Here is a 56816-nt window from a genome sequence, read left to right as displayed (position 1 = left end):
TCGAGACCCTGCGCGACGACGGCCTCGTCGGGCTTGGTGGCGCCGCCCTGGATGAGGTCCCAGGCGTGCTCGGTCGCCTCAGCCTCGACCATCATGATCGCGACGTCCTCGTTGCCCGCCTCGTCGGTGACGACACGGCCGGCGACCGTGAGGTCGAAGACGGCGTCGGCGAGCTGCGATGCCTTCGGGAACGCGACCCACTGTTCGCCGATCAGCGCGAGGCGCACACCGGCGATCGGGCCGGAGAACGGCAGACCGGAGATCTGCGTCGACGCGGACGCGGCGTTGATGGCCAGCGCGTCGTAGAACTCGTCCGGAGCGATGCTCAGGACGGTGATGACGATCTGGACCTCGTTGCGCAGGCCGTCGACGAACGACGGGCGCAGCGGCCGGTCGATGAGTCGGCAGACCAGGATGGCCTCGGTCGACGGGCGGCCTTCGCGGCGGAAGAACGAACCGGGGATCTTGCCGGCGGCGTAGGAGCGCTCCTCGACGTCGACGGTCAGCGGGAAGAAGTCGAATCCTTCACGCGGGTGCTTGCCGGCGCTGGTGGCCGAGAGGAGCATCGTTTCCTCGTCGAGGTACGCGGCGACCGCGCCCTGCGCCTGCTGTGCGAGCCGACCGGTCTCGAACCGGACGGTGCGCTTGCCGTACTTGCCGTTGTCGATGACGGCTTCGGCGAACTTGATCTCGGGACCCTCCAAAAGGGTGCCTCCTTGATGTGTGTTCGGCAGGCCGTGGCGACGGCACTCGATGGTGCGTGCGCGCCGATCGTTCCGGACGCATGTCTGGCCAGCAGTAGAAGCACTCGGGAAACCGTTCCGGCCCGCGAGCCACCACCGATGACCAGCTCCGTGCCCGGCCTGCGCAGTGTTGTGTCGAACATCCGGGGAAACGGTCCTCGGACACGATGGACTTTACCAGTCCACAGGGAATCGGCGGCGCGGCTCGCTGACGGCCGGGCGACCCTCGGTAACCTGCTGCCATGCGTCTCACCCCCTCGCGGGGCGTGCTCGTCGCGGCCGCCGTGGTCGTCGGCGCGCTCGTCGCCCCGGTCCTCACCGCTGTCCCGGCGTCCGCGACGGAGTACCCGACCTGGCAGGACGTGCAGCAGGCCAAGGGGAACGAGACCGCCAAGCGCGCCGAGGTGACCAAGGTGCAGGCTGCGCTGCAGTCGGCGCAGGACGAAGCAGCGGCGAAGTCGCAGGCCGCGCTGACGGCCTCGTCGAAGGCGGACGCGGCCGAGGCGGAGCTGGCGGAGGCCACCCAGGCCGCCACGAGCCTCCAGGCCCAGGCGCACCGCGCGTCCGAGACGGCCGAGCGTGCGCAGACACGCGCCGGGCAGCTGGCGGCGAACCTGTACCGCGACGGCAGCACGAACCAGATGACCACCCGGATCGCGACCGCGGGGAACCCCGACCAGCTGCTCTACCAGCTGGGCGCCCTCGACCAGCTGTCGTCCACGTGGTCCGGCGTGATGGACGAGGCGTCCGTCGCGGCCGGCACGGCATCGTCACTGCACGAACAGGCCGAACGCGCCGAGACCGAACGCGCGACGCGTGCGCAGGCGGCCGAGGAACGGTCCGCGGCGGCGAAGTCCGCCGAGGCCGTGGCGAACGCCGCGGTCGAGTCGACCGAGCAGCACAGCGACGAGCTGTACGCGCAGCTCGCGTCGCTCCGGGACACCACCGCGAAGCAGGCCGCCGGGTACGAGCTCGGGCAGAAGGTCGCGGCGCAGAAGGCCGAACAGCAGCGCAAGCGTGCGGCGGCCGCCGCGGCACAGGCGGCGGCAGCAGCCTCGGCGAGCGCCGACACCGGTAGCGGCGGGAGCACCAGCGCCGGTGGCGGCGGGGGCACGAGCTACCCGAGCACCGGCGGTGTCGTGGTGGACCCCGCGGCCGCGCAGGCCTACGCGCGGAGCGCCCTGGGCTCGTACGGATGGGGCGACGACCAGTTCTCCTGCCTGGTGTCGCTGTGGACGCAGGAGTCCGGCTGGCGGGCGAACGCGCTGAACGCCTCGAGCGGCGCCTACGGCATCCCGCAGTCCCTGCCCGCTGACAAGATGTCGGCGGCCGGGGCGGACTGGCGGACGAACGCGAACACGCAGATCAACTGGGGACTCGCCTACATCAAGAGCGCGTACGGGTCGCCGTGCGGTGCGTGGGGCCACGAGATGAGTGTCAACCCGCACTGGTACTGAGCACGACCGCTCACTGCTCCACCATTCGCAGTGCCTGCAGCGGGCACATCGCCACCGCGTCCGCAGCGGCGGCGCGTTCGTCCGGCCGCACCGGCACGTCGCGGGTGCCGCCGCCGTCCCGCGCGATCGGGTAGCCCCACTCGTCGCGCGCCAGCCGCTCGGCGAAGAGTTCGGTGCACAGGCCGCGTCCCCGGCAGCGGGTCCAGTCGACGTGCAGCACGACGGGACCGGCGGCGGTTGCACCGCCCGGTGCGCCGCTCACCGTCGTCCCCCGACCAGGCACGCGCCCCGCAGGTGCGCCTGCACGTCGTCGTGGAACACGTCGAGGGCGCTCCGCACCATCCGCGCGACGCCGTCCGGGTGGTGGCAGGCCCCGCGTCCGTCGACCAGGGCAGCGATCCGCCGGACCTCGCCGGCCAGGTCGCCCGCCCGACGCCCGGAGGCCAGGTCGGCGACCACGTCGGCGATCCGCGGCAACCCGTTCACGCACGGCCCGCAGCGGCCGGCGGACGCCCCGGCGAGTGCCGCGGCGAGGCCTGCGGTGACCCCGACCGGACAGGTGCGGTCGTCGAGCACGGCCAGCACGCCCGCCCCGAGCGCCGCACCCCACGGTGCGAGCCCGTCGACGTCGAGGGGCGCGTCGAGCGCTGCGGCCGGCACCCAGGTGCCGCCCCACCCGCCGAGCAGGACGGCTCGCGTCCGTCGAGGGTCGGCCGCCGGTAGCCGGGAGGCCCCCAGCAGCTGCCCGAGCGGCGCACCCCCGGCGGTCTCCAGCACCACGGCACCGCCCGGGTCGGTCACGTCGCTGACCGTCACGAGACGGGTGCCGGGAGCACTCGCGCTGCCGACGCTCCGCGCCCACGCCGCCCCGTACCGTGCGACGAGTGCTGCCTGGGCGAGGGTCTCGACGTTCGACACGAGGGTCGGCCGACCGCTCGGGCCACGGTCGGCGAGCCGCACGACGCGGTCCTCCGGAAGGCCGCGTCCTCCGGCGACGGCCGAGGCGAGCGCCGTGGCCTGCCCGGCGACGAAGGTGGTGTGGGGCAGAGCACGGACCTCGATGGCGACCGGGTCGGTGCCGGTGCCGCGCCGGCCGTCGGTGCGTTCAGCGAGTGCCTGCCGGACCCGGTCGGCGAGCCGCGCGCTCGTGGCGACCACGGCCTCGGTCGCACCGATCGCGAGCGCCGCGACGACGATGCCGTCGAGCACCAGGTGCGGTGCGCGTTCGAGCAGGACGGCGTCCTTGCGACTGGCGGGTTCCCCCTCGGCACCGTTGGCGATGACGATGGGGGCACCGCGGCCTCCGCGCCGGGTCCGGCCCGCCACGGCGTCGAGCTTGCGGGCGAGCGGGAACCCGGCTCCGCCGCGGCCGTCGACCCCGGCGAGACCGATCTCGTCGATGATCCCGGGCCCCACGTGCGGCAGCGGCCCGTGCGTGCGGTGATGGGCGTCGAGCCCTGGGCCGGGGGCGGCGAGGAGTCGCTGCGTGCCGGTCGGTGGTGGCACGGTGAGCGGGTGGGCCAGGGTCATCGGAGGGCCTCCTTCGGGGTCGGACGGAACGCGGTGACGCCGGCCGTGCAGCGCCAGGCCACGGCGCCGAGGACCGCGGCGGCGCAGACCCCGGCGACCACCAGGAACCAGGCGGAGGTGCCGTCGGTCCCGGTGCCGATCGCGTGCGCCATCGCGATCGGCCACATGGCGTAGGCGGCCCAGTGCACGGCGCGGAACACCCGCGGACCGATCACCCGGCGGAGCATCCCCGTGACGACGAGCACCACGAGCAGGTCGACCGCCAGGGTGCCGAGCCCGAGCCAGAACCAGCGGTACGCGCCGACGAACGGCACGACGGCGTCCAACAGGCGCAGTTCGGCCTCGGTGTCGAGCAGCAGCGTCACCACGTGCACGGCCACGAACACGGTGGACGCGAGGGCGACGTCCCGGTGCACGAGCTGCACGCCGAACCGCGGCAGGCCGGGGAGCGGTCGGCCGCCGCGGGTCACGATGCCGAGCAGGACCGTCAGGGTCAGGAGCACGACGGCGGCGACGCCCGTGCCGCGGCCGACCACCCAGAGCGCGGTGTCCATCAGGCGGCGTCCGCCCCGTCCAAGGTGTCAGTGACGGCACCGTCGGCAGCCTGGTCCTCCGGCCAGCCGCCGAGCCGCAGCACCGAGCCGTCGGCCGCGACGAGCCGGGCCGCACGACCGCTCTGCCGGAGCCACTCCACGGCGCCGCGCCCCCGGACGACCGCGGCGGTGGTCATCGTGTTGGCGGTGGTGCACGAGGGGGCGACGACCGTCACCGACCGCCACACCGGGTCGGCGGGCAGGCCCCACCGCGGATCGAGGATGTGGTGCCGCGCGGTCCCGTCCTGCTCCCAGCGGCGCTTCTGCGTGCTCGAGGTCGCGACGGACCATCCGGAGGCGATGCGGACGTGGTCGACGGGGTCGTCCGCCAGGTCCTGCACACGCACCTGCCAGCCGCCGGAGGGGTCCGGGCCGGCCGTGGCGACGTCCCCGCCGAGCGAGACGAGGGCACCGACGCCGAGCCGCGCGGTGATGCTCGCGGCCGCCATGTCCGCGGCGGCGGCCTTCGCCGTGGCACCGAGGTCGAGCGTGACGCCCTCGGGGACCCGCAGGAACGTGCCGGACAGCAGGATCCGCTGCCACGCCGGGCGGTCGTCGAGCGATCGGGCCACGGCGTCGGGTGACGGGACCGGTGGCGCGTCGGCGAACGCGGCGTCGTACCCGAGGGACACCATCCGTCGGCCGAGCGTCGGGTCGACGTCCCCGTCGGACAGCCGTGCGGCGTCGACGGCCTGGTGCACGAGCGTCGCCAGCAACGGCGAGACCTCGGTGCCGCGCACCAGGTCGTCGGCGCGGGACAGGAGCTCGGAATCGTCGCGGAACCGGCTGCACGCGGCGTCGACGGCGGCCGTGACCTCGCGGACGCAGGACTCGGCGGCGGCGAGGTGGCGGCGGTCGCGGTGGGCGAGGACGACCCGGGCGGTGGTGGTCCAGAGGTCCCACTCGGCGGCGGCGCGCACGGTCACGATCCCGTCGTCGTCGTGTCCGACGACCCACCGGTGGTGCCCTGCGAGACGCCGGTGTCGCTGCTGCTCGTGCCGCTGTCGGTCGACGAGTCGGTCGACGAGTCGTTCGACGACGAGGAGGACGAGGACCCGGAGTCGGTGGTGGCGTCGCTCGACGTCCCGGTACCCGAACCGGAGTCCGTCGTGGTGCTCGTGCTCGTGGACGTGTCGGTCGTCGTCGTGCTGGCCTGCTCGTGCCCGAACCACAGCCCCGCACCCGTGACCGTCGCGACCGCGAGTCCGCCCAGGCTCACGAGCGCACTCGTGACCCGTGCGGATCGCTTGCCGTTGCCTCTGGTGTCCATCGGTCCTCCTCGTCGTCATGACGAGGCTCCCGAGCGCACCGATGAGCGAGCCGCCAGCCGGCCGCACTCCGACCCCACGAACCCTGTGGTCCGCCTAAGAGCGGGCCGCGGGGTCAGTGGTCCGGGTCAGTGACCGAGGCCGCCGAGCAGGCTCGCGAAGTCCACGGTCGCGGGGAGCGCGTCGGCTTCCTGCGGGGCCCGCCGGGAGGCCCGGATCGCCCAGGCCAGGTCCGCTCCGGCCCGGCGGATGCGTCCGTCCAGGGCCGCGGCGTCGCCGTCGCTCCCCCAGTCGTCGGTCGCGGCGAACACGCCGGTCGGCACCACCGCTGCACGGAGGTACGCGAAGACCGGACGCAGGGCGTGGTCGATGGCGAGCGAGTGCCGCGAGGTCCCGCCCGTGGCGCCGAGCAGGACGGGCAGGTCGGCGAGCGCGTCCTTGTCGAGGACGTCGAGGAACGACTTCGCGAGACCGCTGACGCCGGCCGTGAAGATCGGCGTGACGAAGACGACGGCGTCGGCCTCGACCACTGCAGCCATGGCGGCGGACAGTGCGGGCGCCGCGAAGCCGGTGAGCATCGCGTCGGTGATCTCGTGCGCGAGCGGCCGGAGCTCGACGTGCAGGACGTGCGCGGGCGTGCCCTCGGCGACGAGTGCGGCGACGGCGGCCTCGCCCAGGCGGTCGGCGAGCAGGCGGGTGGAGCTGGGCTCGGAGAGTCCGGCGGAGACGACGGCGATGGTGGTCATGGTGGTTCCCGACTTTCGATGCGTTTGCATGAACATCGTACCGAACCGCACGCAGCGCGCAACCATTCCCGGAAACGGAGAACGCCCCGGTCCTCGCGAGGAGGACCGGGGCGTTCAGTCAAGCCGTGAGGCGTCGACTAGCGTCGCAGGCCGAGGCGCTCGATGAGCGCACGGTAGCGGGCGATGTCGACGTCGGAGAGGTAACCGAGGAGACGGCGACGCTGACCGACCATGAGCAGCAGACCACGACGCGAGTGGTGGTCGTGCTTGTGCTCCTTGAGGTGCTCGTTCAGGTCGTTGATACGACGCGTCAGAACGGCGACCTGGACCTCGGGGGAACCGGTGTCGCCCGGGTGGGTCGCGTACTCTTCGATGATCTCCTGCTTGACCTTCGCGTCAAGTGCCATGCGTAGATCCCCTTTCAGTCCGTTGCGCGGTGCCCGTGCCTGATGCACGAGCGCTCTTTGTCCGCGGCCGTTCGACGGCAACCGCGCAAGACTACCAGAGTCCTAGGCGGTCCTGGCGCGCAGGCGACGACGACGGGGCGCCGGCAGCAGACTGCGGACGAGTCCGACGAGCGTCGCGCCGAGCAGTCCACCGAGGCCGTTCGACAGCACGTCGCGGGGGTCGGCGACGCGGTAGGGCAGGTAGGTGGCCTGCGCGAACTCGATGCCGGTCGACAGGGCGACCGCGACCAGGGCCCCGAGGATCCACCAGCGCCGCGGCAGCCAGAGTGCGGCGAGCATGCCGACCGGCACGAACATCGCGATGTTGGCCAGGAACTCGGTGCGCTCGTACGTGAACCAGGTGCCGTGCGGCAGCTGCTGCACCCAGGCGATCGCGTGCAGCACGAACGAGTTCTGCGCCGAGGTGAAGACCTGCGGGGTCAGCGTCATCCGCCAGATCACCCAGGCGTACGCCGCGGTCACGGCGAGGAGGAGGAGTCGACGGAACATCCCGGTATTCTGCAACACCGTCCTGCGGGGTCGCTGGAGCGCTCCTGGCAGAAGCCGTCGGCCGACCTGAACGAACACCCCGGTGTCCTGGTCAGGACTCCCCCGCACCTGTCAGCATGGGTGCGAACAGGGAGGACCGCCGGATGCCGGAGCACCAGGGGAAGCGTGCGTCCGCGCGACGTCAGTGGCTGTGGATCGCGGCCGCGGTCGTCGGTGTCGCGGCGGTCGTGACGACGCTCGTGGTCGTCGTGCCGCACGGCGGCGGCCCGGATGCCGACCCGCCGAAGAGCGGACGGGACGTCGTGACGCGGAAGACCGCGGAGCAGGCGTTCCCCGGCGGCCTCGCGCACCAGCCGTCGGACGTGAACCAGCCGGGCATCCGCGAGCGCCAGGCCCGCGCCGCCGGGCACGACGACACCGCGGCGCAGATCGCCCGCATCGCCGACCAGCCGATCGCGACCTGGCTCACGAACACCTCGCGGTCCGAGACGCGCACGACGATCCGCACCGTCGTCCGGAACGCCGAGCAGCAGCGGGCCACCCCGGTGTTCGTGCTGTACACCGTGCCGGACCGCGACTGCGGCAGCTACTCGAAGGGCGGCACCACCGACGACGCGTACCTGCCGTGGGTCCGGTCCGCCGTCCGCGCGATGGCCGGTTCGAAGGCCGTCGTGCTCGTCGAACCGGACGCGATCGCACAGATCCAGAACTGCGAGCGCCTCCGCGACTCCCGACTCCCCCTGCTCCGCAAGGCCGTGGACGCGCTGACCGGGCACGGACTGACGGTGTACCTCGACGGCGGCAACGAGAACCGTGTCCCGACCGCGACGATGGCCGACTGGCTGCGGCAGGCGGGTGTCGACGAGGTGCAGGGCTTCTTCACGAACGTGTCGAACTTCTACCGGGTCGACCAGGAACGCGCCTACGCCGACGAACTCGCCGACGCGATCGGTGGTGATCCGCACTTCGTCATCGACGTCTCCCGGAACGGTCAGGGCTGGCGCGGGACGTGGTGCAACCCCGAGGGTGCGGGTCTCGGCCAGGCCCCGCACGTCACCGGCGGATCGAGCCGGCTCGACGCCCTGCTCTGGGTCAAGACGCCGGGGCTCAGCGACGGCACGTGCAACGGTGGACCGGCCGCCGGGCAGTGGTGGGAGTCCTACGCGCTCGGCCTGGTCGAGAACCGCAAGCGCGACTGAGCCGGTGCCGGGGTGTCGGTGCCCGGTGGTTGCATGAGCGCATGACCCCGACCGACAGCCGGCGCTCCGTCGTCCCGCCCTACCTGCTCCACGCCGTGGCCCAGGCGGCCGAGTTCCCCCGGGCGGCCTCGGCCGCGCGCACCGCACTGGCGTCGCTCGAGCTCGTGCAGAGCCCGAAGCACCAGCACCTGGTCGCCCCGCGCGGTGTCAGCGGCAGTGGCACCGTCGACCGGTCGCCCCAGCGCACGATCGCCGACGCCCGCGGCACGACGACCCTGCCCGGCGCGGTCGTCCGGCACGAGGGCGACCCCGACACCGGTGACGCGGCCGTCGACGAGGCGTACGCGGGCCTCGGTGCGACCCACGCCTTCTGGCTCGACGTCTTCGGCCGGGTGTCGATCGACGGTGCCGGACTCCCCCTCGACGCCACGGTCCACTTCGGGCAGGACTACGACAACGCCTACTGGGACGGCAGCCGGATGGTGTTCGGCGACGGCGACGACGAGGTCTTCCGGCGCTTCACCATCGCGCTCGACGTCATCGGGCACGAACTGGCGCACGGTGTCACGCAGTACACCGCCGACCTGACCTACCAGGGGCAGGCCGGGGCGCTCAACGAGTCGATCAGCGACGTGTTCGGCTCCCTCGTCGCCCAGTACGCGGCCGGGCAGACCGCCGAGCAGGCGAGCTGGCTCATCGGCGAGGGGCTCTTCACCGATGCCGTGCGCGGCGACGCCCTGCGCTCGATGCGGGCCCCGGGTACCGCCTACGACGACCCGGTGCTCGGCAAGGACCCGCAGCCCGCGACGATGACCGACTTCGTCGTGACGACCGACGACGCCGGTGGGGTGCACACGAACTCCGGCATCCCGAACCACGCGTTCTTCCTGGCGGCGACCGCGATCGGCGGGTACGCATGGCAGGGCGCCGGTGCCGTGTGGTGGGACGCCCTGACCTCGGACGCCGTCACCGCCTCGATCGACTTCGCCGGGTTCGCCGCCGTGACGATCGACGCCGCTGGGTCCCGGTTCGGCGCTGGTTCCGCGGAGCACACCGCGGTGCAGGATGCCTGGCGGACGGTCGGCGTCCTCGACTGAGACGATCGAGCGCCACGCACCGGCGTACGGTCGGGAGCATGCGCATCGAGGTCCGTCGTTCCGGGGGCTTCGCCGGTACCACGCGGCACTGGCGGGTCGACACCGACACGAGCGCCGACCCCGCGGCGTGGTCCGATGTCGTCGACGCGCTCCCCCGGACCCCCGCGACGGCGACGGCCGGGCCGCCGGTCCCCGACGACTTCACGTGGACGATCACCGTCGAGCGCACGACCGTGACGATCCCGGGCCGCCGTCTCGACGGCGCGTGGGCCGACCTCGTCGCGCGCGTCCGCTCTGCAGGCGACCCGTCCTGAGACGGCAGGCCCGTGCCGGAGCCGCCACGGGCCTCCCGTCCGCACCGCGCCGGCCGGACCGCCGCGGATCGTGAGCAGGAATGGTCGCCTCCACGCGGCGAACTCGACCATTTCTGCTCACGAAGTGGCCGCGCGCGATGCGCGGAGCGCCCCCTCAGTCGACGTCGATGACCGTCAGGCGCCGCGTCGGACGGGTCATCGCGACGTAGACCGCGGCCGCCGGGCGCGCGGCGTCGGCGCCGACCCGGTCGGGGTCGACGAGCAGCACGCCGTCGAACTCGAGGCCCTTGGCGTCCGCGCCCGTCAGCACCGTGAGCGACCCGGCGTGCGGCGAGGCGAGCCCGCGCACGTCGGCCTCGGTGCGCGCGAGCCGCTGCCGGACGGCGTCGACCTCGGACTCCGGGACGATCACGCCGATGGTGCCGGCACCGATCCGCGACCGTTCGGCGTCGGCGACCGACACGACCGTGTCGAGCAGGTCGGCGCGGGCGACGCGGACGCTCTCGACGGGGTCGCCGTCGCGCACGGCCTCGTTGCGGGTCACGGTCAGGCCGGCACCGTCGGCGAAGACGCCGGCGGCCTCGACGATCGACCGCGGGGTGCGGTAGTTCACGGTGAGCTGCTCGATGCGGTGGTCGAGCGGCACGAGCGGTGCCCGGCCACGGCGTCGGCGGGCGAGCGCGCCGAGCACGTCGTCCCAGGTGCGCGCGGCCCCGGGCGAGGAACCCTGCGCCATGTCGCCGACGATCGTGAAGGAGCGCAGCGGGTTGCGGCGGGCGAGCACGCGCCACTGCATCGGCGAGAGCTCCTGCGCCTCGTCGACCACGATGTGCCCGTAGGTCCACTCGCGGTCGTCGGCGGCGCGCTCCGCGGTCGAGCGGGGGTCGCCACCCTCGGCGAACGAGCCGGCGACCTGTTCGGCGGTGACGATCCCCTCGACACCCATGTTCTCGATCGCCTGACGGGCGTTCTCGATGTCACGGTTGCGGCTGGCCTTCGCCGCGCGCTTGGCGGCGCCGCCGGTCGGGTCGAACGGGCCGAGCAGTTCGGCTGCCTCGTCGAGCAGGGGGACGTCCTCGACCGTCCAGGCAGCACCGCGTGCGCGCTGCAGCAGGGCACGGCGTTCCGGGGTCCAGTCCGGGGTCAGCGAGGCGAGCCAGTTCGGACGGGCGTACAGGTCCTCGAGGAACTTCTCCGGGGGCAGCGGCAGCCACGCGGTGTTGAGCAGCACCCGGGCGTCGTAGGAGCTCCGGATGTCCTCGCGCAGGACCTTCTCGTCGGCCTCGTCGACCGTCGTCCCACGCTCGCGCAGCTGTTCGGCGAGCAGCCGGGTCATCGCGTCGAGCGCGAGCTTGTTGAACGTCACGCGCGCGGCGTTGTGGGGCTTGCCGCGGTCCTGGGCACGCTTCATCGCGTCGGCCACGAGCTGCGGCGTCACCACGAGCCGCTCGCCCTCGACGTCGAGCGTCACCGACTCGGTCGGCACCACCTGGCGGGACCGCACGGCGCGCCGCAGGAGTGCGGCCGTCTGCGCGGAGCCCTTCACGGCGGCGACGTCGCGGGCGTCGTGCGTCGTCGCGTGCACCCCCGGGTAGAGCGAACCGAGCGAGGCCATGACGACGCCGGTCTCGCCGAGCGACGGCAGGACCTGTTCGATGTACGTCAGGAACGCCGGCGACGGGCCGACCATCAGGACGCCGGAGCCCCGCAGCCGCTCGCGGTACGAGTACAGCAGGTACGCGGCACGGTGCAGCGCCACGGCGGTCTTGCCGGTGCCGGGGCCGCCCTGCACGATCAGCACGCCCTCGAGCGGGGAGCGGATGATGCGGTCCTGCTCGCCCTGGATGGTGGCGACGATGTCGGTCATCCGGCCGGTGCGCTCGGCGGTCACCGCGGCCAGCAGCGCCCCCTCGCCCTGCAGGTGGGTGCGCTCGTCGTCGTAGAGCGAAGCGTCGAACACCTCGTCCTCGACGCCGACGACCCGGCGGCCCTCGAGCGACAGGTGGCGACGCGAGCGCATCCCCATCGGGTGCGCCGCGGTGGCCTGGTAGAACGCGCTGGCACCGGGCACACGCCAGTCGAGCAGCAGCGGGCGGTGGTCGGCGTCACGCAGGCCCACGCGGCCGATGTAGCGGAAGGCGTCCTCGGAGCTGTCGGGCTCGGAAACCTCGAGCCGGCCGAAGACCAGACGGTCCCCCACGCGCTCGAGCGTCGCCACGGTGTCTTCGTAGAGTCGGGCGTACGCGTCGCGCTCGCTGCGGCTCTGGTGGTTCCCGCCGACCGCCTGACGACGGGTCTCGGCGAGACGCTGCTCGGCCTCGGCGGTCAGCTCGTCGAGACGGCGGAAGAGGCCGTCCACGTAGCCGCGCTCGCGGTCGATCTCGGTCGGTTCGGACACACGCAACCCTTCGGGAAGAGGGGAATCCAGTGTACTGCCCGCTGGAGGCCCGCAGTTCCCGAAGGGTCGCCGGTCACATCTCTTCGTGCGTGTCCGGGTCTGCGTCCCAGAGTCGGCCGCGCTCGAGGCCGGAGATGGCCTGCACCTCGGCGTCGGTCAGCTCGAAGCCGAACACGTCGAGGTTCTCGCGCTGCCGGGTGGCGTCGGCCGACTTCGGCACCGGCACGGCACCGAGCTGGACGTGCCACCGCAGCACGACCTGGCCGGGGGTCACGCCGTGGGCCGCTGCGGCGTCGGTGATCGGCTGCTCGGTGAGGAGCTCCGACCGGACGGCGAGCGGGCTCCAGCTCTCGGTCACGATGCCGAGCTCCTGATGCACCTTCCGCAGTTCTGCCTGCGGGAAGTACGGGTGCAGCTCGACCTGGTTCACGGCCGGTGCGACACCGGTCGCGTCGATGATGCGGCGCAGGTGCTCCGGGGTGAAGTTCGAGACGCCGATCGAGCGGACCTTGCCGCTGTCGCGCAGGTCGACGAACGCCTTCCAGGTGTCGACGAACTTGTCCACCGACGGGTTCGGCCAGTGGATCAGGTACAGGTCGACGTGGTCGAGCCCGAGGTTGCCCAGGGTCTCGTCGATCGAGCGGTGCGCCTCGTCGTAGCCGTGGTGGCGGCCGGGGAGCTTCGACGTGACGACGAGGTCCTCGCGTGCCACCTCGGACTCGCGGACGGCACGGCCGACGGCGTCCTCGTTGCCGTAGTTCAGCGCCGTGTCGAGCAGCCGGTAGCCGCTCGCGATCGCGGTGCCGACCGCGGCCGCACCCTCGTCGCCGTTCAGGCCGTAGGTGCCGAGGCCGAGCTCCGGGAACCGGTGGCCGTCGTTCAGCTCGATGGTCGGGGCACCGACCTGCATCAGCGCACCCCGAGCAGGTCGATCACGAAGATCAGGGTCTTGCCGGACAGGAAGTGGCCGCCACCGGCGGGACCGTAGGCGAGCTCCGGCGGGACGACGAGCTTGCGGCGACCGCCGACCTTCATGCCGGGGATGCCCTCCTGCCAGCCGCGCACGAGCGCTGCGAGCGGGAAGTCGATGGGCTCACCGCGGTTCCACGAGCTGTCGAACTCCTCGCCGGTCTCGTACTCGACGCCGGCGTAGTGCACCTTGACGGTCGAGCCGGCGGACGCTTCCTCGCCGGAGCCCTCGACGATGTCGGTGATGACGAGGTCGGTGGGGGCCGGGCCCTCGGGCGCGTCGAACTCGGGCTTGCTGTTGAGGTCAGTCATGCGATCCAGTCAACCAGAGCGCGGCAACGGCAGACGCAACGGCCACCCAGGCCGCAGAATGGTTCCACCGTGACACGACCCACTCCCGCACCGCCGCGCCGCCGCCTGCTCGCCGACCTCACCCCGCTCCGCCGATCCCCCGCCTTCGCCCGGCTCTGGGCGGGCACCGCGATCGCCGGCATCGGCACGCAGATGACCACGGTGGCGGTCGGGCTCGAGGTGTACGAGATCACGCACTCCACCTTCGCCGTGGCGCTCGTGGGGGTCATCGCCCTGCTGCCGATGGTGGTCGCCGGCCTGTACGGCGGCATGCTCGCCGACGCCTTCGACCGGCGCACCGTCGCACTCGTGTCGTCGATCATCGCCTGGGTCGCGGTCGCCCTCATCGCCACCCACTCGTGGCTCGGGCTGCACAGCGTCCCACTGCTCTACGTCCTGGCGACCGTGAACGCCGTCGCCGCGACCGTGAGCAATGCCTCGCGTTCGGCGATCGTCCCGCGACTCGTCGGCACCGACCTGCTGCCCGCGGCGAGCGCCCTGGGCGGGATCGCCTCGGGGTTCCAGGTCACCGTCGGACCGGCCGTCGCCGGCGTCCTGATCGCGAGCGTCGGGTTCGCGCCGACCTACACGATCGACGTCGTCCTGTTCACCTTCGCGTTCCTCGGAGTGTTCACGCTGCCGCGGATGGCGGCCGACCACGGTGCCCTCCGCCCGGGCCTGAGCTCCCTGGTCGAGGGCGCGCGGTTCCTGCGGAGGTCGCGCAACATCACCATGACGTTCGTGCTCGACATCGTCGCGATGACGTTCGGCCAGCCCCGCGTCCTGTTCCCCGCGATCGGGGCGCTCGTGATCGGCGGCGGATCGATCACCGTCGGCACCCTCACGGCCGCCTACGCGATCGGCGCACTGCTGTCGAGCGTCTTCTCCGGGCCGCTCGGGCACGTGCGCCGCCAGGGCGAGGCGGTCGGCTGGGCCATCACCGCGTACGGCGGCGCGATCGCGGCGTTCGGCGTCGTCATCGCGCTCGCGCACGTGCTCGGCGGACGCTCGGGCGAGTCATTCTCGGTCGGGATCCTGCCCGCGCTCGGGTTGGCGGCGCTGTTCCTGGCGGCGGCCGGCGGTGCGGACAACGTCAGCTCGGTGTTCCGGAACACGATCCTGCAGGCGGCGTCGCCGGACGGCATGCGCGGCCGGCTGCAGGGCATCTTCATCGTGGTCGTCACAGGAGGTCCACGGCTCGGTGACCTCTACGCGGGCCTGGTCGTCGCGGCCGGCATCGCGTACCCGCCGATCATCGGCGGCGTGCTCATCGTGGCGCTCGTCGCGCTGCTCCTCCGCCTCGTCCCTTCCTTCCGCCGCTACGACGCCCTGCACCCCCACGCCAACTGACCGGCGAGCGGCCGCAGGCCCTCCCGCGAAAGCGACAGATCTGCGCGAACCTTCCGCGGACGTCTGTCGCTTTCGCGAGACGGACGGCAGACCGTGGCGGGATCGTGTCGCTCTGACGGGGTCGACGCGACCACGGGCGGACGGGAGGCGCGGGGCGGGCCCGCCACGGGCCTCCCGTCCGCACCGCGGCGCGACCACGGCACGGCGTGACGTCACGTGTCGGGTACCGTACAACGCATGCCGGACAGCGCATCGCGCGACCTCCAGCGGACGGGAGTCCGCGCCGTCGTCCGGCGCACCTACCACTCGGTCATCCGGCACCGCGTCGTCGACGCGGCGGCGTCGCTGACGTTCTTCGCGCTGCTGACCGTGTTCCCCACCGCGCTGACCGTGGTCTCCGCACTGTCGATCGTCGACCGCAAGGGCGACAGCCTGGCCGACATCATCGGTGTGCTCGGGTTCATCCTGCGCCCGGAGACGGCGCAGCACCTCGAGACCCCGCTGCGCCAGCTGCTGACCCTCGACAACCCGTGGCTCGGCTTCGCGACCGGCGTCGTGCTGACGCTGTGGTCGCTGTCCGGGTACGCGACGGCGTTCGGGCGGGCGATGAACACCTCGTACGAGGTCGAGGAGGGTCGGCGGATCTGGAAGTTCCGCAGCATGATGCTCCTCGTGACCCTGCTCGTGATGGCGGGCGGGGCGATCGCGATCGTGATCCTGCTCGGCACCCCGACGATCTCGGCGGCGATCGTCGCGTCGTTCGGGTGGGCGCCGTGGATCGACGACGTGTGGAACGTCGTGAAGTGGCCCGTGCTCGCTGCCGACCTCGTCGTGATGGTCGCGGTCCTGTACTACGCGACCCCGAACGTGAAGACGCCGCAGCTGCGGTGGGTGTCCGCCGGTGCCGCGTTCGCCATCGTCACCTGGGCGCTCGCGACCCTCGGCTTCGCCGTCTACGTCGAGACGATCGGCGGCGGGAACCGTGCGTACGGGTGGCTCGGCGGCGGGATCCTGCTGCTCGTCTACCTGTACATCTCGAACTTCGTGCTCGTGGTCGGCGGTGAGCTCGACTCCGAGGTGATCCGGATGCGGCAGCTCCTGGCCGGCATCGAGGCCGACGAGTCGATCCGGTTGCCGCTGCGCGACGTCACGCGCAACTTCACGCTCGCCCGCTGGCGGGACGCCGACATCGCCGCCGCGCGGAACGTCCGGACCACCGCGGCCCAGGTCGCCGCCGACGAGGACGCCGAGCCGACCCCGGAGCAGGAACACCTGCGCGACGTGGCCCAGCAGGTGCGCGTCGGCGAGGCGCCGATGCCCTGAGGTGGTCGCGCGGGTTGCGCTGGTTGCGCGTGGGCGTCAGCGCTCGCGTGCCGCTTGGTCCAGCATCTCCTCGGTGACCACCGGGATCGCACCGGTCGCGAGCTCGATGCCGGACAGCCGCGCCGGGCTCAGCACGCGCTGCACCTGGTCCTCGTCCATCAGGCCGGCGGCCACGACGAGCGTCGAGATCGGCGTCGACGTGGTCAGTGCGGTGTGCGCGATCGACGCCGCAGCCGCGTAGCCGATGTACGGGGTCAGGGCCGTGACCACGCCGACGTTCGTGTCGACCTGCGCAGCGAGCTTCGCCTCGTTCGCCTCGATGCCCGTCACGCAGTGCTCGCGCAACGTCGCACAGCCCCGTGACATCCACTGCAGCGACTGCAGGATCGAGTGCGCGATGATCGGTTCGAACGCGTTGAGCTGGAGCTGACCGCCCTCGGCCGCCATCGTCACGGTGGTGTCGGCGCCGACCACGGCGAACGCGATCTGGTTCACGACCTCGGGGATCACCGGGTTCACCTTGCCCGGCATGATCGACGAGCCTGCCTGGCGCGCCGGCAGGGTGATCTCGCCGAGTCCCGCCTGCGGCCCCGACGCGAGCAGCCGCAGGTCGTTGCAGATCTTCGAGAGCTTCGCGGCACTGCGCTTCACCGTGCCGGACAGCGTCATGAAGGCACCGGCGTCACTCGTCGCCTCGATCAGGTCCGGTGCCGTCACGACGTCGATGCCGCTGGCGTCCTGCAGCTGCCGGCGGACCTCGTCGCGGTAGAGCGGGTCCGCGGTGATCCCGGTGCCGATCGCCGTCGCACCGAGGTTCATCTCGGCCAGCAGCGGCAGGACCTTGCGGAGCAGGTCGGCGTCCTCCTGGATCGTGTGCGAGAAGCCGGTGAACTCCTGCCCGAGGGTCATCGGCACGGCGTCCTGCAGCTGCGTGCGGCCGACCTTGAGCACGTCGGCGAAGGCGTTCCCCCGCTCGGCGAACGCCGCGGAGAGCTGCTCGAGCTGCTCGATGAGCCGCCGGGCGGAGAAGATCATCGCGATCTTGATGCTCGTCGGGTACGTGTCGTTCGTCGACTGGCTGCGGTTCACGTGGTCGATCGGGTGCAGGTACCCGTAGTCGCCCCGCTCGTGGCCGAGGAGCTCGAGGGCCCGGTTCGCCAGGACCTCGTTCGTGTTCATGTTCGTGCTCGTACCGGCACCGCCCTGCACGATGTCGACGACGAACTGCTCACGCAGGGCGCCGTCCCGCACCTCCTGAGCAGCACGGTCGATGGCGTCGGCACGCTCGTCGTCGAGGACACCGATCGCCCGGTTCGCCCGCGCTGCCGCCTGCTTCACGGTGGCGAGCGCCTCGATGAGGTCCGGGTACACCGAGATCGGCACCGACGTGATCGGGAAGTTCTCCAGTGCCCGCAGGGTGTTGATGCCCCAGTACGCGTCGATCGGGACCTCGCGCGACCCCAGCGAGTCGCTCTCGGTACGGGTCTGCGCCCCGGTGGGGGCCTGTGCTGCTTCGTTGCCGGTCACACGTCGAGGCTAGCCCAGTCCGTCCGGCCGGTCCGGGAACCGGGCGGGACCGCGCACATGGTGAGCAGGAATGGTCGGGTCGCTGGAACGCACCCGACCATTCCTGCTCACGAAGCTCGCGTCGCGTCAGCGCCGCCCACACCCAGCCGGACGGGAGGCACGGTGCCAGGCCGCCACGGGCCTCCCGTCCGGTGGACGCGAGCGATCGCGTGCCCGTGGATGGTGAGCAGAAATGGTCGGGTCGCCGGAACGCACTCGACCATTTCTACTCACGAAACGCGCGTCGCGCGCGCCCCGCGTCAGTGGAACTGGGGGACGATGAGGTAGATGCCGTACAGCACGACGGCGCCGCAGACCGCGTAGCAGAGGATCGCGAGCGCACGGAAGGCACGCACCGCGGTCGTCGCTCCGGCGGGGTTCGGGAACCCGGCGGTCGCCGGACCGATCGTGCCGTCGTCCTTCACGGTGAACTTGCCCGCGCGGGTGTCCGCGGCGCTCCAGAACCGGAGACCGACGGAGTACACGGCGACGACGAAGCACGACGAGACCACGGCGACGAGCGCCACGGTGACGAACGCGAACCAGTCGATACCCATCAGCGATCTCCCACCGTGAGGAATGCGAAACGGCGTCCGTCAAGCGCGATACCCATCAGCGACGGCCTCCCTTGCGTGCGGCCATGCGGCGGAGTGTGCGCTCGCGGCTCAGTGCTGCGCGGCGGTCCGCGACGGCGTCGGCGCGCTTCTTGCGCTGCAGATCGCGCAGTTCCTTGCGGGTGTACACGGCGTTCGCGGCGACGTCGACCTCGATGGCCGAGGCGCCTTCGTGCGGCTTCCGGAGCGACCACAGGTACAGGCCGAGGATCACGGCGGCGCCGACGATGGCGTCGATGACGAGCCCCATGACGCCCAGACGTGCGATGCCCGACGCCACCGCGCCCACGGCTGCGGCGGCGGGCAGCGTGATGAACCAGGCGATGACGATCTTGCCGGCGGTGGACCACTGGATCTTCGAGCCGCGGCGGCCGAGCCCGGCGCCGATGATCGAGCCGGAGGACACCTGCGTGGTCGAGAGCGCGAAGCCGAGGTGGCTGGACGCCAGGATCGTCGCGGCGGTCGAGGCCTCGGCGGCGAAGCCCTGGGTGGCCCGGATCTCGGTGATGCCGGACCCGAGCGTGCGGATGATGCGCCACCCGCCCGTGTAGGTGCCGAGCGCGATCGCCAGGGCACAGGCGACGACGACCCAGAACTGCACGCCCTGGTTCGACGACTGCGCCCCGGAGGCGATCAGCGTCAGCGTGATGACACCCATCGTCTTCTGGGCGTCGTTCGTGCCGTGCGCGAGCGACACCATCGACGAGGTGAAGATCTGCCCGACACGGAAGCCACCGCGCTCGTTCGGGAACACCGGGCGCTTCGTGATCCGGTACGCGATGCGTGTCGACAGGAACGACACGAGCGACGCGATCACCGGGGACGCGAAGGCCGGGATGATGACGACCGTCAGCAGCGCGACGTAGTTGACGGACTGGAACCCGGCGCCGACGATCGCAGCTCCGATCAGTCCGCCGAACAGCGCGTGCGACGACGACGACGGCAGCCCGCGGAGCCACGTGATCATGTTCCACACGACCGCTCCGATGAGCCCCGCGAAGATCATCTCCGGTGAGATCGCGACGCCGCCCGGGCCCTCGTTGATGAGGCCGTGCGAGATCGAGGTCGCCACCGCGGTGCTGAGGAACGCACCGACGAGGTTGAGCACCGCGGCGACCGTGACCGCGACCTTGGGCTTCATGGCCCCGGTCGCGATCGGAGTCGCCATCGCGTTGGCGGTGTCGTGAAAACCGTTTGTGAAGTCGAAGAAGAGGGCCAACGCGATGACCAGGACGACTATGAGTGTGATGTCCACCGCGGGCCAGTGTTCCCCATCGACGGCCTCCGGAGCAAACCTGATCGGCAACCTGCTGTTCACCGGAGCTTCAGACTCGTTCAGATTCGGAACCATGCCGATGCGAGAATGAGTCCCATGGACACCGTCGAGCTCCTCATCCTGTTGGTCGGATCGCTCGCGGTGACCGGGTTCGCACGGGCGAAGGGACTCCCCGCTCCCCTGCTCGTGACGGCGGTCGCGCTCGCAGCGTCGTTCCTGCCGGGGCTGCCCGCGATGGAGATCGACTCCGAGGTGATCCTGACGGTGATCCTGCCGCCGCTGCTCTACTCGGCGGCGCTCGACGTGTCGTGGCAGAGCTTCCGGACGTCGATCAAGCAGATCCGGCGTCTCGGCATCTTCCTGGTCATCGTGACGGCACTCGTGGTCGGCGCGGTGGCGTACTTCCTGATCCCGGACATGACCCTGCCCGCGGCGATCCTGCTCGGTGCGATCGTCGCCCCGCCGGACGCCGTGTCCGCCGCCGCGATCGGTCGCAAGCTCGGGCTCCCCCGCCGGGTGATGACGGTGCTGTCCGGCGAGAGCCTGATCAACGACGCCGCGTCCCTGACCCTGGTGCGCGTGTTCACCCTGATCATCGCCGGGACGTCGCTCACCGTCTGGCAGGACCTCGGCATCTTCGGCCTGGCGATCGGCGTCGGCCTGGCCGTCGGCATCGTGCTCGGCGTCGTCGTGCACTGGATCCGGATGCGGCTCAACGACCCCGTGGTCGAGACGATCATGAGCATCCTGCTGCCCTTCGTCGCGTACATCCTGGCCGAGGACCTCTCCGGCTCCGGCGTCATCGCGGTCGTCACGGCCGGCCTGTACATCGGCTACAACTCGCCGAAGGAGGGCTACGCCACCCGCCTGCAGGAGCGCCCGCTGTGGACCAGCATCGACGTCATCCTCGAGGGCTTCGTCTTCGCCCTGATCGGCCTGCAGCTCAACACCGTGGTGCAGGACCTGGTCGAGAGCGAACGGAGTCTCGGCCAGACACTCACCGCCGCCGCCGTGGTGCTCGGCGTCGTGATCCTGGTGCGGCCCCTCTTCATCTTCGAGTCGTACGTGCGCAACCGCTTCAACGGGCGATGGCTCCGTCCGCTGCGCATCAAGCTCTCCCGCGGCCACCCGTCACTGCGGTGGATGCGCGGGACGGCCGAGCCGAAGCTCAACTGGCGCGAGCTCACCGTCATCTCGTGGACCGGCATGCGCGGCGTGGTGACCCTCGCCGCCGCGGTGTCCGTGGTCGCGAGCCCGACGCAGATCCCCGCGCAGGACACGATCTTCATCATCGCGTTCTTCGTCACCGTCGGCACGCTGCTGCTGCAGGGCCTGACCCTGCCCTTCGTCATCCGTGCACTCAAGGTGCAGGACCCGGCCGAGGGCGAAGAGGACGTCCGGAGCGAGATGCGACTGAACCAGCGCACGACCGAGGCCGCCATCGAGCTGCTCGAGAAGCGACGGCCGGACTGGTCGAAGCAGTACGGCGCCGTCGCCGTCGACTCCGTGGTGAACCGGCTGAAGGCACGGCTCGAGCGGCAGGTCGAGACGTTCCGGCAGGACGCCCTGGAAGAAGAGGTCGAGGAGCGCAACGCCCCGATGCGCCTGCGTGGCTCGCAGATCCAGGACATCCGGCGCGAGCTGCTCGACCGCCGACGCGAGATCGTGCTCGAGGAGCGCGAGAAGGGCAACCTCGACGAAGAGGTCATGCGCCGCGTGCTCGTGACCCTCGACGCCGAAGAACTCGCGATGGACTCGGCGCAGGCGTCACGCAGCCGCTCCTGAGGGCCTCGGCGTATCCTGGCGCTCCGTCCGAGAACAGGAGCACAGCGCCGAGTGAGCACGCCGCGGAACGACGTCAACAGGAACGACGACACCCCGGAACGTCCCGGAGGGTCCCGGCCGACGTCGGCGCCGAAGCCACGCAGCACCCGGCCCTCGGCCCGCGGGACCAAGCCCCGTCGCGGCGCGAAGGTCGCCGGTTCCACCCGACCGGCTCCGCGCCGACAGGCACCCGTGCCGGCACCGCAGCAGCACAGTGCGTACCGCCGCTGGTACTCGACGTTGCACCCCTCGCTCCAGCTCATCGGCCTGCAGCTCTGGATGCCGCTGTTCTTCATCGTCGGCTTCTGCCTCTGCTACGTCTTCGCGTTCCACGCACCGCACCCGCACGACGTCCCGATCGCCCTGGTCGGCAGTGACCCGACACTCGTCGCTGCGGTGCAGAAGGCCTTGCCGGGCGAGTTCGTGTTCCACACCTACGACTCCCTGGCCGCAGCGAAGCGTGACGTCATCGCCGGCTCGATGGCGGTCGCCTACGACCCCGCGACGAACGAGTTCTTCAAGGCGAGCGCCCACCAGTTCCAGGTCGCGAGCCTCGTACCGGCGACGCTGAGCGCGGTCCTGACCGGGATCGGGGTCGCGACCCCGAAGATCACCGAGCTCGCTCCCCTGCCCGCGTGGGACGAGTACGGCACCGTCCCGATGTACGTCATGCTCGCCTGGTGCATCGGCGGCTACATGGTCGCGATGTTCATCGGGATCATGGGTGGCCCGCTCCGGCACCGCACCCGCATGACCGTCATCGTCGTCGGCGGCCTCGTCATCTCCCTCATCACGAACACGCTCGCCGGTCCGGTCGTCGGCGCCATCCACGGCCACTGGATCCAGCTCGTGCTCATCGCGTGGGGGTGGATCGTCGCGATCGGTCTCGCCGTCAACGGGCTGAGCTACTTCGTCGGCCGGTTCATCGCGGCCCCCGCCATGATCTGCTTCGTCTTCCTGTCGATGCCGTCGTCCGGTGGGGCGTACCCGAAGTGGTTCATGCCGGAGCCGTTCGCCTGGCTCAACAACGTCGTCGTCGGGTCGAGCATGGTCGACATGATCAAGCACCAGATCTACGGCGTCGGCCCCGGCCCGGCCCGTGGCCTGATCACGATGGGCTGCTACGCCGCGGTCGGCCTCGTGCTCATGTACTTCGGCAAGAAGTGGTGGGAGCGCCGACGCATCCGCGCCATCGTCACGGGGCGGACGACGATGTTCCAGGACGCCAACACCGCGAACCGTGAGTTCCTCGGCAAGGAACGCGACGCCGAGCTCGAGCGCCACGGCCTCGAGTCCACCGAGACGGGCACCCTGAGCGTCCTGAGCGACGACGACTGGGAGGACGCCCGCGTCGGCGGTGACGTCTTCACCGGCGGACGCGACGGCCTCGAGACCGAGACCACCCCCACCGGCCGCATCCCCGTGCAGCGGCCGGGAGGCGCGGGGACCGGACCGCGCACGCGTCCCGTCCCGCGCACCGAGGGCTCCAGGGCGCCGGCTCGGTCCGACACGTCGGCCCGAGTCGACGCCGGGGACGAGCCCCCGCACGGCCGGCACGCGGACCGGTAGCTCATCCTGACGATCGCGCCGCTCGCGCAGACCGACTGCGTGCGCATGTTCCGACGATGCACCAGTCGAACAACGCGTGCTCTGTCGCATGATGCGCATGCATCGACTGCGTGCGCATGTTCCGACGATGCACCAGTCGAACAACGCGTGCTCTGTCGCATGATGCACGTGCATCGTCCGTGCGGGCACGCGGACCGGTGAGGCGTCGGCGGCGCGTATCCTGGGGGCATGAACCCCCGCATCACCTGGCACCGCGTCCTCGTCACCGTCGTCGTCGTGCTCCTCGTGCTGACGGTCGGCTTCTACGTCGCGAGCATCGTGCTCGCACCCGCCGACGGCCGGAACACCGCCGGGCTCTTCGTCGGCTGGGCGATGTTCGCCATGGTCGGCGCGATCGTGTTCGGGATCATCGACTTCTTCGTCCGGCCCCTCGGTGGTCGCAGCGGGGACGCCGAGGTCATCGCCGCCGCCGAGGAAGCGCGCACCGGCAGCACCCGCACCCAGCAGACCCGCTGATCCGCTGATCCGCTCTACGCGGGGGTCTCGACACCCGTCCCGGTGAAGCCCGCGACCGTCGCGTCGTCGTCGGCGAACGTGAAGCGTGCACGCACCGCACCCCCGCGGAGCACCCCCGGCAGCCAGTACTTCGCGTCGTCCCACATCGCCTCGTAGGGGACGTCGGCGACCGGGATCCACCGCGGCTCGAGCTCGTCGGAGCCCGACGGGCTGCCCTGCCAGCGGCGACACACGAAGACGTCCGAGACCTGGGACCAGGACGGCCGGTACGGGAACCGGTAGTCCAACGTGCCACGGGCCTCCAGGTCGACCGTCTCGAGACGCAGGCCGACCTCTTCGCGCACCTCGCGCACGGCGGTCTCGACCGCCGTCTCACCGGGCTCCCGCTTGCCGCCCGGGCCGACCAGCCGGCCGGTGCCGAGGCCGCGGCGCTTCTCCCCGAGCAGGACCTCGGGCCCGCTCGCGCCGTCGCGCAGCAGGTAGACGACGACCACTCGGGGGTGTTGGGACTTGCTCTCGTCGCGCGGGGTCACCCGTCCAGTCTGGCCGAAGATGTGTCGTACGCTCTTCCCATGGCAGGCGTGCTGCGGGGGCACCATGGCTGAGCCCCGCAGGACCGGGCGCAGCCTCGAAGTGCTGCGCGCCGAGGCGGCGGAGGAGATCTCGATGCTCGTCGAGCACCGGAGCCGTCAGGGCGAGGACCCGTGGGAGTTCATGCCGACGCTCCCCACGGTGGACGAGCAGGTCGTGCTCATCCTCCGGGCCGACGCGGTCGACCTCGACGCCGCGATCGGCAAGCGGCACGCCCAGTGGTCGATGCACCCCGCGTCCGGCCAGGGCACCGCGCTCGGCGAGGAGTACCACCGGTTGCGCCGGATCGCGCTGCAGCACCCCGAGCTCACCCAGGCGGTGTGGAAGCTCATGGGAGCCCTGCCCGACGCGAGCTGACGCGCACGTACAAAGCGCGCCCACGCACAACGTGCGCGGACGCGCGTGCGGTTGGATGGGCGCATGACCGAAACCGTGCTCGCGATCCTCAACCAGCCCTCCCGCGACGCCGCGCCGCACGACCCCGCAGCGGACGCCTTCACCTGGGCGAAGCCGCTCGAGGAGCACCTGCAGGTGCAGGACCTCGGCATCACCCGGGGCGACGGCGTGTTCGAGACGATCACGGTGGTCGACGGTCGTCCGCAGGCTCTCGAGGCGCACCTCGACCGGTTCGGCCGCTCCGCCGCGATGCTCGACCTGCCCGCGCCGGACCCCGACGCCTGGCGGCAGGCGATCGAGGCCGTCTGCGCCCGGCTCGACCCGGTCCGCGAGGCCTTCGCGAAGACCGTCCTGACCCGTGGCGTCGAGGGCACCGACCGACCCACCGGCTGGGTGTACGCCGCACCTTCGGTCGACTCGACCGCCGCGCGCACCGAGGGCATCTCCGTCGTCGTGCTGGACCGCGGCTACCGACACGACGTCGAGCGCACCTCGCCGTGGCTGCTGCAGGGCGCGAAGACCCTGTCGTACGCGGTCAACATGGCCGCCCTGCGCGAGGCCGCCCGGCGCGGTGCCGACGACGCCCTGTTCGTGTCGAGCGACGGCTACGTGCTCGAGGGCACGCGCGCGAACCTGATCCTGAAGGTCGGCGACCGGCTCGTCACGCCGCGCACCGACATCGGGATCCTGGCCGGCACCACGCAGGCCGACGTCTTCCGCTTCGCCGAGCAGGAGGGCATCGAGACCGCCTACGAACTCGTCACGCTCGCCGACCTGCAGGCCGCCGACGCACTCTGGCTCGTGTCGAGCGTCCGGCAGGCGGCACCGATCCGCTCCGTGAACGGCGACGCCCGTGCGGTCGACGCGGACCTGACGGACCGCATCAACGAGTTCCTGCTGGCGCGCGAGGTCTGAGCCGGCCGGGTCAGCCGGCCGTCACCACCCAGCGCCCCCGGCGCCACGGACGGGAGGCCCGGATCGCGACGTGCGGGCACGTCGCGATCCGGGCCTCCCGGCTCTCCCCCGCTACCAGCGCGGGGTGGTGACGCCGACGCCGTCCGCCCACTCGAAGACCTGGCGGCCGTCGATCCAGACGCGCGTCGCGCGACTGGTCGCGTCGAGGGGGTCGCCGTCCCAGAGGACGAGGTCGGCGTCGTGGCCCACGGACAGTCGACCGACACGGTCACCGAAGCCCAGGAACTCGGCTGGGTTGACGGTGAGCGCCTCGAGCGCGGTCTGGGCGGGCAGGCCCTCCTTCACCGCGGCGGTGGCCTGGTCGACGAGCATGCCGATCGGCACGACGGGGGCGTCGGTGGTGATCGCGACCCGGACGCCGGCGGCGGCGATGGTGGCGAGGTTCGGGATCCCTCGGTCACGGAGCTCCACCTTCGAGCGGCTCGTGAACAGCGGGCCGTAGATGACCGGGATGTCCTTCTCGGCGAGCAGGCTGGCGATCTTGTGCGCCTCGGTGCCGTGGTTCACGACGAGTCGGTACCCGAACTCCTCGGACAGCCGGATGGCGGTCGCGATGTCGTCGTGGCGGTGGGTGTGCTGGTCCCAGACGAGTTCGCCGTCGAGGACCCGGACGAGCGCCTCCTTCGTCAGGTCACGCGCGAACGGCTCACCCTTCGCGGCGGCGGCGTCACGGGCGGCACGGTAGTTCTGGGCCTCGACGAAGGCGTCACGGATGATCTTCGCGACGCCGAGGCGCGTCGACGGCGTCTGGCCCTTGCCGCCGTACACCCGCTTCGGGTTCTCGCCGAGCGCGCTCTTGATGCTCACCGAGTCCGAGATCAGCTGTTCGTCGACGGTGCGCCCGCCCCAGGTCTTGATGGCGACGGTCTGGCCGCCGATCGGGTTGCCGGACCCCGGCTTCACGACGATGCTCGTGATGCCCCCGGCGAGCGCGTCGCGGAAGCCCTCGTCGTCGATGTCGATCGCGTCGATCGCGCGGACCCCGGCCATGTTCGGGCCGGTCATCTCGTTCGTGTCGTTGCCGGCCTCGCCGTTCGCCTCCTCGTGGATGCCGACGTGGCCGTGCGACTCGACGAACCCGGGGACGAGCCACGCACCGGCTGCGTCCACCACGGTGATCCCCGGGGGCGGTGTGACGTCCGGGCCGATCGCGGTGATGCGGCCGTCCTCGACGACGACCGCGCCGCCGTCGAAGGCTGGGGCGGAGACGGGGACGACGTGGGCACCGGTGATCGCGAAGGAGTTGCTCATGCCACCAACGCTACGCGGCCGGCGAAATACGAATTCCTGGCGTCGGGCGTCCGGGGGTCCCTACGCTCCCGGCATGGTGCATCGGAACGAGACCCCGGACGTCCACGACGGCTCGATCGCGCTCGGGGGCCAGACCGCGCACAGCGGCGTGCTCGTGCACCGCGGATGGCCCGTGCACGGCAGCGCGGAGCGTCCGTGGCGCAGCGCCCGCCGGGGTTCCCGCGCCGATCGGATGACCACGTCCGTCCGGGTGTCGCTGCCGCCGCGGATCGCCCGTGTTCGGTGGGTGCCCGACGCCCGGACCGAGGCGCTGCTCGATCGCGCAGCCGCGGCGCTCCGGTCGCTCGACGTCCACCAAGGTTTACGGCTCGCGCCGCTCGGGTCGGTGATCGGTCGGACCGAGGCCGTCGCCTCGTCGCGGATCGAGGACGAGTCCGCGTCGCTCGACGACTACGCCCGAGCCCTCGTGGGCATCCGCGCGAACCCGAGTGCGACCGTCGTCGTCCGCGCCGCCGGAGCGATCGAGGGGTTGGTCGCGGCAGCGGACACGGGCGTGATCGCCGAGGCCGCGCTGCTCGAGGCGCACCGGCTGCTCATGCGCGACGACCCGGTCGACGGGCGGTACGCCGGGCGCTACCGCAGCGTCCAGAACTGGATCGGTGGCGGTGACACCCCGCGGTTGGCGACGTACGTCCCGCCGCCGCCGGAGCTCGTCGCGCCCCTCATGGCCGACCTGTTCGCCTTCCTGCACCGGACGGACCTGCACCCGATCGCCCAGGCCGCGATCGGGCACGCCCAGTTCGAGTCCATCCACCCGTTCACCGACGGCAACGGCCGGATCGGACGTGCGCTGATCAGCGCCGTGCTGCGACGCCGGGGCGTCACGACGACGGTGACCGCGCCGATCGCCACCGCGCTCGCCGCGGATCGGGGCCGGTACTTCCGGCACCTCGAGCGGTACCGCGACGGGGTCGTGGACGCCCTCGTGGCAGACGTCGCGATCGCCATCGGCACCGTGTGCGACGAGGCGACCGTGACCGCCCTGCTGCTCGACGAGCACGCGGCCGACCGGATGGCGGGTCCGTGTGCCACGAGTGCCCACGCCGTCGTCGGGCGGGCGCTCTCCGACGACCCGGTCCTGACCGAGGCCCGACTGCAGGACCTCCTCGCCGGTGTCGACGGCGGACCGGTCGACGAGGACCTGGCCGGCTCCGTGGCCGCAGACCTCGTCCACGCCGGGGTGCTGCGTCCGGTCACCGAGCGGCGGCGTGACCGCGCCTGGGTCGCACCGGCCGTCGTGGACGAGCTCGAGGCGTTCGAGCAACGGGTCCGCGCGGGGGTGGCGGGGCGGACGCGGTCCGACCGGTTCCGGGCGGGGCGGTCGGGCGGACGCGGTCCGACCGGTTCCGGGCGGCGTGACGCCCGGCTCGCCACGGGGCCGTGCGCATAGGGTGGGACGGTGAGCACCGAGCACTCCCAGGCCACCCCGCCCACCGCCGCCAAGCGGCCCGTGACGCGGACCCACCACGGCATCGACTTCGTCGACGACTACGAGTGGCTGCGTGACAAGGAGTCGCCGGACACCCTGGCGTACCTCGAGGCCGAGAACGCCTACACCGACGCCGCCACCGACCACCTCGCCCCGCTGCGCGACCGCGTCTTCGCCGAGGTCAAGAACCGTGTGCAGGAGACCGACCTCTCAGTGCCGGTGCGCATGGGCGACTGGTGGTACTTCACCCGCACGGCCGAGGGCAGCCAGTACGGCGTGCACTGCCGTGCGCCGATCGCCGGTCCGGACGACTGGACCCCGCCGGCCGTCGTCGAGGGCGAGTCGACCCTCCCGGGCGAGCAGGTCGTCCTCGACGGCAACGCGCTGGCCGACGGCCACGAGTTCTTCTCCCTCGGCACCTACGACATCAGCGACGACGGCACCCGCCTGGTCTACGGCATCGACGTCGAGGGCGACGAGCGGTACACCCTGCACGTGCGCGACCTGGCCTCCGGCACCGACCTGGGCGACGCCATCCCGAACACCGGGGCGGGCGCGACCTTCGACCCGGCCGGCCGGTACGTCTTCTACCCGACCGTCGACGAGTCGTGGCGTCCGGACAAGATCTGGCGGCACGCCGTCGGCACCGCCGCGTCCGACGACGTCGTGGTCTTCGAGGAGCCCGACGACCGCTACTGGGTCGGCGTCGGCGTCACCCGGTCGTCGCAGTACATCGTCATCGAGCTCGGGTCGAAGATCACGTCCGAGGCCCTGGTGCTCGACGCCGCCGACCCGACCGGCGAGTTCCAGGTCGTGTGGCCGCGACGCGACGGCGTCGAGTACGAGATCGAGCACGCCATCGTCGGCGGCAGCGACCGCTTCCTGGTGCTGCACAACGACGGTGCCGAGAACTTCGAGCTCGTCGACGTCCCCGCCGACGACCCCACGTCCGAGCGCGACCGCCGGGTCGTCGTGGCGCACCACACCGAGCGCCGCATCGAGTCCGTCGACGCCTTCGCCGGGCACCTGGCGCTCGAGTACCGCTCCGAGGCGCTCCCCCGCATCGCGATCATCCCCATCGAGGGTGACGGGTACGGCGACGCGCACGAGGTCCCCTTCGACGAAGCACTGTTCTCGGCCGGGCTCGGCGGCAACCCCGAGTGGGACCAGCCGACGCTCCGCATCGGGTTCACCTCGTTCGTCACGCCGTCCGAGGTCAGCGACCTGGACCTGGCGACCGGCGAGGTGACGGTCCTGAAGCGCCAGCCGGTGCTCGGCGGCTACGACCCCGCCGACTACGCGCAGGAGCGCGACTGGGCCACGGCGGCGGACGGCACCCGCGTGCCGATCTCGCTCGTCTGGCGGCGCGACGCCGTCGACGCGGACACCCCCTCGCCGCTCCACCTGTACGGCTACGGCTCGTACGAGCACTCGATCGACCCGGGCTTCAGCGTCATGCGTCTGTCGATGCTCGACCGCGGCGTCGTCTTCGCGGTCGCCCACGTGCGCGGTGGCGGTGAGATGGGTCGCCACTGGTACGAGAACGGCAAGACCCTGACGAAGAAGAACACGTTCACCGACTTCGTCGCGGTCGCCGACCACCTGATCGAGTCCGGCCGCACCACCGCGGACCGGCTCGTGGCCGAGGGCGGCAGCGCCGGTGGGCTCCTGATGGGTGCGGTGGCGAACATCGCACCGGACCGGTTCGCCGGGATCGTCGCCGCGGTGCCGTTCGTCGACGCGCTCACGAGCATCCTCGACCCCGACCTGCCCCTGACCGTCATCGAGTGGGACGAGTGGGGCGACCCGCTGCACGACGCCGAGGTCTACCGCTACATGAGCGAGTACACCCCGTACGAGAACGTCCGCGACGACGTGCAGTACCCACGGATCCTCGCCGTGACGTCGATCAACGACACCCGTGTGCTCTACGTCGAGCCGGCGAAGTGGACCGCGAAGCTGCGCGAGGTCGGGGCGCCGGTGCTGCTGAAGACCGAGATGTCCGCGGGCCACGGTGGCGTGAGTGGTCGGTACGCCTCGTGGAAGGAGCGGGCGTTCGAGCTCGCTTGGTTGCTCGACGTGCTCGGGCTGGCCGACGAGGCGCCCGCCGCCTGATGACTTGGTGAGCAGAAATGGTCGGGTTGCCCGCGGGCACCCGACCATTTCTGCTCACGAAGCGAGCGCCCGCGGCCCGCGCCCGCGACTCACACGCGGTTGAGCGCGTGCACCGCCTCGTCGTAGGACTCCTCGGCCAGGCGCACCCGGTCCCCCGCGAGCACGCCGTACCCGAACGTCCCCTCGCCGCCGCGTTCGGCGATCGCCGCGTTGGTCCGCAGCGCGTCGAGCGCGTGCAGCGATCGGACACGCTCGGTCAGCACGTCGGCTGCGCTGCCGATCCGCTTCCAGAGCGCGTGCGGGAACGCGTCGTCACCGAGGACGTCCATCGCCATCCGCGCCCGCATCGTGCCCTGCCAGGCGGCTTCGGTGGTCGCACGGTCGGCGGCCTCGCGCTCGGCGGCGGTGTCCGAGGTGTCGTCTGCGACCGCGGCCCGGACGAGCTCGCGGATGTGCGGCTTCACGACGGCGCCGACGTCCTGCGCGACCTTCTTCGGGGAACGGAGCGACCACTCGGTCGGGGTCGGTCGTTCGACGGCGTCGTCGAGCGCGTCGAGCAGCTCGAGGAACGGCTCGCCGTGGACGAACGCGACGACGTCCCGCACCGACTGGTCGCGGCGCTCACGGGTCGAGGCCAGGATGCGTTCGCGGGTCATGGAGTCGACCAGGTCGTCCTGCGCCGGGGTCGACGCGCGCGGCAACCGGTCGATCAGGTACTCGTTGAGTGCTGCGCGCGCGGTCACGGCAGCCAGGCCGTCGGCCGCCTCGGCGGCGCGGTCGACGGTGTCGCCGGCGGCGAACGCCGGACGGTAGGCGCCGAGGATCGAGGCGATCTCGAGGGCGGTCTCAGCCGTCTGCCGGAGGTCGGCCGCGTCGCCGGAACGGAGCCGCGATTCCTGGCCGAGCAGCGCAGCGCGCAGCTTCCGCAGCCGCTTCGCGAGGACCCGTGCGGTCGTGCCCTTGTCCGGCTTCTCCTCGGTCTGGAGGCGCGGTGCCGGTGCTCCAGCCAGCCCGCGTGCCAGCTTGGACGCGACGGCGGCGGGGCCGGCACCCACAGCCGCGAAGCGCCCGTCGAGGGCCGCGAAGAGCTCGTGCGCGACCTGCGGGTCGACGCCCGCGACGGCCTCGACCTCGACCTCGACCTCGCGCCAGGTGCGCGGCGTCTCGGGAGCGTCGTCGTCGAGGCGCTGCGCGGTCACCTGGTCGTCGGCGAGCTCGGCGACCTGGTCGCCGTCCTCGTCGAGCAGGCGGGTCACGGTGCGGGTGGTCGTGATGCGGACCACGGGGCGCAGGCCACGGCCGCGTCGCTCGGTGAAGAGCGCCGCGAGGACCTCGGTCGGCACCGTGTCGGCGTCGTCGGTCAGCGGGAAGTGCTGCTCGTGGCGGACCGTGTCCGACTCGGAGCGCTTGATGTGCCACCCGGCGTCGGGGCCGCCGGTCCGCCGGCGGACCGTGACCCGCGCCGCCACCAGGTCGTACCGCTCGGTGTCCCAGTACGTCGCATCGAGCTCGAAGGGCTCCTGGTGCTCGGTGCGGAGGATGCCACCGGCGCCGACGAGGTCGGGCAGGGCACCGCCCTCTGGCAGGTCGTAGGTGCGCTCGATCTCGAGGTGGGTGTCACTCACACGGTCTTGTCTACCAGGGCTTCACCGTGCGCCTCGACCACCGCGGGCGCATCGGTGGAGAACCGTGACGCCACCACGGCTCCGACGACGGCGACCAGGAACGGGACGAGCTGCCCGATCCACGACACCAGCGCCATCGCGGAGTACGGGATCCCCGAGCCGTTCGCTGCTTCTGCGAGCGGGAACACCAGCACGGCAGCGACGACGGGCAGGACGAGGAGCGAGTACGTCCACACCGGTCGGCGGAGCACCACGAGCCAGACCGCGAGCAGCCCAGCCGCGATGACGCCGACCTGGACCGGGGCGTACACGGGGACGTTGAGCGAACCGCTCGTGATCGCCCACCACACTGCGGCGATGGCGAACACGGCAACGGCGCCGAGGACCCGGCGGCGGCGTGCGACGTCCGACACCAGCAGGACGCTCGTCGCGACAGCGGCGCCCGGCACCACCGCGAGCCCGATCCCGACCATGTCGAAGACGAAGCGCGCCTCCGGCAGGCCGTTGTACCGCTGCAGGAGCGCGAGGACGCCCACCGAGACGACGTAGGACAGCACCGCGAGCGCGATGAGGACCGGGATCGTGCGGATGGTGTGCGGTGCAGAACGGACGGGTGTCGGCAGTGCGGTCATGGTGTCCCCCCAGGTGGAACGGTGGCCGGCGCGTCGGTGGAACAGCGCCGTGGTGAACGCGCCGAACGCGAGTGCGGTCGGCGAGAGGTCGAGTTCGTGGGCATCGCGCACGTCGGCGAGCCACTGCTCGCGGCGGGCGGCGCGGTGTGCTGCGGGTGAGACGGCGACGGCGACCCCCACGAGCGCCCGGTCGAGCGCGCTCACGAGGTCACCGGCCGGTGGGCCGAGCGAGCCGGACGAGCGGGCGTCGCGGCGGACGGACGCGCGGCGACGAGGTCGCGTGCGGCGTCGACCCCGTCCGGCGTGAACTCGTAGAGCCGACGACGCGGCCCCGGCCGGCTGGTCTCGTCGTCCCACGACGACGTGATCCACCCCTGCCGCTCGAGTCGCTCGAGGATCGGGTAGACGGTGCCGGCCTGACGCCCGGTGGCCTTGATGACGAGCAACCCCCATGCTGGGCCGTCGACGGTCAGCAGTGCGTCGAGCACGTCGAGCGTCGGGGCGGTGATGCGTTGGATCGGATCCATGCGGCTTAACCTAGCTATATCGGATAAGCGCGTCAAGGCCGTCCAGAAAGCGGGGTTAGCCTGGCGCCATGAGCGACACGATCACCCGCGAGCAGTTCACCCCCGAAGCCGGCGGCGTCACGATGTTCACGACCACGTGGTGCGGCTACTGCGCCCGGTTGAAGAACCAGATGACGAAGGCCGGCGTGCCCTTCACCGAGGTCGACATCGAGCAGACCCCGGGCACGGCGGAACTCGTCGCCGAGGTCAACGGCGGCAACCAGACCGTTCCGACGCTCGTGTTCCCCGACGGCAGCACGGCGACGAACCCGTCGCTGGCCGAGGTGCAGTCCCGCATCTGAGCGGCAACGCAGCAACGCGGCAACGCAGCAAAAACACCGGTGTTCCCGCTCCGAACACGCGCATGACGCGGTTCGCAGTGCGAACACCGGTGTTTTGCGGCCGAAACAGCCCCCGAACTAGCCCCCGAGCGCCTCGGTCAGCAGCGCGGCCATGGCGTCGAGCTGGATGTCGCCGGAGTCGACGAGTTCCTCGTCCGAGCCGTCGAGCGCGCGGGCGGCCAGGGACGCCTTCGAATCGATGAGCTCGGCGATCTTCGTGTCGATCGTCTGCGCGGCGATGATGCGCCACGCGGTGACGGGCTCTTCCTGCCCGATGCGGTGCACGCGGTCGATCGCCTGGGTCTGCTCGGCGCTCGTCCACGACAGCTCGGCGAGCACGACGTTGGACGCCACCTGCAGGTTCAGGCCCACGCCGGCCGCGGTGAGCGAGCAGACGATCACGGCGACGTCGGGGTCGTTCACGAACGAGTCGATCTGCGCCGTGCGCTGCGTGGCCGTCTGGTCGCCGCGGATCGTGGCGGTGCGCAGGCCACGTCGAGCGAAGACCTCTTCGGCCTGGTCCATCACGTCGAGGTGCTTCGCGAAGAACACGACCTTGCCGACGTTCGACGCGAGCTGCGCGGCGTAGTCCGCTGCGAGCTGGGCCTTGGCGCGACCGATGCGTCGGACCATCGAGAACACGTTCTCGCCGGTCGACGAGGCGTCCTGGTCCTCGAGCTCCCAGCGGGCGACCTGCCGGACGAGCTTGTGGTCGATGCCGACGACCGGGTCCTGCCCGGTGCGGGCGTTGAGCGCCTGGTGGTACCGGCGGACGAGCTTCGCGGTGAGCTCGCGCTCGGCGTCGCGGATGGAGCGGCCCTCGTCGCCGTCGAGCTCGACGGGGATGTCAGCGATCCGGCGGGCCGGGATGTCCGCGGCGACGTCGACCTTGCGGCGTCGGACGATGCCCTGGTCGATGACGGCACGACGGGCCTCGACGAAGAAGCCCTGGTCGGCGGGGGTCAGCCCGATCTCCTCGAGCTCGTTCATGAGCTTCGCGCGGGGCTTCTTGTCGTCGATCCAGCCGAGGTACTCCCAGATGGTGCGGAAGTCCTCGACCGAGTTGATGAGCGGGGTGCCCGTCAGCGCCATGAGCAGCGGCGCTGCGGTGCGCTGCCGGATGCGGTCGGCGATCTGCAGCACGAAGCGGGCGCGCTGCGAGTCCTTGTTCTTGATGAAGTGCGCCTCGTCGACGACCATGCCCTTGAAGCCGAAGCCGCCGAGCCAGCCGGCGTGCCGGTCGAGGATCTCGTAGTTCACGATGATGATGTCGGCGAACCCGTCGAGGTCGTTGCCGTCCCCGTGGATGACGGTGGCGCGGTGGTTCGGCACCCAGCGTTCGGCTTCGCGCGCCCAGTTCGTCTTGACGACGTTCGGCACCACGACGAGCAGTGGGAACGCGTTGGCGGCGTCGGCGGCGAGCAGCGACTGCGCCGTCTTGCCGAGGCCCGGCTCGTCGGCGAGCAGGAACGTGCGGTGCCCCTGCGACGCGGCGGCGACCAGTTCGGCCTGGTGCTTCATCAGGGTGGTGCCGGAGCGGGAGTGCAGCGAGGTCGGCTCGGGCAGCGGCATCGTCGCCGCTCCCCCGCCTGCGCCGTACTCGAACGACTTGAACAGCGGACCGAAGAGCTCCCAGTTCGCCAGGCGACGCGGGTGCGCGACGGGCTGGTCGGCGAGTGCGAAGTCCGGCGGCAGGAACGGGTTGGCGAGCTGACGCTGCACGACCGCCTGCGGGGTGACCGCGCGCACCGGGGTCTCGGCGACCGGGGTGGGCTCCGCCGCGATGACGAGGTCCTCGGGCTGCAGTTCCATGCCGCCGGCGATCATCATGTCGCGCTTGACGGCGCGGGTCGCCTCGGAGACCTGCACCTCTTCCGCGAGCAGCTGGATGACGCTGGTGTCGCGGGCCGCGGTCTTCGCGAGGATCGTCGCCACGCCGTCGAGCCGCTTGAGCTGCTCGGCGCGCTGCGAGTCGGTGAGGTCGGTGTCGCCCTTCACCCGTGCGCGCTCTTCGCGCATGAGCAGTGCGACGGCCTGGAACTTCGTCCGGTTCGTCGCCTTGAGCGGTCCGCGCTGCGCCGCCGCCTCGACCTCGCGCACCGCGCGGGCGAGGACGGGGATCACGCCGTCGTTGTCCAGCGGCCTCGTCCGACGTGACGCGGTCCGCGTCCCGCCGGCAGCTCGCCGGGTGCCTGATCGAGCCAACGCTCCTCCTGTTCCGCCCACGCATCGGGGCGAGCCGCCCGTGGGGCGGAAGTCCTGCACCGGGGCCTGACACGGCTCCGGTTCGGCTGCGGGCCACCGTGGCCCACCGCATCGCCGGTCCCCGCTTCGGGACGTCCGGTGGAGTCCCGCGGACCGTTCCACCGCGAGCGCCTGCTCGGCGCCGGGTGCGACGGTCCGCGCCGGGATCCGGCGTCGTCACACGCACGTGACGCCCCCGCGGGGCGGTCACGGCCCGGTTCCCGCGTCGATCAAGTGATCGACGGCTGCGTCCGGAATCGACGCGGCACGCGGGAACGCGGTGCGTGCGCGCTCAGTTTACTCCCCGACCCCCGACAGCGGCGACTCCTCGTCGCCCGCGCGCGTCGCGCCTCCTGGAATGCCCCGTGTGCCGGCCGGGAGGCACGGTGCGGGCCCGCCACGCGCCTCCCGTCCGACGCCGGTCGCGTCCACCCCGCCGACGCGACAGATCCCGGGTCCCCGCGCCGGCCACCCCGCCAAAGCGACAGTTCCCGGATCCCCACGCCGTCCACCCTGCGAAGGCGACAGATTGCCGCCAACGTTCCGCGCAGATCTGTCGCTTTCGCGACGGGAACTGGGAGCCGTCAGACGCGGGGCGCGGACCGCGGACGGACCAGGCCGGCCGCCGGCAGGACCGGAGCAGCCTCGGCCAACGCGGCCCGCGTCGCCGCGAGGAGCTGCTCGGCGGTCTGGATGCCGTTCGCGGAGCCGGTGGTCGCCTGGCCGCCGGCGTGGGCGAGCAGCTGGGCACCGATGGCGGGCCCGATGCGGTCGGCCTCGCGCGGATTGCGGGCGACCCAGTCGCGGGCGATCGCGTCGGCGAGGCGCTCGGCCGCGGCTCCGCGGTCGGCGTCTCCGCGCGATCGGTGCCAGAGGCCGGTGACGACCAAGTGGGCGACGACCGCCCCGATGTCGCGGACCGGGAAGCCCCACCCAGCGGTGTCGATGTCCAGCAGGCCAGAGATGCGCCAGGGCTCGTCCTCGTCGACGAAGACCTGCTCGAGGTGCAGGTCGCCGTGCACGACCTGCTTCGTCGCGCTCGTCCAGCCGATCGACCGGCGGCCGATGGCGTCGTACAGGCGGTCGATCTCGTCGGCGTCCTGCGGCAACGCGGCGATGAGCGTGCGGCGGTGCCAGTCGGCGTGGTCCATCGCGTCGGCACGGGCCTGCTGGGTCATCGGGACGGTCGCGACCCGACCACTCAGGGCGGCCAACGACGCGACGAACCGCGGGTCGTCGGCGATGTCGAGGATGCGGCTGCCGGCCGGCACGCCGCGGATCCGCTCGAGCACGAGGAGTCCGTCGCCGCGGCTGGACAGTACGCGGGGCACCGGCAGGCCCGCCGCCACGAACTGCTCGTGCGACTTCACGATCGGCGCGACCCGGTGCGGACGGACGATCTTCAGGAACAGGGTGCGCTCGGGGGCGTCCACCCGCACCACCGCACGCTTGCCCGGTCGGTACGCGGCCACCGTGAGCACCGGGTCGGTGACCGGCATGCCGAGCGTCGTCAGGAGTTCCGCGACCGCGTCGCGGTAGGTCACCTGCGGCAGCACCGGCAGACCAGGGTCGTTCGGGTACGCCCACACCGAGACGGGTTCGCCGGTCGCGGGGTCGGTGACGATCGCACTGTTCTGGTCGTGCGCGCCGCCGGTGTCGACGTACGTCAGGACGGTGGCGCGCTGGCCGTTCCGGTCGACGGTGTCGACCTCGTAGCCGTACAGGTAGCCGTTGCCCGAGGGCTCGACGGAGTGCGCCCGTGCGGCCACGACGGAGGTCCCGGAGCCGGCGAAGGCCTGCGGGATGACGCGCTCATGGTTGGGCCACACGACATCAGTCAACCGTGTCCGGACGTTTTCGTCGCGTTCGTGCACGGCTCGGCGTGCGGGCGGTGGCTAGCGTGGTCGAGGTGAACCCGGTCGCGCGTCTCCGCAGCTCCAGTCGCACGCCGTTCCTGCAGGTCGTGAAGACCGCGGTCGCGGTCGTCGCGGCGGTGCTGCTGTGCCGGCTGCTGATCCAGGGACCGTTCCCGACCTTCGCGGCGATCGCCGCGCTGCTCGTCGTGCAGCCGAGCATCAACCAGTCGTTCGTCAAGGGCCTCGAGCGGAGCGCCGGTGTCGTGCTCGGCGTGCTGCTCGCCACCGGGTTCCACCTGCTGCTCGGCGACTCGGTGTGGGTCGTCCTGCTCGTGGTCGTGCTCGCCATCCTCATCGCCTGGGTGCTCCGGCTGACCCCGACCTCGGCCACCCAGGTCAGCATCAGCGGGATGCTCGTGCTCACCGCGGGGGTCGTCACGCCGAACTACTCGGCCGACCGGATCCTCGAGACCGTGATCGGTGCGGTCGTCGCCCTCGTCGTGAACGCCCTGATCATCCCGCCGGTCCTGCTCGAGCCGGCGCACCTCGCCGTCGCCCGACTCGCCCGCGACACCGCCGTGGCCTTCGAACGCGTCGCGATCGGCCTGACCGAGGGGTGGGACCGCGACCGGTGGCAGGACGCCCTGGTGCGGGCCCGCGCGCTCCGGCAGCAGCACACGAAGACCGAGGCATCACTGAACGCGGCCCGCGAGTCCCTGACGATGAACCCGCGTGGCGGCCGGCACCGCACGATCCTCGACCGCGACGTCGCCATCACCGAGCACCTGCGCGTCCTGGTCACGCGCGTCACCGGCATGACCCGGGCGATCCACGACAACACCGCTACAGACCTGCGCGCCGACCCGGTGGTCGGCGGCATCGCGACCGAGGTGGCCCGGATCGGATCGGACGTCCGCGCGCTGAGCGCCCGGGTCGAGTCGACGCGGCTGGACCCGTCGTTCGCCGCGGGTGCCGGTCGGGACGATGCCGGGGGGTCGACCGCCGAACCCGCGCTGACAGCGCCGATGGAGATCGTGCGACCGAACTCACGGCACTGGGTGCTCATCGGTGCCCTGCTCGAGGACGTCCGACGCGTGCGCGAGGAGCTGCTCGGCGAGGACGACTGACGCCGGTCGGTCGCGGCGTGCCGGTGCCGGCGCCGCTCGGGCGCGGCGTGCCGGTGCCGGTCAGCGCGTGGCGCGTGCGGCTTCGGCCGCCGTCTGCACGACGTCGTCCCAGATCACCGCGGCCGGCACGGCGGGATCGGTGCCGGGCACGCCGACGTCGGCGAACCGGCTGATCTCCGCGACGACGGCCTCGGTGCCGACTTCGCGCGCCGCGCGGCTCGCCACGTCGGGGACGGCCGTCCGCAGTTCGGCGACCACGCGGTCGCGGCGGACGCCCTCCATCTGGCCGAGTGCGCCGATGCCCTTCCACGCGGCATCGAGCTCCGCGCGGAGACGGACGATGGCCGGGTGGTCGACGGACGGGTGGTCGACGGACGCGTGGTCGATCGGGTCGTTCATGGTGCCCCCTGGTGCAACGGACCGCCCTTCGGGTAAGCGCTGTCCGCCAGATGATCCTACCAATGAAGCAAGAAGTCCTCATGTCCCTAGAACGCGGGACAGACCGTTCTGCCCGGTGGCCTGGCAGCCACGGTACCTGCTCCTGTGACGAGATTCAGTGAGTTCGGCCCGGGCACCGGCCCTCCGCGCCCGTTCGATGCCACGATGGGTCCGAGGAGGTCCACTATGCGGCTGTTGGTGGTCGAGGACGACGACGAGATGCGTGCCCTGATGGAGCGCGGTCTCGCTGCCGAGGGGTACCGCGTGACGGCGGTGGAGAACGGGGTCGAGGCGCTCATCGCCCTCGGCGAGCAGGCGTTCGACCTGGCCGTCGTGGACGTGATGATGCCCGGCATGTCCGGGTTCGAGCTCGCACGACGCATCCGCGAGCGCGAGGACCCCGTGCGGATCCTGCTCGTCACCGCGCGCGATGCCGTGGACGACCGCGTGTTCGGCCTCGACGCCGGCGCGGACGACTACCTCACGAAGCCGTTCGCGTTCGCCGAGCTCACCGCCAGGCTCCGTGCCCTCGGTCGCCGCGAGTCCGCCGGGGCACCACGCACGATCGAGGTCGGCGACGTCTCGATCGACTCCGAGGCCCGTCGCATCTCGATCAAGGGCCAGCGCGTCGCCGTCAGCCCGACCGAGTTCGCGCTGCTCCGCCTGCTGGCGCGCTCCGCCGGCAGCGTGGTGGACCGGCCGAAGATCCTCGAAGAGGTCTGGGACGGCTCGCAGCACGTCGACCCGAACGTCGTCGAGCAGTACATCTCGTACCTCCGCAAGAAGCTCGTCGCCCACGAGGCCACCGTCGCGATCGCCACCGTGCGCGGCCGCGGGTACCGCCTGGATCTGCTCGGGGCGTGAGCGGGGCCTCCGCTCACCCGGGGCCGGACCGCCCACGACGCGGTCTGGTCCGCCCCCTGCGCCTGCTGTCGCTGCGGGCACGGATCACGATCGGCTCGACGGCGATCGCCGCGGTCGTGATCGTGCTGCTCGTGCTGGTGATGCGGTTCCAGGTGGTCAGCGTGGTCGCGAGTGCGACCCGGACCCTGCTCGACGCCGACGCCGACCCGTACGTCGCCACGCTCGAGGTGGACAGCGATCCCGACCTGTCCCCGCCGGGCAACGCGCAGCTCGTCGCCGTGGTCTCACCGTCCGGCGACATCGTGCTCTCGACGATGCCCACCCGGGTGGAGAGCGCCCTCGGCAGCCTGACCTCCACACCGGCAGGCACCTCGATCATCCGGGTGTCCGGGTCCGAGTACCGCGTGGTCGTCGAACACCCCGTGAACCAAGCCGGCCGGTGGACGGTCGTCGCCGCCCGGAACTCGCAGGCCGAGGCGATCGTGGTCGACGACCTCACCTCGACCCTGTCGCTCACCGGCGTCGCGATCCTGCTCGCCTTCGGCGTCGCTTCGTGGATCCTGGCGACCGCGGCACTCCGTCCCGTCAACCGGATGCGCCGTGAGGCCGAGCGACTGTCCGTCGCGCCCGAACGGGCCGAGCTGCCCGTCGGCCCCGCGCAGGACGAACTCGCGTCCCTCGCCACGACCCTCAACGCCTTCCTCGCCCGCACGCGCCAGGCCACCGAGCGGGAACGGCAGATGGTGTCCGACGCCAGCCACGAGCTCCGCACACCGCTCGCGATCCTGACCACCCAGCTCGACCTGGCGTCGCTCGACGGTGACGACGCCGCAGCCTTGGCTGCCCACATCGAGCGCGCCAAGCACAGCGTCGCCCGGCTCTCCCGGTTGGCGAACGACCTGCTCGCGCTGTCGCGGATCGAGGAGTCCGAACGGCGGGAACAGGACGGCGACCAGCGCCCGGAGACCGCCTGGTCCGACCTCGGCGACGAGGTCATGGCGGCCGTCGACCGGGTCCGGCTCATCGCATCGGCCAAGGACGTCACCGTCGACTTCGACCTCGAGGCCCCGGTGGCCGTCGGTGGCTCCGGGCCCGGCATCGGCGGTGGGACCCACGAGCCCCGCTACCGGCTCGACACCGGCGGCATGGCGCAGCTCGTCACGAACATCGCGGGCAACGCGGTGTCGGCGCTCCCCCGCGGTGGCGGCATCTTCGTGTCCTGGCGCAGCACCGGCGGCGAGGGCGTCCTGCAGGTCACCGACGACGGCCCCGGTGTCCCCGAGTCGTTCATCCCGGTGGCGTTCGACCGGTTCACCCGACCGGACGAGGCCCGGAAGTCGCGCCCGAACCCCGACCCGGCCACCGGTGCGATCGCCCTGCCGGGTGGATCCGGGCTGGGGCTCGCGATCGTCCGTGCGGTGGCCGAACGCGCCGGCGGGACGGCGTCGCTGCGGAACGTGCGCTCCGGCGGACTCGAGGTCACGGTGCGACTGCCCGAGGTCGAGTAACCGCGCGCCTCCTCCGCGCCCGCCGCGCGCGGACCGCTGCCCGCGACCACTCACTGGAAGTCCCGCGACCGCGTGCGCACGGACAGCGACAGGTGCTCGATCCGGTCCGCCACCAGGTTGACCACGCCGTCGGGCGACCGCTCGAGGATGCCGCGGACGATCACCGCCGGGGATTCCCGGGCGACCCGGCGGTAGCGTCCCCACACCCCGACGCTGCAGATGACGTTGACCAGCCCGGTCTCGTCCTCGACGTTCATGAACGTGATCCCCGATGCCGTCGCCGGACGCTGCCGGTGCGTGACGATCCCGCCGATCTCGACCCGCCGCCCGGTCTCGGCCGTCGCGGTGTCCTGCACGCTGAGCACCCGGCGGGCGGCGAGCCGGTCGCGCACGTGCCGGACGGGGTGGTCGTCGGTCGTCATGCCCGTCGACCACATGTCGGCGATCAGGACGTCGCCGCTCGTCATCTGCCCGAACAGCGGCGGTTGGACGACGACCTGCGTGTCGGGCAGCTGATCGGCGCGCTCCGCAGCGGCCTGGGCCGCCGACCACATCGCACCGCGGCGGTCGATGTCGAACGGGGCGAAGGCGTCGGCAGCGGCGAGTGCCTCGAGCTGCGCCGTCGTCAGCCCCACCCGGCGGGCCAGGTCGGACATGTCGACGAAGGGGCCGTTCGCGTCACGCTCGGCGACGATCTTCTCGGCGCTCCTCAGGCTGAGCGAGGCGACCTCGGCGAGTCCGAGCCGGACCGCGAACGCGCCGTCGCGGCGGTGCCGTGCGGTGTCGTCGGGCAGTGCCTTGTCGAAGGGCAGCACCGGCGGCTGCTCGGTGTGCAGGCAGGCGTCGTCACCGCACGGGGGCACCACCTGGTCGTCGCCGAGCGGTTCGAGCGTCGCGTCGACACCCGAGCGCAGGATGTCCGGTCGGAGCACCTGGACGCCGTGCCGACGGGCGTCGGCGACCAGGGTCTGCGGTGAGTAGAACCCCATCGGCTGCGCGCGGAGCAGCGCGGCCAGGAACGCCCCCGGGTAGTGCAGGCGCATCCAGGCGCTCGCGTAGACGATCAGGGCGAAGCTGATCGAGTGGCTCTCCGCGAAGCCGAAGTTCGCGAACGCCTGGATCTTCGCGTAGATCGCGTCGGCGTCCTCGCCGTGGATGCCGTTGTCCGACATGCCCGCGTAGAGCTTGTCGCGCAGCCGGTCGATCTTCTCGTGGCCGCGCTTCGACCCCATCGCGCGCCGCAGCAGGTCGGCGTCGTCGCCCGAGCAGTTGCCGACCGCGATCGCCATCTGCATGAGCTGTTCCTGGAACAGCGGCACCCCGAGGGTGCGTTCGAGCACCGGTTCGAGCGACGGGTGGATGTACGTGATCGGTTCCTCGCCGGTCCGACGCCGGATGTAGGGGTGCACGGCACCGCCCTGGATCGGGCCGGGGCGGACGAGGGCGACCTCGATCACCAGGTCGTAGAACCGCCGTGGGAGCAGCCGGGGCAGGGTGCCCATCTGCGCGCGGGACTCCACCTGGAACACCCCGATGGTGTCGGCTCGGCAGAGCTGGTCGTAGACGCCCTGTTCCTCCTTCGGCATGGAGTGCATCTCCCAGCGCTCACCGCAGTGCTCCGCCGCCAGGTCGAACGAGTACTGCAGCGCCGCGAGCATGCCGAGGCCGAGCATGTCGAACTTCACGAGCCCCATGAAGGCGCAGTCGTCCTTGTCCCACTGCAGCACGGTGCGGCCGTCCATCCGCGCGTGCTCGATCGGCACGACCTCGCCCACCGGCCGGTCGGTGAGCACCATGCCGCCCGAGTGGATGCCGAGGTGGCGCGGGAAGCCCAGGACGTCGCTCGCCAGCCCGACGACGGCCGGCGGGATGTCGTGGTCCTGGCTCTCGGTCACCGAGCCCCACCGTTCGACCTGCTTCGACCAGGCGTCCTGCTGCCCCGGGCTGTGGCCGAGGGCCTTCGCCATGTCGCGGACGGCACCCTTCGGGCGGTACGTGATGACGTTCGCGACCTGGGCGGCGTTGTACCGGCCGTACTTCTCGTAGACGTACTGGATCACCTCTTCGCGGCGGTCCGAGTCGAAGTCGACGTCGATGTCGGGCTCTTCGTCGCGCATCGCCGACAGGAACCGCTCGAACGGCAGGCCGTAGCGGATCGAGTCCACCGCGGTGATCTCGAGCAGGTAGCAGACCGCGGAGTTCGCGGCGGAACCCCGCCCCTGGCAGAGGATCCCCCGGCCGCGGGCGTACTGCACCATGTCGCGCACGATCAGGAAGTAGCCGGGGAAGTTCTTGTCCTCGATCACCGCGAGCTCGCGTTCGATGCGCTCGCGCTTCTGCGGGTCCACGCCGTCGGCGCTGCCGGGGTAGAGCCGACGGGCACCCGTCCAGGTGAGCTCCCGCAACCAGGACATCGCGGTGTGGCCGTCCGGCACGTCGAGGTCGGGCAGCCCGGGCTTGACCGTGCGCAGGCGGAACCCGAGTTCGTCGGCCAGCGCGACGGTGTTCCCGATCGCCCCCGGGTACCGCCCGAACCGCCGGGTCATCTCGGCGCCGGAGCGCAGGTGCGCGGTGTCGGCGGCCGGCAGCCACCCGTCGATCTCGTCGAGGCTGCGCCGGGCCCGGACCGCGGCCAGCGCCGTCGCCACCGGGAACCGGTCCGGGGTGGCGTAGTGGACGTTGCCGGTCGCGACCAGGGGCAGCGTGTACCGCTCGGCGAGGGTCGCGAGCACGTCGTTCCGCGCACTGTCGAGCGGGTCGCCGTGGTCGAGGAGCTCCACCACGACGTTGCTGCGCCCGAAGCGGTCGAGCAGCACGCGCAGCGCGGTCTCCGCCGCGGACTCCCCGCCCTGCTCGAGCGCCTGCCGGACGGTGCCCTTCCGGCACCCGGTGAGCACCCGCCAGTGTCCGTCGGCCCGTCCCGCGAGCTCGTCGAGGTCGTAGCGCGGGCTGCCCTTCTCGGACCCGGCCGCGAGGTGCGCACTCGTCACCGCGCCTGCGAGCCGGTGGTAGCCGTCCTGCCCGTCGGCGAGCAGGAGCAGGTGGGAGCCCTCGGGATCGGGGACGCCGTTCTGCGGTTCGGTCAGGCCCAGCGAGAGCTCGGTGCCGTAGACGGTGCCGACCTGCGGGTACGCCTCGGCGACCTCGGCCATCCGGGCGGCACCGTAGAAGCCGTCGTGGTCGGTGAGGGCGAGGGCGTGCAGGCGCAGCCGTGCGGCTTCCTCGAACAGCTGCTCGGGCTGGCTGGCACCGTCGAGGAAGCTGAAGGCCGAGTGCGCGTGCAGCTCGGCGTACGGCACGACCGGAGGGCCGTCGTCCGCAGCCGCCGGCTGGTCCGTGGGGACGTACGGCTCGCGCTTCCGCGACCACGCCGGGCTGTCCCCGCCGTCGCCGGCCTTCGCCGTCCCCGGACTGCGCTTGTCCGACAGGGCGCGTTCGAACTGCGACCACGGCACGGGTGGGTTGCTGTAGCCCATCAGGTCCTGCTCCTGGATCGGTTCACGTGGCGATCGCCTCCGCCCACCACCGGTGGTCCGCCAGCACCAGGTACCAGGCACGGCCCTCGGCGTCGACGAGCTGCAGCCGGTGCAGTCGTCGGCCGCCGGACTCCCACCACCGCACGACGAGCGGCCAGGGGCCCGCCCAGGCCGTGACGGGTGCGAACCCGCCGCCCCGGTCCCCCTCGGCGCGGAACCGTTCGGGTGCGCCGGACAGCACGCCGCGGTCGTCGACGTCGACGCTCGCGCCGTCGCCGGAGACCACGTCGACCGGCCGGGGACGCTCGAGGACGGTGGCGGGCGGCGGGCCTGGCAGCTTGCCGGGCCAGGGGCGGTCGCGCACGGTGGCCAGGGCACGCTCGCCGCCGGGCGGGGCGTCGCCCCACGGCACGAGCACCACCCGCTCGGACAGGGTCCGGCCACCACCGACCCGCGGGCTCACCACCCCGTCGTGCCCGACCATGCCCTGGATCCGGGCCAGCCCGTGGTGCACGCGCTCGTCCGGTCCGGAGCCCCAGAGTCCGCGTTCGTGGTTCGCCATGTCGTCGACGGCGACCGGCTCGAGCACGACCGAGGTGACGGGTGCCTCGAGCCCGGTCGGGTCGACCCCGCCGGCGAGCTGCCACCGCACCCGGTCGACGACGTCGGCGGCGTCGAACCACCGGGGGTGCGCCCACGTGCGTTCGAGCAGGATGTCCCGCTCGTCGACGATCCCCACCCGGATGGTCGTCGCGACCAGCCCCGCGGCGCGGAGGCGTGCGGCGAAGTCGTCGGCGGAGCGCCGGAACGCGAACGCGATCTGGTCGGCACGGTCGAGCGGGGGCTCGAAGGCGGCCTCGATCCGGAGCTCGGGCGGGATCGCGCGTGCCGAGATCTCCCGCGGGTCGCGTCCGCCGGCCAGCCGGTGCAGGAACGCCCCGGCGACCCCGAACCGGTCGCGGACCTGCTCGTCACTGAGCGACGCGAAATCGCCCAGCGTGGTGATGCCGAGCCGGTCGAGCACCGTCGCGAGCTCGGGGTCGCCGAGCACACCGAGGGGCAGGGCCGCCAGGAAGTCCGACGAGCCGGAGACCGGCACGATCCGTACCCGTTCGCCGGGACGCACCGGCCGGGCCCGTGCCGCCTGCTCCGCCGCGAACGGGGTGTCCGCCACACCGGCCCGCACCGCCGGGGCGCCGTGGTCGGCCGCGATCCCCGCCAGGGTCGCCGCGGCCGCCCGCTCGCCGCCGTAGTACCGCGCCGGCCCCCGGGCACGCAGGGCGAGGGTGCCGGGCCGCAGTACCTCGACCCCGGGGACGGCCGCCTCGACCGCGCGGATGACGGGTTCGAACGCGCGGTGGTCGAGGGCGTCGTCGTAGGGGTGCACGACGAGCTCCGGACAGCGCGCCTGTGCCTCGCGCACCCGGAGGCCCCGGACGACGCCGTGCTGTCGTGCGGACGCGGAGCTCGCGAACACCAGGCCCTTCGCGACCACGGCGAAGGGTTGCTCCGGCGGTGCCCCGGCCGCGCGGGCCGCCGCGATCACCGGCCAGTCCGGGCACCAGAGCACGATGGTGCGGGTCGGCGGTGGCTCGGGCAGCGCCCCGCCGCGGGCGATCGCGTCGGCACGGACACGCCCCGGCGCGATCACGACGCCACCGCCACGCACAGCAGCACCCCTGCGATCACGACGCCACCGCCACGGGCCGCAGCACCCGGGTGTCGCCGGACCCCACCGACGGCACGGGGGTCGCCGTCCGGACCGTGCCGTCGGCCGCGGGCAGGAGCAGTTCGGCGCTCGTGGGGCGCACGGCACCCGCACGACCGGTCGCCGTCACGGTGGCGCGACGCTCGGTCAGGTGCCCGTGGCCCTGCCCGATGCCGCTCCACACCGACGACGTGATCCGCAGCGTGACGTCCGCGCCCGGCCAGGACCCGAGCGCGACGAGGGCCCCGCCGCGTTGCCGGAGCCGGGCCGACAGGCGGGCGACGTCGCCAGGCACCACCCGGCCGAGCGGCCGGGTGAGCACGATCTGGGCGACATCGGCCATCGCCGCGGTCACCGCGAGCCACTGGTCGCCCGGATCGGGGACGAGCACGAGCCGCTCGAGGTCGATCCCCGCGGCGGCCGCGGCCTCGATCCCGAAGGACGGCACCCCGACGACCGCGCACCACGCACCGGACGCCGAAGCCGCCTGCAGCATGGTGATCGCGAGCAGCACCGACTCGGGGACGGCGTAGGTGCCGCCGACCCGGATCGCACCGCCGGGCAGCAGCGGCTCGAGAGCGGAGGCGGTCGGGAGCCCAGCGGTGTCGACACGGGTGGACTCCATGTCGGTGACCCGGGACCGCAGGGACGTGATGCGGTCGAGCGCCGCCCGGGCGTCACCGAGGTGGTCCGCGCGCGCAGCACCCGAACCCCCGCGCGCAGCACCGCCCCGCCCGACCCGGTCCGGGCCGGGCGACCGGAGTGCCGCCGCCGTCTGCATGCCCTCATATTCGAACATGTGTTCGATGATGTCAATCGCGTCCGACATCCGTGGACAATCGGGTCGAACGCGTGTTCGGTCAGCTCACCACGTCGCCACCGCACCGACCGCGCCGAGCACGGACCGCGTCTTCGTCACGACCTCGTCCGCCTCGTCCGACGCCACCGACGACCACGTCACCGCTCCCCCGGCCCCGAGCGTCCGCGACCGGACCTCGACCGCACCCACCCCGCCGCCCGAGGCGTCCACCACCGTCACCAGTGTCCGGATGACCACCGACAGGTCGACCGCCCCGCTCGCCGAGAAGTACCCGATCACCCCCGAGTACACCCCGCGCGGCGCGCCCTCGAGCCGGTCGGCGATCGCCATCGCGCTGATCTTCGGCGCGCCGGTCATCGACCCGGGTGGGAACGCCGCCCGAACCACGTCCGCCGGCGACGTCCCCGACGGCAGCACGGCACCGATCGTCGACACCATCTGGTGCACGCTCGCGTAGGTCTCGACCGCGCACAGCCGTTCGACGTGCACCGACCCGGGGATCGCCGTCCGCAGCAGGTCGTTCCGCAGCAGGTCCACGATCATCACGTTCTCGGCACGGTCCTTGGCGCTCACCGCGAGTTCGTCCCGCACGGCCGCGTCGGCGGCAGCGTCGGCGAGTCGTCGCCGCGTGCCCTTGATCGGTTCCGCCAGCACGGTGCGGTCCGCGGCGATCCGCAGGAACCGCTCCGGCGACCGGCTCGCCACGCGCAGCGGGCCGAGCCGCAGGTACGCACCGAACGGGACGGGGTCCGACGCCCGCATCCGCATGTAGTCGTACAGGTGCGGGTCGTACAGGTGCGGGTCCGTGCCGGGGCCGACCCGGGCCTCCCGGCCCCCGCTCGGCACGGAGAAGGAGGTGGTGAGACAGACCTGGAACGCGTTGCCCTCGCGGATCTCGGCGCGGCACGCGTCGACGGCGCGTTCGTGGTCAGCACGCGACGTGCGTCCGACCGCTGACGACACCCCGGCCGGGAGGCCCGTGGCCGCGTCCGCCACGTCGGCCGGCGACGGCGACCCGGTCACCGTCTCGAGCCACGCCCGGTTCTGCGCGCTGGCCGCCGGTTCCGCGTCGGCGACGAGCGTCAGCGCCCAGGCGCCGCCGGAGTGGTCGACGACCACGGCGCGGTCCACGAACCGCAGGTCGGCGTCGGCGTGGCCGTCGGCGGTGCGGTCCGGGCCGCCGGACTCGCGACCGAGCTCGTACCCGAGGAACCCGACCCAGCCGAGTGCGAAGCCGCAACCGGCGATCGGCTCGGGCAGCTGCGGCGTCCGCGCGAGGAGGTCGGCCAGCACGGTGAAGGCCGGACGGTCGTCGGAGGACGACGAGCCGAACCAGCCGGCAGCGGGCGCGGCGACCTCGACGGACGCCTGCCGGTCCTGGTGGCGGAACCGGACACGGAACGGCCCGTCCGCCCACGTCAGTACCGACCATCGCGCCCGTGGTCGAGCGGCGTCGGGTGCGCCGTCCGGCAGCGCGGAGTCGAGCCACACCAGGTCGCCCTCGACCGCGGCGGCCAGCGCGCCGAGGTCGGGGACCGGATCGAGCCGGCGGACCTCGATGCGGGCGCCGGCCGACGGACCGGTCAGATCGCGGAGATCGTCCATGCGGCGGCGTGGGACGCACCGGGGGCGAGCACCACGAGACCGCGGTCGACACCGTCGTTGAAGGCGTCCGGGGCGCACGTCATCGGCTCGACCGCCAGGCCGGCGCGGTGGTACTCGGGGACCACGTGGTCGGCCGTGTGCACCTGCACCCACGGGCACTCCGGACCGAAGGTCGCGCGGACACCCCGGCCGTCCGCTGCGGTCAGGGCGATGGTCGCGACCCCGTCGGCGTCGCGGTCGAAGCCGGTGAAGGCGTGGTCGATGAACCGGTCGCCGATGCGTGTGGCGGTGCGCAGGTCGAACTCGTCGTGCACGGGGACCAGGTCGGTCGGGATCAGCCGGTCCGGCGTGACCTCGAGCACCTCGGCCGCGGGCAGGGTGAGGGTCCAGTCGTCGACCGTGCCGGCGCCGGCGACCAGGTACGGGTGCGGGCCGGTCCCCCACGGGGCGTCGTCCGCGCCGGAGTTCGTGCCGGTGATCGTCGTGTGCAGCCCGGCCTCGTCCAGCCGGTACTCGACCAGGACCTCGACGCGGTACGGGTAGCCTGCCTGGGCCTGCACGGTGGTGGCGAGCACCACGCGGTCGGGCTCCTGCGCGTCGACCCGGAAGTCGGTCCAGGCGACCAGTCCGTGCAGGGCGTGGTGCCGTGCCGGTTCGGTGAGCGCGAGCTCGTGGTCGACACCGCCGAACGAGTACTCGCCGTCGACGACGCGGTTCGGCCACGGAGCGAGGACGGCACCGCGGAACGCCGGACGGACCTCGTCGGCGGCGAACGGCACGATCAGGTCGCGACCCTCGTGCCGCAGGGTCCGCAGCGTCGCACCGACCGTGGCGATGTCGGCCGTGTACCCGGCGGCGGAGATCGTCAGCGGGGTTCCGGACAGCGGCGCATCGTTGCTCATGCGCTCAGCGTATCGGGCACGTGCGGCCAGCCGCACCACGAGAAAACCCCCGCCGTTCCGGGGAACGACGGGGGTTGTTGGTGGATCTGAGGGGACTCGAACCCCTGACCCCCTGCATGCCATGCAGGTGCGCTACCAGCTGCGCCACAGACCCAGATTGTGTTGCTTCCGTGCCGACCGGTTCCCCGGAGGCACCATAGAAGCGTACACCATGCGAACGCCGGGCAACGAAATCGAAGCCGTCACCCGGGCGCGTCGCTGATCAGGCGGTGTGGTCCACCGGAAGCTCGAGCGGGATGGTCGGGCAGTCTGCCCAGAGCCGCTCGAGCGAGTAGTACTGACGGTCCTCGTCGTGGAAGACGTGCACCACGATGTCGCCGACGTCGATGAGGACCCAGCGGCCCTCGCTTCGGCCTTCGCGGCGGAGGGTCTTGGCGCCGAGCTCGAGGAGGCGCTCCTCGACCGCATCGGCGATGGACTGCACGTTGCGCTCGTTCCGACCGGTTGCGAGCAGGAACACGTCCGTGAGCTGCAACGGCCCGGTCACATCGAGCGCGACGAGGTCCTCGGCCTGCTTGGCGTCCGCCGCGAGAGCGGCGGCCTGCACGAGTTCCAGTGCGCGAGTGGAGGCGGTCACGGATTCCTTCCGGTCGTCGACCCGGCAGGGAGCCGGATCGCTTGATGGGTCACGATCATAAGCCACCCCGCCGACGCACGGCCAGGCCGCGGCCGACGCAGGTGTCGGGATCGGTGGTTCGGGTCGGGCGTCAGCCGCCGAAGGTGTGGGTCGTGACGAGCGCGACGATGATGACCGCGGCTGCGGCGACACCGACGGCGCCGACCGTGACACCGAGGATGAGCGGCGTGCGCGACTCCTTCGGCTTCGCGGCGGCGAGGACGACCTGGCGGGTCGAGGTGTGGCTGGACACCGCGCGGCTGGCGCGCACCGGGCTGGCGTCGGTCTCCGGCTGCTCGTCGTGCTGCTCGAGCAGGCGGTCGACCTCGGCGCCGTCAATCGGCCGGTGCGACCCCGTCGAGGACAACGACGCGGGCAGGTCGATGGACCCGGTGAGGATCACCTCGCCCGTCGCGTTCAGTGCTCCGGTCGGGTCGGCCAGGGCCGAGTTCGGCAGGATGATCGCGTTGGTGTCGGTGACCGCGATCCGGCGGGTGCCGGTCGAGTCGTCGTGCACCTCGGCGTCGTTCGAGCCGTGCGCCTGCTGCGACCAGTGCCCGACGGGCGGCTCGAAGGCCGTCGTCATCGGCTTCGGCTCGGCCGGCCGCTGGAAGGACGCGGGGACCTTCGGGGGCTCGGTCCGTGCGGGCTCCGGGATCGGGACCTCGTTGGTGTCGTCGTCCTCGGGGTCGAGGGACAGCGGGAACACCGCCGGGGTCGACGGAGCACCGTCCGGGATCCCCGGGAGCGGCGTGGCCGAGGGGCGCTCGGGTGCGGCGGCGTCGACCGATGCGTCCGCATCGGCCGGCGTCTCGTCGGTACCCGTCTCGTGAGTGCCCGTCTCGTCGGTGCGCGGCTGGTCGGTGCCCGTCTCGTCGGTGCTCGTCTGGTCGCTGGACGTCGCCGCGGGACTGTCGTCTGCGGCCCCGGCTTCGGGCTGTACTTCGGAAGCGTCGTCGGCGGGCGGCGACCACGTCGACCGGTGGCGCCGGGGCTCCTCGGCGTGCGCAGCGGCTTCGTCGAGCGGCTCGAGGGCGTCGGGCGACCCGTCGGCCTCGGTGGCCTGGGCGACCGCTGCCTCGTCGAGCACCGTGGGGGTCTCGGAACCGGACGGCTCGTCCGCGGCGCGCGGCGCCGAGGTCGGCTCGATGGTGTCGACCGAGCCGAGGACGTCCTCGACGGTGCGGTCGGAGGACTGCGGCGTGGGGTTCTGCAACGGGACCGGCAGGACCGCCTGGTTCTCGGCAGCGCGCTGCTGGCGGATCTGGCGGCGGGTCAGACCACCACTGCCTGGCACGATCTCGGTCGCCGAGGCGGGCGGGAACGGCGACACCCCGGCCGCGGGGACGGAGGTCACCGGCACGGAGGGCGCCGAGGCTGGCGTGCCCGTCGGTGCCGACGTGCCCGTCGGTGCCGACGTGCCCGTCGCGGCGGACGCCGGAGCGGAGGACTGGGCCGGACCGCCGGGAGCGGGTGCCACGTGCGAACCGGGCCGAGGACGGGGTTCCGTCGACTCGGCGGGTGCGGCGACGGTCGGCGGCGGCGTCGCGGGCTGCGAACCGGCTGCTGCGGCACGCTCCCGCTCGCGCGCCTGGCGCCGCGACAGGGGCGGCTGCGCGTCGGACGAACTCATGCAACGCTCCGATACAGGTGGTGCTTGGAGATGTACTGGACGACCCCGTCGGGAACCAGGTACCAGACGGGGGAACCACGTCTCACCCGGTCGCGGCAGTCGGTCGACGAGATGGCCAGTGCGGGGACTTCGAGCAAGCTTACGTCTCGCTCGGGGAGTCCGCTGATGCTCAGGTCGTGTCCCGGACGCGTCACGGCGACGAAGTGCGCGAGGTCCCAGAGACCATCATGGTCTTTCCAGTCGACAATCTGCTGAACGGCGTCTGCGCCCGAGATGAAGACGAGCTGCGCGTCGGGCCGCTGTTCGTGCAGGTCGCGGAGCGTGTCGACCGTGTACGTCGGGCCGGGGCGGTCGATGTCGACGCGGCTCACCGTGAACATCGGGTTGGACGCGGTCGCGATGACCGTCATCAGGTAGCGGTGCTCGGCATCCGTGACGCCGGACTTCATGTACGGCTGACCGGTGGGGACGAACACGACCTCGTCCAGGTCGAACGCCCGAGCGACCTCGGACGCCGCGACGAGGTGACCGTGGTGGATGGGGTCGAACGTGCCGCCCATCACCCCGATGCGCGGTCGTCCGGTGCTCTCGAGCATCGCGTGCAGATCAGCTCTTGGTGTGACCGAACTCGTCGACACCCGTCTCGTGGTGGCGGGTGGCCTCGAACTTCTGCGAGTGGCGGTAGGCCACGTCGCGGAAGCTCCAGGTGACGAAGCCCAGGAAGATGAAGAACAGCGCGCCGACGAGCGGGAACACGAACGCCGGGGCCCCGGAGGCGTGCTCCGCAGCTTCTGCGAGGAAGGTCATCGTTCGGTGCTCCGTTCGGTCGGGGAAAGACGCCGTTCAGTCTAGCCGCGGATCTGGCCGTTCCCGCGCACGATCCACTTGGTGCTCGTGAGCTCCGGCAGCCCCATCGGGCCACGCGCGTGCAGCTTCTGCGTCGAGATGCCCACCTCGGCGCCGAAGCCGAACTCCCCGCCGTCGGTGAAGCGCGTCGACGCGTTCACCATCACGACCGCCGAGTCGACCGTCGCCAGGAACCGTTCGGCCGTGTCGACGTCGTTCGTGACGATCGACTCGGTGTGGTGGGTGGACCAGCGCGCGATGTGCGCCATCGCGGCGTCGACGTCCGGCACGACGCGGATCGACAGGTCGAGGTCCATCGACTCGGTCGCCCAGTCCTCGTCGGTGGCGCGCAGCACGCCCGGCACGATCGCCCGCGTGGCGTCGTCGCCGCGCAGCGTGACACCGGAGGCACGGAGCCGGTCCGCGAGCACGGGCAGCAGCCGCTCGGCCGCCTGCTCGTGCACCAGGAGGGTCTCGAGGGCGTTGCAGACGCTCGGCCGCTGCACCTTGCTGTTCAGGACGATCTCGACGGCGCGCTGTTCGGGCGCCGATGCGTCGAGGAACACGTGCACCACGCCGGCACCGGTCTCGATCACGGGGACCTGCGACTCGGTGACGACGGTCTGGATGAGCGAGGCGCTGCCGCGAGGGATGAGCACGTCGACCAGCCCGCGGGCGCGCATGAGCTCGGTGGCTCCGGCACGGCCGAACTCGTCGATGGTCTGCACGAGCTCGCGCGGCAGGCCGACCGACTCGACGGCGTCCTGGATGCGGGCCACGAGCACGGCGTTCGTCCGCTGGGCCGCCGAACCCCCGCGGAGCACGACCGCGTTGCCGGACTTCAGCGCGAGCGAGGCGATGTCGACCGTGACGTTCGGTCGTGCCTCGTAGATGGCGCCGACGACCCCGAACGGCACCCGCACCTGGGTGAGCTGCAGGCCGTTCGGCAGGAGCGAGCCCCGCAGGTGCTCCCCCACCGGGTCCTGCAGGCCGACGACGTCCTCGACGGCCGTGGCCAGCGCCTCGATGCGTGCGGGGTCGAGCCGGAGGCGGTCGACGAGACCGGAGGACAGGCCGCTCTCCTCGCCCGCGACCAGGTCACCGTGGTTCGCGGCGACGATCTCGTCGGTGGCGGCGCGGACCCCGGCGGCGATCGCCACGAGGGCGGCGTCCTTGACCGCCGTCGTCGCGGTCGCCAGCGCCGACGAGGCGGTCCGGGCAGCCACGAGCGTGTCGGTCAGGGTCGGGGCGGGCGCGATCGACGACATGGACCGATTCTAGGTCCGCTCGTCGGCCCGTGACGGGCCTGACGCCGTCTCGCCGGCCGACCGGTCACGACACGTTGCACCACGACCGCCGAGCGGTCGCGCCGCGTCGCTCCGCGCCGACCCCGTCGACCGGTCCCGACCGTTCGACGCAGTCCGTCGGTGAGTCGTGACCGCCTGGAGGCCCGGCACCGGTCCCCGGGACCCGCGCCGGGCCTCCAGGCGGTCGCGTTCACCACGCCGACCGGTCACGACACGTCGTCCTGCGCCACGCGAGCGGTCGCCGATCGTCGCTCCGCGACGCCCGCGCCGACGGTCCCTGACCGGTCGGCGCCGTCCCAGCAGCGAGTCGTGACCGCTCCGGGCGCGGTCCGACCCGTGTCAGGGACGCGGCGCGGCGTGGAACCAGGTGCCGACGTGCTCGCCCGACAGGGCGCGGTCGACGAGGGCCGTGGCGGTCACCAGGACCGACGTGCCCGACTCGGCCGCGAGCCGCGCAGCCGCGACCTTGGTGCCTGCTCCCCCGGTCCCCACGCCGGACTTGCCGACGGAGCCGAAGGTGACGCCGGCGAGCTCGTCGCCGAACGGTACCTCGTCGATGCGCTCGGCGCCGGGCTGCTCCGGCGGCTTCGTGTACAGGGCCTCGACGTCGGACAGCAGCACCAGGGCGTCGGCACCGAGCAGCCGAGCCACCAGGGCGGCGAGCCGGTCGTTGTCACCGAAGCGGATCTCGTGCGTGGCGACCGTGTCGTTCTCGTTCACGATCGGCAGCACGCGCAGGGCGAGCAGCCGGTCGATGGCACGCTGCGCGTTGACCCGGTGCGTGGGATTCTGCAGGTCGCCGGCGGTCAGCAGGATCTGCGCCGCGACGACCCGGTGCCGGTCGAGTTCCTTCTGGTACCGGAACATCAGGACGTTCTGGCCGGTGGCCGCGGCGGCCTGCTGCGTGGCGAGGTCGTCGGGACGGCCTTCGAGCCCGAGGAACGGGAACCCGGTCGCGATCGCACCGGACGACACGAGCACGACCTCGGTGCCACGGCCGTAGGCGCTGGCCAGGGCGTCCACCAGCGGACCGATCTGGCCGGCGGCGTCACCGCTGACCGAGGACGAGCCGACCTTGACCACGATCCGCCGCGCACGCGGGATGTCCTCTCGCCGGGTGACGGGTCCGAGGTCGGTGCGGGCGGTCGTGTCGGTCATGCCGCGGTCAGTCCTTCTGGTCGCTGGTCTCGAAGTCGCCGGTCTCGACGCCGGTCTCGGGGTCTCCGGTCTCGAGGTCGTCGCTGGTGACGACCTCGTCGTTCACCCAGAGGCCGGACACACGCTCCTGCTCGAGCTCGGCACGGGCAGCCGCCTTGGCGTCCATCCGCTCGAAGTACTCCTCGCGACGCTCGTTGCGGGTCGGACGCGAGGTCGCACCGATGCGGGCGTCGGTCCCGCGCGCGCTCGTGATGAGCTCCGCGGTGGACGTGAGCGTCGGCTCCCAGTCGAAGACCATGCCGCCGTCGCCACCGATCACGACGGTCGAACCGGCGACCGCGCCGGCCTTGAACAAGCCGTCCTCGACGCCGAGCTTCGCGAGCCGGTCGGCCAGGAAGCCGATCGCCTCTTCGTTGGTGAAGTCGGTCTGCTGGATCCAGCGCTCCGGCTTCGCGCCGCGGACGCGGAAGAAGCGGTGCTCCTCGCCGCCCTCGGCACGGACCGTGAAGCCCTGGTCGTTGACCGCACGGGGGCGGATGACGATGCGCTCGACGACGGGCTCGGCCGCGCGCTTGGCACGACCCTGCTCGACGACCTCGGCCAACGCGAAGGTCAGCTCACGCAGACCCTTGTGCGACGCCGTGGAGATCGGGAACACGCGGTAGCCGCGGCCCTCGAGCTCGGCGGTGACGAACTCGGCGAGCTCGGCGGCGTCCGGCACGTCGATCTTGTTGAGCGCGATGAGCTGCGGACGCTCGAGCAGCGGCACCTGGCCCTCGGGGACCGGGTAGCGCTCGAGCTCGCCGAGGATGACGTCGAGGTCGCTGATCGGGTCGCGGCCCGGGTCCATCGTCGCGCAGTCGATGACGTGCAGCAGGGCTTCGCAGCGCTCGACGTGCCGCAGGAACTCGAGGCCGAGACCCTTGCCCTCGGACGCGCCCTCGATCAGCCCGGGGACGTCGGCGACCGTGAAGCGGCTCTCGCCCGACTCGACGACGCCGAGGTTCG

Annotated in this window: 52 protein-coding genes and 1 tRNA gene (2 of these 53 only partly in view); 17 read left to right on the top strand and 36 right to left on the bottom strand. The window is 72.2% G+C overall.

Annotated elements, in window-relative coordinates; all coding sequences use genetic code 11:
* A protein-coding gene (locus tag ACIPV1_RS11730; RefSeq protein WP_402726420.1) for a polyribonucleotide nucleotidyltransferase crosses the window boundary here: on the bottom strand, window positions 1–704 show its 5' end (the start). The gene continues 1564 nt to the left of window position 1, outside the view; only the first 704 of its 2268 coding nucleotides appear in the window; its start codon is at window positions 702–704; its stop codon lies off the left edge, out of view.
* A gap of 281 nt (window positions 705–985) precedes the next feature.
* Here ACIPV1_RS11730 and ACIPV1_RS11725 point away from each other — a divergent pair, with 281 nt between their 5' ends.
* On the top strand, window positions 986–2200 hold the full coding sequence (locus ACIPV1_RS11725; protein WP_402726419.1) for a coiled-coil domain-containing protein: 1215 nt from the start codon (window positions 986–988) through the stop codon (window positions 2198–2200).
* 10 nt (window positions 2201–2210) lie between these two features.
* Here ACIPV1_RS11725 and ACIPV1_RS11720 read toward each other — a convergent pair whose 3' ends face one another.
* The 8 genes from ACIPV1_RS11720 to ACIPV1_RS11685 form a co-directional block, all read right to left on the bottom strand.
* The gene (locus ACIPV1_RS11720; RefSeq protein ID WP_248704560.1) at window positions 2211–2420 is read right to left on the bottom strand and encodes a ferredoxin; all 210 of its coding nucleotides are present in this window, start codon (window positions 2418–2420) and stop codon (window positions 2211–2213) included.
* Between the two features lie 38 nt (window positions 2421–2458).
* Window positions 2459–3730 (bottom strand): NADH-ubiquinone oxidoreductase-F iron-sulfur binding region domain-containing protein, encoded by a 1272-nt coding sequence (locus tag ACIPV1_RS11715; RefSeq protein WP_402726418.1) that lies wholly within the window; start codon window positions 3728–3730, stop codon window positions 2459–2461.
* Window positions 3727–4284: a ferric reductase-like transmembrane domain-containing protein gene (locus tag ACIPV1_RS11710; RefSeq protein ID WP_248704562.1), complete on the bottom strand. Its 558-nt coding sequence runs from the start codon at window positions 4282–4284 to the stop codon at window positions 3727–3729. The genes ACIPV1_RS11715 and ACIPV1_RS11710 overlap by 4 nt, the downstream gene beginning before the upstream one ends.
* The gene (locus ACIPV1_RS11705) at window positions 4284–5249 is read right to left on the bottom strand and encodes an FAD:protein FMN transferase (RefSeq protein ID WP_402726417.1); all 966 of its coding nucleotides are present in this window, start codon (window positions 5247–5249) and stop codon (window positions 4284–4286) included. The genes ACIPV1_RS11710 and ACIPV1_RS11705 overlap by 1 nt, the downstream gene beginning before the upstream one ends.
* A complete protein-coding gene (locus ACIPV1_RS11700; protein ID WP_402726416.1) occupies window positions 5246–5593 on the bottom strand; it encodes a hypothetical protein in 348 nt (115 codons plus the stop codon). Before ACIPV1_RS11700 ends, ACIPV1_RS11705 begins: the two co-directional genes overlap by 4 nt.
* 126 nt (window positions 5594–5719) lie before the next feature.
* Window positions 5720–6337 (bottom strand): CE1759 family FMN reductase, encoded by a 618-nt coding sequence (locus ACIPV1_RS11695; protein ID WP_123293925.1) that lies wholly within the window; start codon window positions 6335–6337, stop codon window positions 5720–5722.
* Window positions 6338–6474: 137 nt separating this feature from the next.
* On the bottom strand, window positions 6475–6744 hold the full coding sequence (rpsO, locus tag ACIPV1_RS11690; protein WP_070416523.1) for a 30S ribosomal protein S15: 270 nt from the start codon (window positions 6742–6744) through the stop codon (window positions 6475–6477).
* 102 nt (window positions 6745–6846) lie between these two features.
* Window positions 6847–7293 carry a VanZ family protein gene (locus ACIPV1_RS11685; RefSeq protein WP_123293926.1) on the bottom strand — a complete coding sequence of 149 codons (447 nt, stop codon included), beginning with the start codon at window positions 7291–7293 and terminating at the stop codon, window positions 6847–6849.
* Window positions 7294–7436: 143 nt separating this feature from the next.
* On the opposite strand from ACIPV1_RS11685, the gene ACIPV1_RS11680 reads away from it, so the two are divergent.
* The 3 genes from ACIPV1_RS11680 to ACIPV1_RS11670 are packed head-to-tail and all read left to right on the top strand — an operon-like array spanning window position 7437 to window position 9903.
* Complete coding sequence (locus ACIPV1_RS11680) at window positions 7437–8492, top strand: glycoside hydrolase family 6 protein (RefSeq protein WP_402726415.1); 1056 nt, start codon at window positions 7437–7439, stop codon at window positions 8490–8492.
* A 41-nt stretch (window positions 8493–8533) separates the two neighbouring features.
* Window positions 8534–9589, top strand: coding sequence for a M4 family metallopeptidase (locus ACIPV1_RS11675; protein WP_402726414.1), 1056 nt, complete (start codon window positions 8534–8536; stop codon window positions 9587–9589).
* Between the two features lie 38 nt (window positions 9590–9627).
* On the top strand, window positions 9628–9903 hold the full coding sequence (locus ACIPV1_RS11670; protein ID WP_131878604.1) for a protealysin inhibitor emfourin: 276 nt from the start codon (window positions 9628–9630) through the stop codon (window positions 9901–9903).
* Between the two features lie 154 nt (window positions 9904–10057).
* On the opposite strand, the gene ACIPV1_RS11665 is transcribed toward ACIPV1_RS11670, so the two are convergent.
* The 3 genes from ACIPV1_RS11665 to ACIPV1_RS11655 form a co-directional block, all read right to left on the bottom strand.
* On the bottom strand, window positions 10058–12301 hold the full coding sequence (locus ACIPV1_RS11665; RefSeq protein WP_402726413.1) for a HelD family protein: 2244 nt from the start codon (window positions 12299–12301) through the stop codon (window positions 10058–10060).
* 73 nt (window positions 12302–12374) lie between these two features.
* Window positions 12375–13211: an aldo/keto reductase gene (locus ACIPV1_RS11660; RefSeq protein ID WP_131878600.1), complete on the bottom strand. Its 837-nt coding sequence runs from the start codon at window positions 13209–13211 to the stop codon at window positions 12375–12377.
* On the bottom strand, window positions 13211–13582 hold the full coding sequence (locus tag ACIPV1_RS11655) for an FKBP-type peptidyl-prolyl cis-trans isomerase (protein ID WP_123293932.1): 372 nt from the start codon (window positions 13580–13582) through the stop codon (window positions 13211–13213). Before ACIPV1_RS11655 ends, ACIPV1_RS11660 begins: the two co-directional genes overlap by 1 nt.
* Window positions 13583–13651: 69 nt before the next feature.
* Between ACIPV1_RS11655 and ACIPV1_RS11650 the strand changes: the two genes are divergently transcribed.
* Window positions 13652–14971, top strand: coding sequence for an MFS transporter (locus tag ACIPV1_RS11650; protein ID WP_131878598.1), 1320 nt, complete (start codon window positions 13652–13654; stop codon window positions 14969–14971).
* Window positions 14972–15208: 237 nt separating this feature from the next.
* Window positions 15209–16294: a YihY/virulence factor BrkB family protein gene (locus tag ACIPV1_RS11645; protein ID WP_123293934.1), complete on the top strand. Its 1086-nt coding sequence runs from the start codon at window positions 15209–15211 to the stop codon at window positions 16292–16294.
* 36 nt (window positions 16295–16330) lie between these two features.
* Here the strand turns inward: ACIPV1_RS11645 and ACIPV1_RS11640 are convergent, their stop codons facing one another.
* The 3 genes from ACIPV1_RS11640 to ACIPV1_RS11630 form a co-directional block, all read right to left on the bottom strand.
* Window positions 16331–17821 (bottom strand): aspartate ammonia-lyase, encoded by a 1491-nt coding sequence (locus tag ACIPV1_RS11640; protein ID WP_131878594.1) that lies wholly within the window; start codon window positions 17819–17821, stop codon window positions 16331–16333.
* 299 nt (window positions 17822–18120) lie between these two features.
* Window positions 18121–18417, bottom strand: coding sequence for a hypothetical protein (locus tag ACIPV1_RS11635; protein ID WP_123293936.1), 297 nt, complete (start codon window positions 18415–18417; stop codon window positions 18121–18123).
* 55 nt (window positions 18418–18472) lie between these two features.
* Window positions 18473–19729, bottom strand: coding sequence for an inorganic phosphate transporter (locus ACIPV1_RS11630; protein WP_123938824.1), 1257 nt, complete (start codon window positions 19727–19729; stop codon window positions 18473–18475).
* 117 nt (window positions 19730–19846) lie between these two features.
* Between ACIPV1_RS11630 and ACIPV1_RS11625 the strand changes: the two genes are divergently transcribed.
* The 3 genes from ACIPV1_RS11625 to ACIPV1_RS11615 all read left to right on the top strand — a co-directional run bounded on the left by ACIPV1_RS11625 (window position 19847) and on the right by ACIPV1_RS11615 (window position 23659).
* Entirely contained in the window at window positions 19847–21535 is a 1689-nt protein-coding gene (locus tag ACIPV1_RS11625) for a sodium:proton antiporter (protein ID WP_123673407.1), read from the top strand.
* Window positions 21536–21766: 231 nt separating this feature from the next.
* On the top strand, window positions 21767–23143 hold the full coding sequence (locus ACIPV1_RS11620) for an ABC transporter permease (protein WP_402726412.1): 1377 nt from the start codon (window positions 21767–21769) through the stop codon (window positions 23141–23143).
* A gap of 228 nt (window positions 23144–23371) precedes the next feature.
* Window positions 23372–23659 carry a hypothetical protein gene (locus ACIPV1_RS11615; RefSeq protein WP_111084562.1) on the top strand — a complete coding sequence of 96 codons (288 nt, stop codon included), beginning with the start codon at window positions 23372–23374 and terminating at the stop codon, window positions 23657–23659.
* Window positions 23660–23673: 14 nt separating this feature from the next.
* On the opposite strand, the gene ACIPV1_RS11610 is transcribed toward ACIPV1_RS11615, so the two are convergent.
* Entirely contained in the window at window positions 23674–24192 is a 519-nt protein-coding gene (locus ACIPV1_RS11610) for an 8-oxo-dGTP diphosphatase (RefSeq protein WP_402726411.1), read from the bottom strand.
* A 64-nt stretch (window positions 24193–24256) separates the two neighbouring features.
* Here ACIPV1_RS11610 and ACIPV1_RS11605 point away from each other — a divergent pair, with 64 nt between their 5' ends.
* Together ACIPV1_RS11605 and ACIPV1_RS11600 are read left to right on the top strand one after the other, a co-directional pair.
* Window positions 24257–24607, top strand: coding sequence for a tryptophan synthase subunit alpha (locus tag ACIPV1_RS11605; protein ID WP_131921691.1), 351 nt, complete (start codon window positions 24257–24259; stop codon window positions 24605–24607).
* Between the two features lie 63 nt (window positions 24608–24670).
* On the top strand, window positions 24671–25561 hold the full coding sequence (locus ACIPV1_RS11600; protein WP_402726410.1) for an aminodeoxychorismate lyase: 891 nt from the start codon (window positions 24671–24673) through the stop codon (window positions 25559–25561).
* A gap of 111 nt (window positions 25562–25672) precedes the next feature.
* Here ACIPV1_RS11600 and ACIPV1_RS11595 read toward each other — a convergent pair whose 3' ends face one another.
* Window positions 25673–26872 carry an amidohydrolase gene (locus ACIPV1_RS11595; RefSeq protein ID WP_402726409.1) on the bottom strand — a complete coding sequence of 400 codons (1200 nt, stop codon included), beginning with the start codon at window positions 26870–26872 and terminating at the stop codon, window positions 25673–25675.
* 73 nt (window positions 26873–26945) lie between these two features.
* Between ACIPV1_RS11595 and ACIPV1_RS11590 the strand changes: the two genes are divergently transcribed.
* Both ACIPV1_RS11590 and ACIPV1_RS11585 read left to right on the top strand, forming a co-directional pair.
* Entirely contained in the window at window positions 26946–28322 is a 1377-nt protein-coding gene (locus ACIPV1_RS11590) for a Fic family protein (protein WP_402726408.1), read from the top strand.
* A gap of 9 nt (window positions 28323–28331) precedes the next feature.
* Window positions 28332–30476 carry a S9 family peptidase gene (locus ACIPV1_RS11585; RefSeq protein ID WP_402726407.1) on the top strand — a complete coding sequence of 715 codons (2145 nt, stop codon included), beginning with the start codon at window positions 28332–28334 and terminating at the stop codon, window positions 30474–30476.
* 89 nt (window positions 30477–30565) lie between these two features.
* On the opposite strand, the gene ACIPV1_RS11580 is transcribed toward ACIPV1_RS11585, so the two are convergent.
* The 3 genes from ACIPV1_RS11580 to ACIPV1_RS11570 are packed head-to-tail and all read right to left on the bottom strand — an operon-like array spanning window position 30566 to window position 33260.
* A complete protein-coding gene (locus ACIPV1_RS11580) occupies window positions 30566–32101 on the bottom strand; it encodes a CYTH domain-containing protein (RefSeq protein ID WP_402726406.1) in 1536 nt (511 codons plus the stop codon).
* Complete coding sequence (locus tag ACIPV1_RS11575; protein WP_402726405.1) at window positions 32098–32937, bottom strand: hypothetical protein; 840 nt, start codon at window positions 32935–32937, stop codon at window positions 32098–32100. Before ACIPV1_RS11575 ends, ACIPV1_RS11580 begins: the two co-directional genes overlap by 4 nt.
* Window positions 32934–33260 (bottom strand): PadR family transcriptional regulator, encoded by a 327-nt coding sequence (locus ACIPV1_RS11570; protein WP_123293946.1) that lies wholly within the window; start codon window positions 33258–33260, stop codon window positions 32934–32936. Before ACIPV1_RS11570 ends, ACIPV1_RS11575 begins: the two co-directional genes overlap by 4 nt.
* A 68-nt stretch (window positions 33261–33328) precedes the next feature.
* Here ACIPV1_RS11570 and ACIPV1_RS11565 point away from each other — a divergent pair, with 68 nt between their 5' ends.
* Window positions 33329–33601, top strand: coding sequence for a mycoredoxin (locus ACIPV1_RS11565; RefSeq protein WP_123293947.1), 273 nt, complete (start codon window positions 33329–33331; stop codon window positions 33599–33601).
* A 117-nt stretch (window positions 33602–33718) separates the two neighbouring features.
* Here the strand turns inward: ACIPV1_RS11565 and ACIPV1_RS11560 are convergent, their stop codons facing one another.
* Entirely contained in the window at window positions 33719–35845 is a 2127-nt protein-coding gene (locus ACIPV1_RS11560) for a DEAD/DEAH box helicase (protein WP_402726404.1), read from the bottom strand.
* A 623-nt stretch (window positions 35846–36468) separates the two neighbouring features.
* Entirely contained in the window at window positions 36469–37713 is a 1245-nt protein-coding gene (locus ACIPV1_RS11555; RefSeq protein WP_111084551.1) for an aminoglycoside phosphotransferase family protein, read from the bottom strand.
* Between the two features lie 80 nt (window positions 37714–37793).
* Between ACIPV1_RS11555 and ACIPV1_RS11550 the strand changes: the two genes are divergently transcribed.
* Window positions 37794–38867, top strand: coding sequence for an aromatic acid exporter family protein (locus ACIPV1_RS11550; RefSeq protein WP_402726403.1), 1074 nt, complete (start codon window positions 37794–37796; stop codon window positions 38865–38867).
* Window positions 38868–38927: 60 nt separating this feature from the next.
* Here ACIPV1_RS11550 and ACIPV1_RS11545 read toward each other — a convergent pair whose 3' ends face one another.
* Window positions 38928–39266, bottom strand: coding sequence for a hypothetical protein (locus ACIPV1_RS11545; RefSeq protein ID WP_111084550.1), 339 nt, complete (start codon window positions 39264–39266; stop codon window positions 38928–38930).
* 225 nt (window positions 39267–39491) lie between these two features.
* On the opposite strand from ACIPV1_RS11545, the gene ACIPV1_RS11540 reads away from it, so the two are divergent.
* Together ACIPV1_RS11540 and ACIPV1_RS11535 are read left to right on the top strand one after the other, a co-directional pair.
* Window positions 39492–40169, top strand: a complete 678-nt coding sequence (locus tag ACIPV1_RS11540; protein WP_111084549.1) for a response regulator transcription factor — start codon at window positions 39492–39494, stop codon at window positions 40167–40169.
* Window positions 40166–41677 (top strand): sensor histidine kinase, encoded by a 1512-nt coding sequence (locus ACIPV1_RS11535; RefSeq protein WP_402726402.1) that lies wholly within the window; start codon window positions 40166–40168, stop codon window positions 41675–41677. The genes ACIPV1_RS11540 and ACIPV1_RS11535 overlap by 4 nt, the downstream gene beginning before the upstream one ends.
* 50 nt (window positions 41678–41727) lie before the next feature.
* On the opposite strand, the gene ACIPV1_RS11530 is transcribed toward ACIPV1_RS11535, so the two are convergent.
* From ACIPV1_RS11530 to obgE, 13 genes are all read right to left on the bottom strand, one after another.
* Window positions 41728–45153, bottom strand: a complete 3426-nt coding sequence (locus ACIPV1_RS11530) for an error-prone DNA polymerase (RefSeq protein WP_402726401.1) — start codon at window positions 45151–45153, stop codon at window positions 41728–41730.
* 22 nt (window positions 45154–45175) lie between these two features.
* Entirely contained in the window at window positions 45176–46822 is a 1647-nt protein-coding gene (locus ACIPV1_RS11525; protein WP_402726400.1) for a DNA polymerase Y family protein, read from the bottom strand.
* Window positions 46823–46838: 16 nt separating this feature from the next.
* Window positions 46839–47660: a hypothetical protein gene (locus ACIPV1_RS11520; RefSeq protein WP_402726399.1), complete on the bottom strand. Its 822-nt coding sequence runs from the start codon at window positions 47658–47660 to the stop codon at window positions 46839–46841.
* A 66-nt stretch (window positions 47661–47726) separates the two neighbouring features.
* Entirely contained in the window at window positions 47727–49286 is a 1560-nt protein-coding gene (locus ACIPV1_RS11515; protein ID WP_402726398.1) for an anthranilate synthase component I family protein, read from the bottom strand.
* Window positions 49265–50188 carry an aldose 1-epimerase family protein gene (locus ACIPV1_RS11510; RefSeq protein ID WP_402726397.1) on the bottom strand — a complete coding sequence of 308 codons (924 nt, stop codon included), beginning with the start codon at window positions 50186–50188 and terminating at the stop codon, window positions 49265–49267. Before ACIPV1_RS11510 ends, ACIPV1_RS11515 begins: the two co-directional genes overlap by 22 nt.
* A gap of 78 nt (window positions 50189–50266) precedes the next feature.
* Window positions 50267–50342 (bottom strand) — tRNA-Ala (locus tag ACIPV1_RS11505).
* Window positions 50343–50450: 108 nt separating this feature from the next.
* Window positions 50451–50825 (bottom strand): ribosome silencing factor, encoded by a 375-nt coding sequence (rsfS, locus tag ACIPV1_RS11500; RefSeq protein ID WP_111084542.1) that lies wholly within the window; start codon window positions 50823–50825, stop codon window positions 50451–50453.
* Between the two features lie 130 nt (window positions 50826–50955).
* Window positions 50956–52497: a hypothetical protein gene (locus ACIPV1_RS11495; RefSeq protein WP_402726396.1), complete on the bottom strand. Its 1542-nt coding sequence runs from the start codon at window positions 52495–52497 to the stop codon at window positions 50956–50958.
* Window positions 52494–53093 carry a nicotinate-nucleotide adenylyltransferase gene (gene nadD, locus ACIPV1_RS11490; protein WP_111084540.1) on the bottom strand — a complete coding sequence of 200 codons (600 nt, stop codon included), beginning with the start codon at window positions 53091–53093 and terminating at the stop codon, window positions 52494–52496. The genes ACIPV1_RS11495 and nadD overlap by 4 nt, the downstream gene beginning before the upstream one ends.
* A gap of 10 nt (window positions 53094–53103) precedes the next feature.
* Window positions 53104–53304 (bottom strand): hypothetical protein, encoded by a 201-nt coding sequence (locus tag ACIPV1_RS11485; protein ID WP_123293955.1) that lies wholly within the window; start codon window positions 53302–53304, stop codon window positions 53104–53106.
* 41 nt (window positions 53305–53345) lie between these two features.
* On the bottom strand, window positions 53346–54611 hold the full coding sequence (locus ACIPV1_RS11480) for a glutamate-5-semialdehyde dehydrogenase (protein ID WP_402726395.1): 1266 nt from the start codon (window positions 54609–54611) through the stop codon (window positions 53346–53348).
* Window positions 54612–54989: 378 nt separating this feature from the next.
* Window positions 54990–55808 (bottom strand): glutamate 5-kinase, encoded by an 819-nt coding sequence (gene proB / locus ACIPV1_RS11475; protein WP_216834657.1) that lies wholly within the window; start codon window positions 55806–55808, stop codon window positions 54990–54992.
* A gap of 7 nt (window positions 55809–55815) precedes the next feature.
* On the bottom strand, window positions 55816–56816 hold the 3' portion of the coding sequence (gene obgE, locus ACIPV1_RS11470) for a GTPase ObgE (protein WP_123293957.1). It continues 586 nt past the right edge of the window; the window shows 1001 of its 1587 coding nt (coding positions 587–1587); the start codon falls outside the window, past its right edge; it ends in the stop codon at window positions 55816–55818.

Source organism: Curtobacterium sp. NPDC089991 (assembly GCF_044748425.1).
In the GTDB taxonomy this organism is placed as follows: Bacteria; Actinomycetota; Actinomycetes; order Actinomycetales; family Microbacteriaceae; genus Curtobacterium.
This window is presented reverse-complemented; position numbering and strand designations above follow the sequence as displayed.

Bases quoted from the DNA above. Each gene is read 5' to 3' on its own strand.
- rpsO (WP_070416523.1), bottom strand. From the start codon at position 6,744: ATGGCACTTGACGCGAAGGTCAAGCAGGAGATCATCGAAGAGTACGCG.
- ACIPV1_RS11600 (WP_402726410.1), top strand. From the start codon at position 24,671: ATGACCGAAACCGTGCTCGCGATCCTCAACCAGCCCTCCCGCGACGCC.
- ACIPV1_RS11520 (WP_402726399.1), bottom strand. From the start codon at position 47,660: ATGTTCGAATATGAGGGCATGCAGACGGCGGCGGCACTCCGGTCGCCC.
- ACIPV1_RS11715 (WP_402726418.1), bottom strand. From the start codon at position 3,730: ATGACCCTGGCCCACCCGCTCACCGTGCCACCACCGACCGGCACGCAG.
- ACIPV1_RS11590 (WP_402726408.1), top strand. From the start codon at position 26,946: ATGGTGCATCGGAACGAGACCCCGGACGTCCACGACGGCTCGATCGCG.
- ACIPV1_RS11685 (WP_123293926.1), bottom strand. From the start codon at position 7,293: ATGTTCCGTCGACTCCTCCTCCTCGCCGTGACCGCGGCGTACGCCTGG.
- ACIPV1_RS11680 (WP_402726415.1), top strand. From the start codon at position 7,437: ATGCCGGAGCACCAGGGGAAGCGTGCGTCCGCGCGACGTCAGTGGCTG.
- proB (WP_216834657.1), bottom strand. From the start codon at position 55,808: ATGACCGACACGACCGCCCGCACCGACCTCGGACCCGTCACCCGGCGA.
- ACIPV1_RS11545 (WP_111084550.1), bottom strand. From the start codon at position 39,266: ATGAACGACCCGATCGACCACGCGTCCGTCGACCACCCGTCCGTCGAC.
- ACIPV1_RS11485 (WP_123293955.1), bottom strand. From the start codon at position 53,304: ATGACCTTCCTCGCAGAAGCTGCGGAGCACGCCTCCGGGGCCCCGGCG.
- ACIPV1_RS11515 (WP_402726398.1), bottom strand. From the start codon at position 49,286: ATGGACGATCTCCGCGATCTGACCGGTCCGTCGGCCGGCGCCCGCATC.
- ACIPV1_RS11540 (WP_111084549.1), top strand. From the start codon at position 39,492: ATGCGGCTGTTGGTGGTCGAGGACGACGACGAGATGCGTGCCCTGATG.
- ACIPV1_RS11570 (WP_123293946.1), bottom strand. From the start codon at position 33,260: ATGGATCCGATCCAACGCATCACCGCCCCGACGCTCGACGTGCTCGAC.
- ACIPV1_RS11510 (WP_402726397.1), bottom strand. From the start codon at position 50,188: ATGAGCAACGATGCGCCGCTGTCCGGAACCCCGCTGACGATCTCCGCC.
- ACIPV1_RS11530 (WP_402726401.1), bottom strand. From the start codon at position 45,153: ATGGGCTACAGCAACCCACCCGTGCCGTGGTCGCAGTTCGAACGCGCC.
- ACIPV1_RS11615 (WP_111084562.1), top strand. From the start codon at position 23,372: ATGAACCCCCGCATCACCTGGCACCGCGTCCTCGTCACCGTCGTCGTC.
- ACIPV1_RS11565 (WP_123293947.1), top strand. From the start codon at position 33,329: ATGAGCGACACGATCACCCGCGAGCAGTTCACCCCCGAAGCCGGCGGC.
- ACIPV1_RS11605 (WP_131921691.1), top strand. From the start codon at position 24,257: ATGGCTGAGCCCCGCAGGACCGGGCGCAGCCTCGAAGTGCTGCGCGCC.
- ACIPV1_RS11660 (WP_131878600.1), bottom strand. From the start codon at position 13,211: ATGCAGGTCGGTGCCCCGACCATCGAGCTGAACGACGGCCACCGGTTC.
- ACIPV1_RS11625 (WP_123673407.1), top strand. From the start codon at position 19,847: ATGGACACCGTCGAGCTCCTCATCCTGTTGGTCGGATCGCTCGCGGTG.
- ACIPV1_RS11495 (WP_402726396.1), bottom strand. From the start codon at position 52,497: ATGAGTTCGTCCGACGCGCAGCCGCCCCTGTCGCGGCGCCAGGCGCGC.
- ACIPV1_RS11595 (WP_402726409.1), bottom strand. From the start codon at position 26,872: ATGAGCAACTCCTTCGCGATCACCGGTGCCCACGTCGTCCCCGTCTCC.
- nadD (WP_111084540.1), bottom strand. From the start codon at position 53,093: ATGCTCGAGAGCACCGGACGACCGCGCATCGGGGTGATGGGCGGCACG.
- ACIPV1_RS11480 (WP_402726395.1), bottom strand. From the start codon at position 54,611: ATGTCGTCGATCGCGCCCGCCCCGACCCTGACCGACACGCTCGTGGCT.
- ACIPV1_RS11645 (WP_123293934.1), top strand. From the start codon at position 15,209: ATGCCGGACAGCGCATCGCGCGACCTCCAGCGGACGGGAGTCCGCGCC.
- ACIPV1_RS11700 (WP_402726416.1), bottom strand. From the start codon at position 5,593: ATGGACACCAGAGGCAACGGCAAGCGATCCGCACGGGTCACGAGTGCG.
- ACIPV1_RS11670 (WP_131878604.1), top strand. From the start codon at position 9,628: ATGCGCATCGAGGTCCGTCGTTCCGGGGGCTTCGCCGGTACCACGCGG.
- ACIPV1_RS11655 (WP_123293932.1), bottom strand. From the start codon at position 13,582: ATGACTGACCTCAACAGCAAGCCCGAGTTCGACGCGCCCGAGGGCCCG.
- ACIPV1_RS11695 (WP_123293925.1), bottom strand. From the start codon at position 6,337: ATGACCACCATCGCCGTCGTCTCCGCCGGACTCTCCGAGCCCAGCTCC.
- ACIPV1_RS11710 (WP_248704562.1), bottom strand. From the start codon at position 4,284: ATGGACACCGCGCTCTGGGTGGTCGGCCGCGGCACGGGCGTCGCCGCC.
- ACIPV1_RS11675 (WP_402726414.1), top strand. From the start codon at position 8,534: ATGACCCCGACCGACAGCCGGCGCTCCGTCGTCCCGCCCTACCTGCTC.
- ACIPV1_RS11725 (WP_402726419.1), top strand. From the start codon at position 986: ATGCGTCTCACCCCCTCGCGGGGCGTGCTCGTCGCGGCCGCCGTGGTC.
- ACIPV1_RS11635 (WP_123293936.1), bottom strand. From the start codon at position 18,417: ATGGGTATCGACTGGTTCGCGTTCGTCACCGTGGCGCTCGTCGCCGTG.